This is a genomic window from Thermaerobacter litoralis (assembly GCF_054654595.1).
Map to the genome: position 1 here is coordinate 275,001 of NZ_BAAIES010000011.1, position 57,671 is coordinate 332,671.

General features: G+C 73.1%; 47 protein-coding genes, 5 tRNA genes, 2 rRNA genes and 1 pseudogene (2 of these 55 cut by a window edge). 12 read left to right on the forward strand and 43 right to left on the reverse strand.

Going from position 1 to position 57,671, the window contains the following annotated elements; all coding sequences use genetic code 11:
- The 21 genes from ACYQ02_RS11850 to ACYQ02_RS11950 all read right to left on the reverse strand — a co-directional run.
- A 23S ribosomal RNA gene (locus ACYQ02_RS11850) occupies positions 1-1,120 on the reverse strand; it reaches 1,866 nt to the left of the window's first position.
- Positions 1,121-1,290: 170 nt separating this feature from the next.
- A tRNA-Ala gene (locus ACYQ02_RS11855) sits at positions 1,291-1,363 on the reverse strand.
- 23 nt (positions 1,364-1,386) lie between these two features.
- A tRNA-Ile gene (locus ACYQ02_RS11860) sits at positions 1,387-1,460 on the reverse strand.
- Between the two features lie 161 nt (positions 1,461-1,621).
- A 16S ribosomal RNA gene (locus ACYQ02_RS11865) occupies positions 1,622-3,180 on the reverse strand.
- Together the 16S and 23S rRNA genes with 2 tRNA genes alongside form the textbook arrangement of a ribosomal RNA operon.
- Before the next feature lie 450 nt (positions 3,181-3,630).
- Positions 3,631-5,343: a lysine--tRNA ligase gene (lysS, locus tag ACYQ02_RS11870; protein WP_460040618.1), complete on the reverse strand. Its 1,713-nt coding sequence runs from the start codon at positions 5,341-5,343 to the stop codon at positions 3,631-3,633.
- A gap of 184 nt (positions 5,344-5,527) precedes the next feature.
- Entirely contained in the window at positions 5,528-6,007 is a 480-nt protein-coding gene (gene greA / locus ACYQ02_RS11875) for a transcription elongation factor GreA (RefSeq protein ID WP_460040619.1), read from the reverse strand.
- Positions 6,008-6,402: 395 nt separating this feature from the next.
- Positions 6,403-7,317: a quinate 5-dehydrogenase gene (locus ACYQ02_RS11880; protein ID WP_460040620.1), complete on the reverse strand. Its 915-nt coding sequence runs from the start codon at positions 7,315-7,317 to the stop codon at positions 6,403-6,405.
- 198 nt (positions 7,318-7,515) lie between these two features.
- Positions 7,516-7,938, reverse strand: coding sequence for a bifunctional nuclease family protein (locus tag ACYQ02_RS11885; RefSeq protein ID WP_460040696.1), 423 nt, complete (start codon positions 7,936-7,938; stop codon positions 7,516-7,518).
- Positions 7,939-8,371: 433 nt separating this feature from the next.
- The gene (locus tag ACYQ02_RS11890; RefSeq protein ID WP_460040621.1) at positions 8,372-9,190 is read right to left on the reverse strand and encodes a type III pantothenate kinase; all 819 of its coding nucleotides are present in this window, start codon (positions 9,188-9,190) and stop codon (positions 8,372-8,374) included.
- Between the two features lie 57 nt (positions 9,191-9,247).
- On the reverse strand, positions 9,248-10,354 hold the full coding sequence (locus ACYQ02_RS11895; protein WP_460040622.1) for a P1 family peptidase: 1,107 nt from the start codon (positions 10,352-10,354) through the stop codon (positions 9,248-9,250).
- Positions 10,355-10,621: 267 nt separating this feature from the next.
- Entirely contained in the window at positions 10,622-11,320 is a 699-nt protein-coding gene (folK, locus tag ACYQ02_RS11900; protein ID WP_460040623.1) for a 2-amino-4-hydroxy-6-hydroxymethyldihydropteridine diphosphokinase, read from the reverse strand.
- The gene (gene folP, locus ACYQ02_RS11905; RefSeq protein ID WP_460040624.1) at positions 11,298-12,614 is read right to left on the reverse strand and encodes a dihydropteroate synthase; all 1,317 of its coding nucleotides are present in this window, start codon (positions 12,612-12,614) and stop codon (positions 11,298-11,300) included. The genes folK and folP overlap by 23 nt, the downstream gene beginning before the upstream one ends.
- Entirely contained in the window at positions 12,611-14,278 is a 1,668-nt protein-coding gene (gene hutH / locus ACYQ02_RS11910) for a histidine ammonia-lyase (RefSeq protein WP_460040625.1), read from the reverse strand. The genes folP and hutH overlap by 4 nt, the downstream gene beginning before the upstream one ends.
- Positions 14,275-15,498 (reverse strand): M24 family metallopeptidase, encoded by a 1,224-nt coding sequence (locus ACYQ02_RS11915; protein ID WP_460040626.1) that lies wholly within the window; start codon positions 15,496-15,498, stop codon positions 14,275-14,277. The genes hutH and ACYQ02_RS11915 overlap by 4 nt, the downstream gene beginning before the upstream one ends.
- A gap of 125 nt (positions 15,499-15,623) precedes the next feature.
- Positions 15,624-17,513 carry a CCA tRNA nucleotidyltransferase gene (locus ACYQ02_RS11920; RefSeq protein WP_460040627.1) on the reverse strand — a complete coding sequence of 630 codons (1,890 nt, stop codon included), beginning with the start codon at positions 17,511-17,513 and terminating at the stop codon, positions 15,624-15,626.
- A 266-nt stretch (positions 17,514-17,779) separates the two neighbouring features.
- Positions 17,780-19,630: an ATP-dependent zinc metalloprotease FtsH gene (ftsH, locus tag ACYQ02_RS11925; protein ID WP_460040628.1), complete on the reverse strand. Its 1,851-nt coding sequence runs from the start codon at positions 19,628-19,630 to the stop codon at positions 17,780-17,782.
- 234 nt (positions 19,631-19,864) lie between these two features.
- The gene (tilS, locus tag ACYQ02_RS11930) at positions 19,865-21,424 is read right to left on the reverse strand and encodes a tRNA lysidine(34) synthetase TilS (protein ID WP_460040629.1); all 1,560 of its coding nucleotides are present in this window, start codon (positions 21,422-21,424) and stop codon (positions 19,865-19,867) included.
- 323 nt (positions 21,425-21,747) lie between these two features.
- On the reverse strand, positions 21,748-24,414 hold the full coding sequence (locus tag ACYQ02_RS11935) for a SpoIIE family protein phosphatase (RefSeq protein ID WP_460040630.1): 2,667 nt from the start codon (positions 24,412-24,414) through the stop codon (positions 21,748-21,750).
- Positions 24,415-24,992: 578 nt separating this feature from the next.
- The gene (locus tag ACYQ02_RS11940) at positions 24,993-25,934 is read right to left on the reverse strand and encodes a tRNA (adenine-N1)-methyltransferase (RefSeq protein WP_460040631.1); all 942 of its coding nucleotides are present in this window, start codon (positions 25,932-25,934) and stop codon (positions 24,993-24,995) included.
- 30 nt (positions 25,935-25,964) lie between these two features.
- Positions 25,965-26,723 (reverse strand): ribonuclease H-like domain-containing protein, encoded by a 759-nt coding sequence (locus tag ACYQ02_RS11945; protein WP_460040632.1) that lies wholly within the window; start codon positions 26,721-26,723, stop codon positions 25,965-25,967.
- A 259-nt stretch (positions 26,724-26,982) separates the two neighbouring features.
- Positions 26,983-27,462, reverse strand: coding sequence for a hypothetical protein (locus tag ACYQ02_RS11950; RefSeq protein WP_460040633.1), 480 nt, complete (start codon positions 27,460-27,462; stop codon positions 26,983-26,985).
- Positions 27,463-27,848: 386 nt separating this feature from the next.
- On the opposite strand from ACYQ02_RS11950, the pseudogene ACYQ02_RS11955 reads away from it, so the two are divergent.
- A pseudogene (locus ACYQ02_RS11955) lies at positions 27,849-28,049 on the forward strand (helix-turn-helix domain-containing protein); the annotation flags it as partial.
- Between the two features lie 377 nt (positions 28,050-28,426).
- On the opposite strand, the gene ACYQ02_RS11960 reads toward ACYQ02_RS11955, so the two are convergent.
- From ACYQ02_RS11960 to ACYQ02_RS11970, 3 genes are all read right to left on the reverse strand, one after another.
- A complete protein-coding gene (locus ACYQ02_RS11960) occupies positions 28,427-29,197 on the reverse strand; it encodes an SOS response-associated peptidase (RefSeq protein ID WP_460040634.1) in 771 nt (256 codons plus the stop codon).
- 130 nt (positions 29,198-29,327) lie between these two features.
- Positions 29,328-30,836: an NTP transferase domain-containing protein gene (locus tag ACYQ02_RS11965; protein WP_460040635.1), complete on the reverse strand. Its 1,509-nt coding sequence runs from the start codon at positions 30,834-30,836 to the stop codon at positions 29,328-29,330.
- Positions 30,837-30,839: 3 nt separating this feature from the next.
- Positions 30,840-31,958, reverse strand: a complete 1,119-nt coding sequence (locus ACYQ02_RS11970; RefSeq protein WP_460040636.1) for an inositol-3-phosphate synthase — start codon at positions 31,956-31,958, stop codon at positions 30,840-30,842.
- Positions 31,959-33,068: 1,110 nt separating this feature from the next.
- On the opposite strand from ACYQ02_RS11970, the gene ACYQ02_RS11975 reads away from it, so the two are divergent.
- Positions 33,069-34,415, forward strand: a complete 1,347-nt coding sequence (locus tag ACYQ02_RS11975; RefSeq protein ID WP_460040637.1) for a DMT family transporter — start codon at positions 33,069-33,071, stop codon at positions 34,413-34,415.
- Here the strand turns inward: ACYQ02_RS11975 and ACYQ02_RS11980 are convergent.
- A complete protein-coding gene (locus tag ACYQ02_RS11980; RefSeq protein ID WP_460040638.1) occupies positions 34,372-34,959 on the reverse strand; it encodes a hypothetical protein in 588 nt (195 codons plus the stop codon). The genes ACYQ02_RS11975 and ACYQ02_RS11980 overlap by 44 nt on opposite strands.
- Positions 34,960-35,852: 893 nt before the next feature.
- On the opposite strand from ACYQ02_RS11980, the gene ACYQ02_RS11985 reads away from it, so the two are divergent.
- From ACYQ02_RS11985 to ACYQ02_RS11995, 3 genes are all read left to right on the forward strand, one after another.
- Positions 35,853-35,926, forward strand: a tRNA-Met gene (locus tag ACYQ02_RS11985).
- A 196-nt stretch (positions 35,927-36,122) separates the two neighbouring features.
- Positions 36,123-36,198 (forward strand) — tRNA-Lys (locus ACYQ02_RS11990).
- 241 nt (positions 36,199-36,439) lie between these two features.
- The gene (locus ACYQ02_RS11995) at positions 36,440-36,892 is read left to right on the forward strand and encodes a DUF2975 domain-containing protein (protein ID WP_460040639.1); all 453 of its coding nucleotides are present in this window, start codon (positions 36,440-36,442) and stop codon (positions 36,890-36,892) included.
- 126 nt (positions 36,893-37,018) lie between these two features.
- Here ACYQ02_RS11995 and ACYQ02_RS12000 read toward each other — a convergent pair whose 3' ends face one another.
- Positions 37,019-37,576, reverse strand: a complete 558-nt coding sequence (locus ACYQ02_RS12000; RefSeq protein ID WP_460040640.1) for a cob(I)yrinic acid a,c-diamide adenosyltransferase — start codon at positions 37,574-37,576, stop codon at positions 37,019-37,021.
- An 85-nt stretch (positions 37,577-37,661) separates the two neighbouring features.
- On the opposite strand from ACYQ02_RS12000, the gene ACYQ02_RS12005 reads away from it, so the two are divergent.
- A complete protein-coding gene (locus tag ACYQ02_RS12005; protein ID WP_460040641.1) occupies positions 37,662-38,531 on the forward strand; it encodes a hypothetical protein in 870 nt (289 codons plus the stop codon).
- A gap of 85 nt (positions 38,532-38,616) precedes the next feature.
- Here the strand turns inward: ACYQ02_RS12005 and ACYQ02_RS12010 are convergent, their stop codons facing one another.
- The 5 genes from ACYQ02_RS12010 to ACYQ02_RS12030 form a co-directional block, all read right to left on the reverse strand.
- Positions 38,617-39,309, reverse strand: coding sequence for a succinate dehydrogenase iron-sulfur subunit (locus ACYQ02_RS12010; RefSeq protein ID WP_460040642.1), 693 nt, complete (start codon positions 39,307-39,309; stop codon positions 38,617-38,619).
- A 102-nt stretch (positions 39,310-39,411) separates the two neighbouring features.
- Complete coding sequence (sdhA, locus tag ACYQ02_RS12015; RefSeq protein WP_460040643.1) at positions 39,412-41,163, reverse strand: succinate dehydrogenase flavoprotein subunit; 1,752 nt, start codon at positions 41,161-41,163, stop codon at positions 39,412-39,414.
- Between the two features lie 6 nt (positions 41,164-41,169).
- On the reverse strand, positions 41,170-41,547 hold the full coding sequence (locus ACYQ02_RS12020) for a succinate dehydrogenase/fumarate reductase transmembrane subunit (protein WP_460040644.1): 378 nt from the start codon (positions 41,545-41,547) through the stop codon (positions 41,170-41,172).
- Positions 41,548-41,558: 11 nt separating this feature from the next.
- On the reverse strand, positions 41,559-41,924 hold the full coding sequence (sdhC, locus tag ACYQ02_RS12025; protein WP_460040645.1) for a succinate dehydrogenase, cytochrome b556 subunit: 366 nt from the start codon (positions 41,922-41,924) through the stop codon (positions 41,559-41,561).
- 309 nt (positions 41,925-42,233) lie between these two features.
- Entirely contained in the window at positions 42,234-43,322 is a 1,089-nt protein-coding gene (locus ACYQ02_RS12030) for a M42 family metallopeptidase (protein ID WP_460040646.1), read from the reverse strand.
- 165 nt (positions 43,323-43,487) lie between these two features.
- Here ACYQ02_RS12030 and sufC point away from each other — a divergent pair, with 165 nt between their 5' ends.
- From sufC to sufU, 4 genes are all read left to right on the forward strand, one after another.
- The gene (gene sufC, locus ACYQ02_RS12035) at positions 43,488-44,267 is read left to right on the forward strand and encodes a Fe-S cluster assembly ATPase SufC (RefSeq protein WP_460040647.1); all 780 of its coding nucleotides are present in this window, start codon (positions 43,488-43,490) and stop codon (positions 44,265-44,267) included.
- A gap of 26 nt (positions 44,268-44,293) precedes the next feature.
- The gene (gene sufD, locus ACYQ02_RS12040; protein ID WP_460040648.1) at positions 44,294-45,616 is read left to right on the forward strand and encodes a Fe-S cluster assembly protein SufD; all 1,323 of its coding nucleotides are present in this window, start codon (positions 44,294-44,296) and stop codon (positions 45,614-45,616) included.
- A 75-nt stretch (positions 45,617-45,691) separates the two neighbouring features.
- Positions 45,692-46,963 carry a cysteine desulfurase gene (locus ACYQ02_RS12045; protein WP_460040649.1) on the forward strand — a complete coding sequence of 424 codons (1,272 nt, stop codon included), beginning with the start codon at positions 45,692-45,694 and terminating at the stop codon, positions 46,961-46,963.
- Between the two features lie 14 nt (positions 46,964-46,977).
- Positions 46,978-47,376 (forward strand): Fe-S cluster assembly sulfur transfer protein SufU, encoded by a 399-nt coding sequence (gene sufU, locus ACYQ02_RS12050; protein ID WP_460040650.1) that lies wholly within the window; start codon positions 46,978-46,980, stop codon positions 47,374-47,376.
- 108 nt (positions 47,377-47,484) lie between these two features.
- Here the strand turns inward: sufU and ACYQ02_RS12055 are convergent, their stop codons facing one another.
- Positions 47,485-48,042, reverse strand: coding sequence for a hypothetical protein (locus ACYQ02_RS12055; protein WP_460040651.1), 558 nt, complete (start codon positions 48,040-48,042; stop codon positions 47,485-47,487).
- Between the two features lie 255 nt (positions 48,043-48,297).
- Entirely contained in the window at positions 48,298-48,789 is a 492-nt protein-coding gene (locus ACYQ02_RS12060) for a flavin reductase family protein (protein WP_460040652.1), read from the reverse strand.
- A 106-nt stretch (positions 48,790-48,895) separates the two neighbouring features.
- On the opposite strand from ACYQ02_RS12060, the gene trxB reads away from it, so the two are divergent.
- Positions 48,896-49,873, forward strand: a complete 978-nt coding sequence (gene trxB / locus ACYQ02_RS12065; protein ID WP_460040653.1) for a thioredoxin-disulfide reductase — start codon at positions 48,896-48,898, stop codon at positions 49,871-49,873.
- A 699-nt stretch (positions 49,874-50,572) separates the two neighbouring features.
- Entirely contained in the window at positions 50,573-51,523 is a 951-nt protein-coding gene (locus ACYQ02_RS12070; RefSeq protein ID WP_460040654.1) for a Na/Pi symporter, read from the forward strand.
- Between the two features lie 112 nt (positions 51,524-51,635).
- Here the strand turns inward: ACYQ02_RS12070 and ACYQ02_RS12075 are convergent, their stop codons facing one another.
- The 10 genes from ACYQ02_RS12075 to mfd all read right to left on the reverse strand — a co-directional run.
- Positions 51,636-51,863, reverse strand: coding sequence for an ABC transporter permease (locus ACYQ02_RS12075; protein WP_460040655.1), 228 nt, complete (start codon positions 51,861-51,863; stop codon positions 51,636-51,638).
- Between the two features lie 397 nt (positions 51,864-52,260).
- Positions 52,261-52,344: transfer RNA gene (locus ACYQ02_RS12080), tRNA-Leu, on the reverse strand.
- Positions 52,345-52,388: 44 nt separating this feature from the next.
- Complete coding sequence (locus ACYQ02_RS12085; RefSeq protein ID WP_460040656.1) at positions 52,389-52,646, reverse strand: FtsB family cell division protein; 258 nt, start codon at positions 52,644-52,646, stop codon at positions 52,389-52,391.
- 461 nt (positions 52,647-53,107) lie between these two features.
- Positions 53,108-53,374, reverse strand: a complete 267-nt coding sequence (locus ACYQ02_RS12090; protein ID WP_460040657.1) for a sigma factor-like helix-turn-helix DNA-binding protein — start codon at positions 53,372-53,374, stop codon at positions 53,108-53,110.
- A gap of 333 nt (positions 53,375-53,707) precedes the next feature.
- Positions 53,708-54,385, reverse strand: coding sequence for a spore cortex biosynthesis protein YabQ (yabQ, locus tag ACYQ02_RS12095; protein ID WP_460040658.1), 678 nt, complete (start codon positions 54,383-54,385; stop codon positions 53,708-53,710).
- A gap of 55 nt (positions 54,386-54,440) precedes the next feature.
- A complete protein-coding gene (gene yabP, locus ACYQ02_RS12100) occupies positions 54,441-54,737 on the reverse strand; it encodes a sporulation protein YabP (protein WP_460040659.1) in 297 nt (98 codons plus the stop codon).
- 321 nt (positions 54,738-55,058) lie between these two features.
- Positions 55,059-55,331: an HU family DNA-binding protein gene (locus tag ACYQ02_RS12105; protein ID WP_460040660.1), complete on the reverse strand. Its 273-nt coding sequence runs from the start codon at positions 55,329-55,331 to the stop codon at positions 55,059-55,061.
- Positions 55,328-56,293: a nucleoside triphosphate pyrophosphohydrolase gene (gene mazG, locus ACYQ02_RS12110; RefSeq protein WP_460040661.1), complete on the reverse strand. Its 966-nt coding sequence runs from the start codon at positions 56,291-56,293 to the stop codon at positions 55,328-55,330. The genes ACYQ02_RS12105 and mazG overlap by 4 nt, the downstream gene beginning before the upstream one ends.
- Positions 56,294-56,331: 38 nt before the next feature.
- A complete protein-coding gene (gene spoVT / locus ACYQ02_RS12115; protein WP_006902698.1) occupies positions 56,332-56,892 on the reverse strand; it encodes a stage V sporulation protein T in 561 nt (186 codons plus the stop codon).
- 271 nt (positions 56,893-57,163) lie between these two features.
- Positions 57,164-57,671, reverse strand: the 3' end of a protein-coding gene (mfd, locus tag ACYQ02_RS12120; RefSeq protein WP_460040662.1) for a transcription-repair coupling factor. 3,107 nt of this gene lie beyond the right edge of the window; only the last 508 of its 3,615 coding nucleotides appear in the window; the start codon falls outside the window, past its right edge; the stop codon is at positions 57,164-57,166.

A 57,671-nucleotide genomic window follows, 5' to 3' on the forward strand; every position in this document is an offset into this window, starting at 1 on the left:
CCACATCCTTTTCCACTTAGCACGGACTTGGGGGCCTTAGCTGGTGGTCTGGGTTGTTGCCCTCTCGAGCACGAAGCTTATCCCCCGTGCTCTAACTCCTCCGGTCCACCGCGCGGTATTCGGAGTTTGCCTGAGTTCGGTAACCCGCGAAGGCCCCTAGCCCAAGCAGTGCTCTACCCCCGCGCGTCAGCCCGGAAGGCCCACCCTCAAGTGGTTTCGGGGAGAACCAGCTATCTCCGGGTTCGCTTGGCATTTCACCCCTACCCACAGCTCATCCGATGGTTTTTCAACACCAACCTGGTTCGGGCCTCCACGCGGTCTTACCCGCGCTTCACCCTGGCCATGGGTAGATCACCCGGTTTCGGGTCGACCGCCTGCAACTGACGCCCTGTTCGGACTCGGTTTCCCTGCGGCTCCGGACCTGCGGCCCTTAACCTCGCTGCAGACGGTCACTCGCCGGCTCATTCTTCAATAGGCACGCCGTCAGGTCTTTCGACCCTCCGACTGTCTGTAGGCACACGGTTTCAGGTTCTCTTTCACTCCCCTCCCGGGGTGCTTTTCACCTTTCCCTCACGGTACTCGTGCACTATCGGTCGCTCGGGTATTTAGCCTTGGAGGGTGGTCCCCCCAGCTTCCCACGGGGTTCCACGTGCCCCGTGGTACTCGGGTACGCAGCAACGGAGACCTTCGGCTTTCGCCTACGGGGCTGTTACCCTCTCCGGCCGGCCTTTCCAGACCGCTTCGGCTAGCCCAAGGTTTTTTCACTCCGCCGGAGCCCTGCCAAGCTCCGCTCCTGCGCCCCACAACCCCCGGACGGCAACGGTGGCAGCCTTCTCCACCGCCCGGGTTTGGGCTCCTCCCCTTTCGCTCGCCGCTACTCGGGGAATCTCGGTTGATTTCTTCTCCTCGCGGTACTGAGATGTTTCAGTTCCCGCGGTTCCCTTCCCAGACCTATGGATTCAGCCTGGGATGACGGGGCATTCCCCCCGCCGGGTTTCCCCATTCGGGCATCCCCGGATCAACGCCTGCTTGCGGCTCCCCGAGGCTTTTCGCAGCTTACCACGCCCTTCATCGGCCCTTCGCGCCGAGGCATCCACCGTGTGCCCTTCCTACCTTCTCCCGCTTCGCCCACCCGCCCGCCGCAGCGCCAACCGCTGCCCCGCGAGCAGGTGCGCCTAAGCGCGCACTCCGGCTCTTCCCGCTTCGCCTCGCTCTCTCCCTATGCTGCTGTCAAGGTGCAAAACCCTTGGCCCAAAGAACCGCCCCCGAGGGGGCGGTCCCTGGTTTATGTGGAGACGAGCGGATTCGAACCGCCGACCTCCGGCTTGCAAAGCCGGCGCTCTCCCAGCTAAGCTACGTCCCCACATAAAGGGCTCAAAGGGACGGTGGGGATAGGTAGATTCGAACTACCGACCTCACCCTTATCAGGGGTGCGCTCTGACCACCTGAGCTATATCCCCACGCCCGTGACCGGGCTTTCATTATAGCACCGGTCGCCCCGCCGGCCAACCCCGGCGCCCGCACCGGGCGACCCGGTCCTTGAAAACCGAGCAGCGCGCTTCGTCGAGGCAGGATCGACCTGGAGTGGACCGGTGCCGTGCACCGATCACGCACTCCTTAGAAAGGAGGTGATCCAGCCCCACGTTCCCGTAGGGCTACCTTGTTACGACTTCACCCCAGTCACCGGCCCCACCTTCGACGGCTCCCTCCCTCACGGGTTGGGCCACCGGCTTCGGGTGTTGCCAGCTCCCGTGGTGTGACGGGCGGTGTGTACAAGGCCCGGGAACGTATTCACCGCGGCATTCTGATCCGCGATTACTAGCGATTCCGGCTTCACGCAGGCGAGTTGCAGCCTGCGATCCGAACTGGGACCGGCTTTTCGGGATTGGCTCCCCCTCGCGGGTTCGCAACCCGTTGTACCGGCCATTGTAGCACGTGTGTAGCCCTGGGCATAAGGGCCATGATGATTTGACGTCATCCCCACCTTCCTCCGGTTTGTCACCGGCAGTCCCCTGTGAGTGCCCGGCCAAACCGCTGGCAACACAGGGCGGGGGTTGCGCTCGTTGCGGGACTTAACCCAACATCTCACGACACGAGCTGACGACAACCATGCAGCACCTGTCACCGCGCTCCCCGAAGGGCACCCCAGCCTTTCGGCCAGGTTCGCGGTGATGTCAAGCCCAGGTAAGGTTCTTCGCGTTGCTTCGAATTAAACCACATGCTCCACCGCTTGTGCGGGCCCCCGTCAATTCCTTTGAGTTTCAGCCTTGCGGCCGTACTCCCCAGGCGGGGTGCTTAGTGCGTTAGCTCCGGCACGGAAGGGGTCGATACCTCCCACACCTAGCACCCATCGTTTACGGCGTGGACTACCGGGGTATCTAATCCCGTTCGCTCCCCACGCTGTCGCGCCTCAGCGTCAGGGCCAGGCCAGGCAGCCGCCTTCGCCACTGGTGTTCCTCCCGATCTCTACGCATTTCACCGCTCCACCGGGAATTCCGCTGCCCTCTCCTGCCCTCAAGCCCGGCAGTTTCGAATGCACCTCCCCGGTTGAGCCGGGACCTTTCACATCCGACTTGCCAGGCCGCCTACGCGCCCTTTACGCCCAGTGATTCCGGACAACGCTCGCCCCCTACGTCTTACCGCGGCTGCTGGCACGTAGTTAGCCGGGGCTTCCTCCTCCGGTACCGTCAGCTAAGAGCCTTTCAGCCCCCAGCCTTCGTCCCGGACGACAGGGGTTTACACCCCGAAGGGCTTCCTCCCCCACGCGGCGTCGCTGCGTCAGGCTTTCGCCCATTGCGCAAGATTCCCGACTGCTGCCTCCCGTAGGAGTCTGGGCCGTGTCTCAGTCCCAGTGTGGCCGGCCACCCTCTCAGGCCGGCTACCCGTCGTCGCCTTGGTGGGCCGTTACCCCACCAACTAGCTGATGGGCCGCGGGCCCCTCCGGCAGCGACCGCCTTCCGACGGCCTTTCTTCCACGCCCCATGCGGGACGCGGACCGTATGCGGTATTAGCCCCAGTTTCCCAGGGTTATCCCCCACTGCCGGGCAGGTTGCCCACGTGTTACTCACCCGTCCGCCGCTGGAAGACCAGAGAGCAAGCTCCCCAGCCTCCCCGCTCGACTTGCATGTCTTAGGCACGCCGCCAGCGTTCGTCCTGAGCCAGGATCAAACTCTCCTCCGGAATCTTTCCATCCCGCAAGAGAGTCCTCTCGCGGCTCGCGCTCTCGCGTTGCCCGGTCGCCTCACCCAGAACCATCGCCCCAGGCTCGGCAACCCCTCAGGCTCGCAAGGCCTGCCTCTCCACGCGCTGCTCCGTTTTCAAGGACCAGGTTCGCCGCCGTTGCGGCGCCGCCGGTGTCGCACCGGCAGGTTTGAAATTTATCAGGCTCGTTCGGGGCCGTCAAGCCCCCGCCGCCGCCCTGTTTGGCCGCGGCGTCCGGCCGGGTCGAACCGGCGACGGATTGCGGTGACCCGCTCCGTCACCGGCCGCTCCGCCACCTGGCGCCCCGCCCGTGGGCCGGGCGCCGGTGGCGCCGGCGCGCCCTCTTGCCGCGCCGTCCGACCGGCAACGGTGAGTATAACGCCGCTCCCGACGGTCGTCAACCCACCCGCCGGCCGGCAAGAACCGGCTTCATTCCCGGGGCCGCATCAGCGGGAAGAGGATCACGTCGCGGATCGAAGGGCTGTCCGTCATCAGCATGACCAGCCGGTCGATCCCGATCCCTAGCCCGCCTGTGGCCGGCAGCCCGATCTCCAGGGCGTGGATGTAGTCCTCATCCATCTGGTGCGCTTCCTCGTCGCCGCGGGCCCGGGCGGCCAGCTGCTCTTCGAAGCGCTGCCGCTGGTCGTCGGGGTCGTTCAGCTCGCTGAAGGCGTTGGCGATCTCCATCCCGGCGACCATGGCCTCAAACCGGTAGGTCAGGTGGGGCCGGTCGGGGATGCGGCGCGCCAGCGGCGACAAGGCGACCGGGTAGTCGTACAGGAAGGTGGGCTGGACGAGCTTGGGCTGCACGTAGACGTCGACCAGCTCGTCCAACACCGACGCGGGCGTCGGTTCCTTGGTCAGCTCCAGCGCCTTCTCCCGCGCGATGCGACGCGCGCCCTCTTCGGTCAAGACGTCGTCCAGCCGGACGCCCGCCATGGTCTCCAGCGCTTCCGCGAAGCTGAGCCGCCGCCACGGCGGCGTGAAGTCGATGGCCTGCCCCTGGAAATGGACGACGGGCGTCCCGTGGACGGCCCTGGCGACGTGGCTGACCAGCTGTTCCGTCAGCTCCATCATGCCCTCGTAGTCGCTGAAGGCCTGGTAGAGCTCCAGCATGGTGAATTCAGGATTGTGGCGGGTGGAGATGCCTTCGTTGCGGAAGACCCGGCCGATCTCGTAGACCCGCTCCATGCCGCCGACGATCAGCCGCTTCAAATGGAGCTCCAGGGCGATGCGCAGGTACAGGTCGAGGTCCAGGGCGTTGTGATGGGTGATGAAGGGACGCGCCGCGGCCCCTCCGTAGATCAGGTGCAACACCGGGGTCTCGACCTCGTAAAAGCCGCGCTGGTCGAGAAAGGCTCGGATCTCCCGGATGATCCGCGAGCGGACCTTAAAGGTCTCCAGCACCTGGGGGTTGACGATGAGGTCGACGTACCGCTGGCGGTATCGCAAGTCGACGTTTTGCAGGCCATGCCACTTCTCCGGCAACGGGTACAGGGACTTGCCCAGCAGGACGAAGGCGGTGACCTCGACGCTGATCTCGCCGCGCCGCGTCCGGATCACGGTCCCTTCGACCCCGATCCAATCGCCCCGGTCCAGCTCGAGGAAGGCGGCATAGGCGTCGTCGGAGAGGGGGCCCAGCCGCGCCAGCAGCTGCAACCGGCCGCTGACGTCCTGAAGGTCGGCGAAGGAAGCGCGGCCGTGGCGGCGCAGGGCCATGAGGCGGCCGGCCACCCGGACGGTCTGGCCCTCCAGCCGGTCGAACCCGTCGATCACGTCCCGGGCGTGGTGGGTCGCATCGAACCGCCGGCCAAAGGGGTCCACGCCCCTCCGGCGCCAGAAGTCCAGCTTGGCGCGGCGGGCCTTGAGGACCTCTTGCAAGCGCGCGCCGTCGGCGGATTCCAGGGCTTCGGCCCCGGCCCCGGCTCCGGCGCTGGCCCCGCCGGCTTCAACCCCTTCTCCCGCCGCGCTGGCGGTCCCCGCCTGCCCGGCGGCGCCCACCATCCCCGTCGCGGTCCCCCGGGCGGCCGCAGGCGACGTCCCTTCGCCGTCCGGAGGAGTGCGGGTGCGGGCGGCCGCATCGCCCCCGCTGCCGCCACGGCCAGTGGCGGGTTCCCGCCCCCCCACGCCGTCGTTGACCACGGCTTGTCCCTCCCCGACCGAAAAGGAAAGGGCGCCAGTCCACCCGGACCGGCGCAGCAAAGCTCGCACCTGGCGCAGGCCGCCCACAGTCCGGGGGATGCCAAGGCAACCCGGTGGCGGGCCGGTGGCCCGCCACCCGGCCGATCCGCCCCCCGGGCCGGCGCGGCACCGCACCCGCGCCCGATCAGCCCTCGCGCTCGATGCGGACGATCTCGTAGCGCAACGTGCCCGCCGGCACCTTGACCTCCACCACCTCGCCGACGGACCGGCCAAACAGCGCCTTGCCCACCGGCGACTGGTAGGAGATCCGCAGGGCCGCCGGGTCGGCCTCGTTCGACCCGACGATGGTGTACTGCACCTCTTCGCCCGTGTCCACGTCCTTGAGGTAGACGGTCGAACCGATGTTGACCTTGGTCGGGTCGATCTCCTCGTCATTGACGATGCGGGCGTTGCGCAACATCTTCTCCAGCTCGATGATGCGACCTTCGACGAAAGCCTGCTCGTTCTTCGCTTCCTCATACTCCGAGTTCTCGGAGATATCCCCGAACTCGCGGGCCTGCTTGATGCGCTGCGCCACCTCGCGGCGCTTGACCGACTTCAGGTACTGGAGCTCCTCTTCCAGCTTGCGCAGGCCTTCCGCCGAGAGCAGCAGCTCCTTATCCATCGTCCCCCATTCGCTCCTTCCAAGCCGGCCCTTCAAAGGCGACCGCTCCCCGGCGGGAACCGGGATCCCGCGGATCCGGGCTCGGTGGACCCGGGAAGCCCCGGATGCCACCAAGCCGTGGGGTGGGTCCGGGTCCCGGGTTCAGGGCCGGGCGAGCGGTGTTGTATTATATGTGGCCACCCCGTGACTGTCAAACCGTACCGCCGGAACCATGGGGTGACTCCCCTGCGACGGCCAGGGAACCTTCCAGGCGGCGCCGGGCACCGGGATGGAGGGTACCCCGCGGACGCCCGGGGCTTGCACGCGCCCCGGCGAGCGAGATGATCCCCATCATCACGGGTCATCGCGGCCGCCCCGCCGCAGTGGAACCGGCGGCGACCGGTGCTGCTGGCGGATCAGGCGCCTCCGCCCTGCAAGATCTCGATGCGCGGCCGGAAGTTCAAGGCATCCAGCATGCGCTCGTAATCGCTGGGGCCGAGTTCTTCCGGACGGCGCCCGGAAAGGGCCACCAGCACCGCCTCCATCACGTTGGTGCCAAAGGACCTCCCCTCCAGTTCGGGCGTGGTAGTGATCAGCATCCGGGCCCCGCGCTGGCGCAGCAAAGCCACGTCGTCGGGCGTCACCGTGTTGGTGAGGATCACCTTGCCGGCCAGCGTGGCGGGCATGTGGCGCCGGATGTAGTGCCAGTCGCCGGCGATGACGTCGGCCCAGGCGAAGAACTTGCCGTACTTTGGCACCGTCTGCTCCTGCTTCTCGCCCGTGGGGTAGAGGACACTAAGGGGCAGGCGGGTGGCGATGGGTGCGATGATCCGGGCGAGCCGCTCCAGGGCGTTGAGGCTGCGCAGGGGAATGGGAATGCCCAGGGCGAAGATCAGGTCGCCCAGCATGAGCTGGCAACCCGTCTCAGCCAGGGCTTCGGCCATCCCGAAGCGGTCGACGGCCACGGTGACCAGAACGCGGGAGCGGGGGAAGTCGACAACCCCCTCCCGGGCCAGTTGCCGGACGACCCGCCGCTCCAACGTGTTCTTGAGCCCGCTGCCGTCGACGATGGGGGTCTTCTGCGCCGCCCGGGCCAGGGGCAGGGAAGCGCGCAGGACGTAGCGGCGCCGTCCCGCCACCAGATAGAGGTCTGTACCCCCCATGCCGAAGGCGTCCACCTGCCCGTCCAGCTGGCGGATCAGCGCGACGGCCTTGCGGATGTCGCCGTCGGTGCCGATGCGCTGGATCTCCAGGGTCTCGCCCAGGAGCTCCAGGCGCACCTTGTGATCGCGCCGGGACGAACCCAGGCTGACGCTGACGATGCGCTTCAAGGATGATGCCTCCCGTCCCCGGCCTCTCCCGATGGTTACAGGGTTGGTTGCGGGGTGGCCGCTCCTGCGCCCTCCCCCGGCCGCCCCTCGGCGGGACCGCGCCCGAGCCCGACCGGGCCCCGATCGGCCCGCCACCCGGCCGGCACCCCAGGGCCGCCCGGCGGCGACCGGCGGGGCTGCGCCAGGGCGCGCCACCCCTTACTCTTCCGACGACGAGTCGCCGGAGAGGATGTCGCTCCGCACCGCGGCCATCTCCAGGACCGGCTCCGCCACGTAGATGGGGGCGTCGGCCCGCAGGGCGATGGCGATGGCGTCGCTGGGGCGGGCGTCGATCTCCATGATGCCGTGCTCGGTCTGGATGTCGATCTGGCCGATGAAGGTCTCGTCCCGCAGATCGTGGACCACGACCCGGACGATCTCCCCTTGCATCCGCCGAACCAGATTGACCAGCAGATCGTGGGTGAGGGGCCGGGGGGGCTGCATGCCCTGGAGCTGCAGCGCGATGGCGCTGGCCTCGGCCAGGCCCACGGCGATCACCAGCAGGCGGTCCCCGTCGGCTTCCTTGAGCACCACCACGTTGCCGTCCGAACCCTGGACCATGCCCACGCTGAGGACCTTCATCTCGACCAAGGCCCGTTCCCCCTCTCGACCGGCCCTTGGGCCGGCACCCGCCGGCCGTCCCGGCCCGGCGGGTCCCAGGCGCCGCCCTGCCGGCCGAACCGGCGCGGCGCAGGCCGGGGAGACCGGCCGGCCGCGCCGTTGGCGATCCGGCTACCGGCGCCGTGTGTAACGAGACTCTTTCGATCCCTTCCGGACGATTCCTTTAGCCAGTTTATGCGCACCCTGGTACGGCCCTGTCGCCCTGGAACGGCCCTGCCGCCGGTGCCGGCCCCGGCCACCCGGCCCCGGCGTCCCGGCGACGGTCCTGCGAGCCCGGCCGCGGCCCGGCCCCGGTGGCCGGGTTCATCCCCGGTGGAACCGGCCGCCCGGAGGGAACTGCTCCTCCCGGCTCGCCGGTGGAACCCGCTCATTCCGCCGCACCGGTGGGAACGGCTCACTCCGCCGCCCGCGGCCGGACGGATCCCGGATCCGGGCGCCCCTGCTCCCGTTCCAACTGCCGCTGATAGATCCAGCGCAGGCCCTTCAGCGTCAGGTGCGGGTCCACGTGCTGGATCCGCCGGGATTCCGGCGCAATCAGGGCTGCCAGGCCGCCCGTGGCCACCACCGGCGCGGGCCGGCCCAGCTCGGCCTGGATGCGGTCGACCACCGCGTCGATCTGCCCGGCAAAGCCGTAGAGGACGCCGGCCCGCAATGCCTCCACCGTGCTGCGACCGATGGCCCGCTGGGGCCGCGCCAGCTCGATGCGGGACAGCCGGGCGGCCCGCCCGAACAGGGCGTCCAGGGAGATGGCGACCCCCGGTGCGATGGCACCGCCCAGGTAAACCCCTTCGGGGGACACCACCTCCCATTTGGTGGCCGTCCCCAGGTCGACCACGATCACCGGGGCGCCGTACTCCGCCCGGGCGGCCACGGCGTTGGCGATCCGGTCGGCCCCCAGTTCCCGCGGGTTCTCGTAGGCCACCGGCATGCCGGTGTCCGTGTCAGGCCCAAGCACCAGGGGCTCGAGCCCCAGGTCGCGGCGGACCATGGTGACCACCGGCACCAGGGCCGGTGGGACCACCGAGCAGATGGCCACGGCGCCGATCTGGTCCGGCGACAGGCCCCGGGACCGCATCAGGGCCGCCAGGGTGACCGCAAACTCGTCCGCCGTCCGCTCGCCGTTGGTCGCCAGGCGCCAGCCGGCCAGCTGCTCGCGATCCCGGTAGACGCTCAGCTTGGTGTGGGTGTTGCCGATGTCGATGGCCAGCAGCACCGCGGCCTGTCGCCTCCTGGTCCGGCCCCTGGCGCGACCCCTTGGCGCCGGCTCCCGTCAGGGCTGGCTCGCCCCGGCTGTCCCACCGCCGCCACCGGCGCCAGCGCCCGGGGCGCCCGCCCCCTGCCTGCCTCCGGCCCCGCCGCCCGCAACGGCGGGGATGCCGCCCAGGGACGTGGCCTTCAGCACCGCCCGCAGGGCGGCTTCGGCCGTCACCTGGGCCGCCGTGGCCGCGATGGCCATGCGGTCGGCCAGGGTCGGCGATCCGGGCCGCCGCCCCGTGGCGAGGGCGAAGACCACGTCGCCGTCGACCCAGGTGTGGACGGGGTCCACCACCCGGGCGAGGCCGGTTTGGGCCACCTGGGCGACGCGGGTAAGGTCGTCCCGGGGCAGGGGCGCGTCGGTGGCCACCACCGCCAGCGTCGTGTGGGACGAACCCGGCCCCTCGCCCTCGGCCCCCGGCCAGCCGGGCGACGCCGTCGCCGGCGGCGGGCCCACCAGCCAGCGTCCCGTCTCCGGATCCCGGACGCCTCCGTAACAATTTAGCACGACCAGGGCGGCCACGGTCCAACCAGCGGGGAGGAACCGGGCCGCCGAGCCCACGCCGCCCTTGCGGGCGCCCTGGGGCCCCAGCACCATGCCGACGGTGGCCCCCGTGCCCGCCCCCACGCTGCCCTCCGGCACAGCCCCGCGGCCGGCCGCCTGGCAGGCGGCGTAGCCCATGGCCGCGTCGGGCCGCGCCCGGGGGTCCCCCACGGCCAGGTCGAAGAGGATGGCGGCGGGCACGATGGGCACCCGGGCCACCCCGGTGTCGAACCCGTAGCCGCGTTCCTCCAGCCAGGTCATGACGCCGTGGGCGGCGGCCAGCCCGAAGGCGCTGCCGCCCGCCAGGCACAGGCCGTGGACCTGCTGCACCAGCCGGCCGGGCCCCAACAGGTCCGTCTCCCGGGTGCCGGGCGCGCCGCCCCGCACGTCGACGGCACAGGTGGCTCCCTCCGGGCACAGGACCACGGTGCAGCCCGTCAGGCCGCGGAAGTCGCTGGCGTGGCCGACCAGGATGCCCTCCACCTGGGTCAACGTGCCGGGCGCACCGCCCGGCTCCCCGGAAGCGGATGGACCGGCCTCCGGCAGGGGGCCACCGGCCCCCGCAAGGTTCTCGTCCATGCCCCTGCGCCTCCCCCATCGCCCCGGGCGGGACCGGACCTGCCCGGAACCTGGTCTCGCCCCCATCCCCAGCCGTGAAGACCGCCGGCCGGCTCGCAGCGAGCGCTGCCCGTGCGGCAGGCCGGCCAGGCTGCGGACGGTTCCCCGGCATCGCCCCTCCGCACCCGGCCGGCTCCGGCCGTCCCACCGGCCGCCCCGGCCGGGGTGCCGCGGGGCCGCACCCATGGCCGGGCCGGCTCCTGGCTGGGAGCCCGGGCATCCGCCCACCTATTCGCCACGGCCCGGCGGCGATTCCTGTCCCTGCCACCAGCCGGGGGCCGGTTCTTCCAGCCAGACCCCCCCGGGGTCCACGGCGGCGCGCAAGGCGCCCACCGGGCCCAGGCCGGGCAGTACGGTGTCGGGCGCCAGTTCGGCCCACGGGATCAGGACGAAGGCTCGCTCGGCGGCCCGCGGGTGGGGCACCACCAGGTGGGGCGGGCGGTGGATCACCTGGCCCCCGTACCAGAGCAGGTCGATGTCCAAGGTGCGGGGACCCCAGCGGCGCACGCGCACCCGGCCGGCCTGCTGTTCCAGAGCCAGGAGGCGGTCGAGCAAGCGGTCGGCGGGCAAGGTGGTGTCGATGGCCACCACCGTGTTGAGGAAATCCGGCTGGTCGGTGACGCCCACCGGGCGGGACCCGTAGAGGGAGGCCACGCCTTTAACGGCGATGCCCGGCTCGCGGTCCAGGGCGGCCACCGCCCAGCGCAGCTGGGCCCGGGGGTCGCCCAGGTTGGCCCCCAGCCCGAGGAAGGCCCGGACGGGCCGGGCCGGTTCCACCACCGGGGTTGTGGGGCCGGCGGTCGCAGCCGGCGGGGGCGCGGTGGGATCGCCGGCGGCCTCCCCGGTGCGGTGCCCCTTCCCTTCCGGCCAGGGCGTACCGCCCGGGGCGGGGCCGGGGCGGCCTTCATCGCCGCTGGCCGTCGTCAAGGCGTCGCCCCCCTTCCCGCCGGCTGCGCCACACCTCCACGGCAGCGCCGTCGGCCGGGCCCGGCAGCGGGGCCCGGGGCTTGGCCACCCGCACCCGGACCCATTCCGCGGGGAAGGCGGACAGCAGGTCCTCGGCCACCGTCCAGGCCAGGGTCTCGATCAACTGGCGATGGGGTCCCTCCATCACCCGGGCGACCCGCCGGTGGACCTCGGCGTAGTCCACGGTGGCGGAAAGGTCGTCGGTGGCCGCGGCCACCGCCATGTCGACCCCCAGGTCGACGTCGACCACGAAGGGCTGGGGCTCGATGTGTTCCTCGGGCAACACCCCATGGCGCGCCAGGAAGCGCAGGCCGCGCAGCTGGATCCGGCTGGCGGTGGCCGAGGCGCCGGCCGCCTCTCCCGGCGCGGCGTCCGGGGCGCCGGGGCCCGGCCCGGTTCCGGCCCAGTGGGGGTGGCGAGCCACCGCGTCGGCCATCCGCACCAGCCTTACCATCGGTTGCACGTCGTGGACCCGGACCAGGTCGACCCCCTGGGCCACGGCCAGGACGACGGTGGCAGCGGTCCCCTCCAGCCGCTGGTCCACCGGCAGGTCCAGGACCCGGCCGATGGTGCTCTTGCGCGAGGTCCCGAGCAGGATCGGGGCCCCGAGGGCCCGCAGGCGGGGCAGCTGGCGGACCAGGTCCAGGTTCTGCTCGGGCGTCTTCCCGAAGCCGAAGCCGGGATCGACGATGACCATCTCCCGCGGCAGGCCGGCGGCGGTCGCCCGGGCCATGGCCTGGCGCAGGAAGGCCAGGATCTCGCCCCAAAAGTCCACGTAGTCCGTATCGCCGTGGGGCCGGGCGTGCATGGCCACCACGGGGACCCGGTGGGCCGCCGCCACCGCGGCCATGGCCGGATCCCGGTGGAGGCCCCCCACGTCGTTGATCAGGGCCGCCCCCTCCTCCAGGGCCGCCCGGGCGACTTCGGCCTTGTAGGTGTCCACGGAGATGGGCACGTCCAGCCGGGGGGCCAGGCGGCGGATGACGGGCAGCAGCCGCCGCAGCTCCTCGGCAGCCGGGACCGGGGCCGCGCCGGGCCGGGTGGACTCGGCGCCGACGTCGATGATGTCGGCGCCGGCCTCGGCCATCGCCCAAGCGTGTTCCTCGGCCGCGCCCGGGTCCAGGTAGCGGCCGCCGTCGGAGAAGGAGTCGGGGGTGACGTTGAGGATCCCCATGACGTAGGTCCGGGTGCCCCAGAGGAACCGGCGCTCCCCCCAGGCCAGACCGCCGGGGATCACCTGCCAGGACCGGCTCACTGTGCCTCCACCTCCTCGGGACCGCCCGCCTCCGGCCCGGCGCCCGGCAAGGGGAGGCCGCGCCGGGCCAGCAGGCCGGCCAGGGCGGCCATGTCGGGCGCCAGCTCCCGGTCGCCTGCCAGCGGCGGCACCAGGGCCCGCACCGCCTGGTAGACGGCGGCGGTGGCCGGCGAGAGGCCGCGCGGCCCGACCAGGTCCAGGGCCTGGGCCGCGCACAAAAGCTCGATGGCCAGCACCCAGCGCACGTGCTCCACCACCCGCCAGAGCTTGAGGGCCGCCGTCATCCCCATGGAAACGTGGTCCTCCTGGTTCGCCGACGAGGGGATGGAGTCCACGCTGGCGGGCATGGCCAGGGTCTTGTTCTCGCCCACCAGGGCCGCCGCCGTGTACTGGGCCAGCATCAGGCCGGAGTGCAGGCCGCCCTGGCGGGTGAGGAAGGCGGGCAGGCCGCTCAGCTGGGGATTGACCAGCCGTTCGATCCGGCGCTCGGCGATGCCCGCCAGTTCGGCCAGGGCCATGGTGGCGTAATCCAGCACCAGGGCGACCGGCTCCCCGTGGAAGTTGCCGCCGGAGACGACGTCGCCGGCGGCGTCGCCAGGGGCAGCGGGGCCAGCGGGTTCTTCCGCCGGGCCGACGGTGCCGCTCCCAGGCCCGCCGGAGGCGGTGATCCCTCCCCCGCCGGCCGGGCCGGCCGGTTCGTCCGGGAAGATCAGCGGGTTGTCGGTGACGCTGTTGGCCTCCACGGTCAGGACGCGGGCCGCGTGGGCCAGGGCGTCCCGCACGGCGCCGTGGACCTGGGGCATGCAGCGCAGGCTGTAGGCGTCCTGCACCCGCACCTGTCCCGGTTCGGTGACCAGGCGGCTGCCGGCCAGCAGCCGGCGCAGGTGGGCGGCCGCCGCCTGCTGGCCGGGGTGGGGGCGCAGGGCGTGGATCCGCGGGTCAAAGGCGGCCGGGATGCCCCGCAGGGCCTGCAAGGTCAGGGCGCCCGCGGCGTCGGCCACCGCGGCCAGATAGAGCCCTTCTTCCACCGCCAGGCAGCCCAGGGCCGTCATCGCCTGGGTCCCGTTGATCAGGGCCAGCCCCTCCTTCGCCTCGAGGATGAGGGGCTGGAGCCCGCGGCGGCGCAGCGCTTCGTCTCCCGGGACGACCCGGCCGTCGACTTCGGCGGCCCCGCGCCCGATCAGGACCAGGGCCAGGTGGGCCAGGGGCGCCAGGTCCCCGCTGGCCCCCAGGGATCCCCGGGAGGGGACGACGGGGTGGACGGCGTGGTTGAGCAGGTCGAGCAGGGCCTCCACCACCGCCGGCCGGACGCCGGAGTAGCCGCGGGCCAGGGCGTTGGCCCGCAGCAAGGTCATGGCTCGGACGACGGGCGTCGGCAGCGGCTCCCCGACCCCGGCGGCGTGGCTGCGCAGCAGGTTCTCCTGGAGCCGGCGGGCTTCGGCCGGCGGGATGGCCACGTCGGCCAGCTTGCCGAAGCCGGTGGTGATGCCGTAGAGGATCTCCCCCCGGGCCAGGGCCACCTCCACGCGGCGGCGGCTGGCCTCCATGCGGCGGCGGGCCTCGGGGGCCAGAGCGACGGGCCGCCCCTGGCGGGCCACGTCGGCGATGGCGGCCAGGGTCAAGCTCTGCCCGTCGATCACCAGGGCGCCGGCCGGGGTCGTCACCGGTCGCCCTCCCCCGGGATCCCCCGCGGGCCCGCGGGATCACCCGCCGCCCCCTCCGGGGAGCGGGCCGGCTCGGCGCCGGGAGCCAGCCAGCGCCGGTAACGGGTGAGGCTCACGGCGCCGTCCTCGGTGATCAGCAGGTCGTCCTCGATCCGCACGCCGCCCACGCCGGGCAGGTAGATCCCGGGTTCCACCGTGAAGACCATGCCGGGCTCCAGCAGGGTGGTCTCTCCAGGGGCGATGTTGGGCGCCTCGTGGACGTCCAGCCCCAGGCCGTGGCCGGTGCGGTGGGTGAAGTAGGGGCCGTAGCCGGCCGCCTCGATGACCCGCCGGGCGGCGGCGTCGACGGCACCCGCGGGAACGCCGGGCCGGGCGGCCTCCCGGGCGGCCGCCTGGGCCAGGTAGCACACCCGGTAGATCGCGGCCTTCTGGGCGGAAGCCGCCGGGTCGCCGCCGGGCAGCAGGAAGGTGCGGGTGATGTCCGAGGCGTAGCCGTCCACCTCGGCCCCCACGTCGATCCAGACCAGGTCGCCGGGCTGGAGGACCCGCTCCTCCGTCTCCGCGTGGGGGATGGCCGAACGGGGGCCGGACGCCACGTGGATGCCGAACGGGCTGCGGGTGCCCAGTTCCCGCAGGGCCCGCTCAATTTCCCGGGCAATCTGGCTCTCCCGGTATCCGGGCTGGACGAAGGCCGTTCCGTGGCCCAGGGCGGTCTCCACCAGCTCCGCCGCCTTCCGGATGGCGGCCACTTCCGCCGCGTCCTTGCGGGCGCGCAACGCGCCCAGCAGGGGCTCGGCCGGCCGCCACTCCACGCCGGGCAGGGCGGCGCCGGCGGCCCGCCATTCGAACAGGCGGGCCACCCGCTCCTCCATGGCGGCCACCCGCACCGCCCCGCCCATCCCCGCCGTGGCCAGGGCGACGGCCCTGGCCACGGCGGGGGCGGGCTCCTCCCCGTCGGCATAGGGGCACACCCGGTCGGTGGCCGCCCCGGCGGCCACCGACCGGAAAAGCGGCGCCGCGGCCACCCGTTCCGCCTCCAGCAGCGGGGCGACGGCCGCCGGGTCGCCCTGCCGGGGCACCATCAGCAGGGCCAGCCGGCTGCCCAGCAGGTGGACCCCCGTCAGGTAGGACCAGCTGGTGCCCGGCGTCACAACCAGGAGGTCGACCCCCGCCGCCTCCATCCGCTTCTGCAAGGCCCGCACCCGGGAAAGCTGCGGCACCTCCACCCCACCTCCGGCCCCAGCCGGGCCGGCAGTCCCCCACCCGGTCCCCTCCATCGCCTCGTTCCCTCCCCTTGTCCGGCCCCCGGCGGCGGCCCCAGCACCCGGATCGTCGCCGCCAGCGGCTAGCGCCGGGAACCCGGCCGGCTGAAACGCTGCCGGGACTCCGCCCCCAGCTCCGCCGCCCGCTCCAGCAGCCAGTCGCGGCGGTTGCGGCCGGGTTCGTCCAGCACGTCCTCGAGCAGCTGCTGGAGGATCCAGCCGATGGCCGGCCCCGGCTCCAGGCCCGTGGCCGCCATGACGTCGTGGCCGTCGACGGCCAGGTCGTGGAGGCTGAAGGCCGCGTCCTGCTCCAGGATCTTCTCCATGCGGGTGAGCAGGCGATAGGCCCCCCGCGAGATGGGCGCCCGCTTGGTGCCCGAGGCGGCCCGGTCGGCCACCCGCAGGATGATCAGGTCTTCCAGGTAGTCGAAACCGATGCGCTGGATCAGCCGGCGGATGGCGGCATCGGTCATCCCCGGGTAGTGGTGCAGGGCCAGGTGGTGCCGGACCAGGTGGGCCACGTGGCGCACCGTCTCGTTGTCGAACCGCAGGCGCCGCAGCATCTCCCGGGCCATCTGGGCCCCCACCACCTCGTGGTGGTAGAAGTGCCGCTCCCCCTGGGCATCGACGGAGACGGTGCGCGGCTTGCCCACGTCGTGGAGCAGTCCCGCCAGGCGCAGCCGCAGCACAGGCGGCGTGTACTGGCAGGCCAAAAGGTTGTGCTCCCAGACGGTGTAGGCGTGGTGGACGTTCTGGGCCACGCCGACGCCTTCCAGCAGCTCGGGCCAGATGGGATCCAGGAGCCCGCTGCGGCGCAGCAGCTCCATCCCCCAGGCCGGCCGCGGGCTGACCAGGAGGCCGGCCATCTCCTCCCGGATGCGCTCCCAGGACACGTGCCGGATCAGGGGCGCGCAGCGTGCCAGGGCGGCCTCGGTGCGGGGTTCCACCCGGTAGCCCAGGCGGGCAGCGAAGCGGACGACCCGCAGCAGCCGCAGGGCGTCCTCCCGGAACCGCTCGTCGGGATCGCCGACGGCCCGCACCACGCCCTGTTCCAGGTCGTCCAGGCCGCCCAGGGGATCGTGCAGGCGGCCCGTGTGGTCCAGCGCCATGGCGTTGATGGTCAGGTCCCGCCGCTCCAGGTCGGCACGCAGGTCGCGGGTGAACTCGACCCGGTCGGGATGGCGGTGGTCGCTGTAACCGGCCTCCTGGCGGAAGGTGGTCACCTCGACGCTGAATCCCCGCAGGCGCACGGTGACGGTCCCGTGCTCGATGCCGGTGGGCAGGGTGCGGGGGAAGATGCGCCGCACCTCCTCCGGCCGCGCGGAGGTGGCCACGTCCCAGTCCTTGGGCGGCCGGCCCATGAGCAAGTCGCGGACGCACCCGCCCACCAGGAAGGCCCCGTGGCCGTGCTCGTGGAGCCGGCCCAGCACCTCCCGCACCGGGGCCGGGACCAGGCGGTGGAACCGGCGCTGGATCGCCAGCGGCCGCTCCCGCGGCGGCAGGGCGGCCAGCGCCCGCAGGGCAGCGGAGGCCGCGGCAGCGGCCGGGGCGGCGGCGGGCGGAGCCGGATCGGCCTCCTCCGGGCGCGGCGCCGTCACGCGCGACGCCGTCACGCCCCGCGCCGCCACGCCCGGCGCCCCCGCCCCCTCACCCTCCTGGTCCGGCATGAGGACCGCGCCGTCCGGACCGGCGGCCCCTGCACCCTGGGCCGGGATCGCCGGTTGGGCCTGCGGCGCAGGCCCGGCGGGCGCGGGCGGCTCCGGCGGGGGCGAGGCCACACCCTCACCGCCGAACCGGGCGTCCTCGGCCCAGAGGGCCGTCAGGGCACGGGCGAACTCCTCCCCCGTGCGGCAGCGGCGGGTGATGGCCAAGAGGCGCCGCAAGGTCTGGCGGGTCGCCTCCAGCTGCTCCCGCTCCCGCCGGCGTCGCTCCAGCTTCTCCGCCCGTTGCCGGGTGGACTGCCCGTCGCCCATGCCTCACCCTCCCGGCGCCACCATTCAGGACATTCCCCATTGTGCCGCACCGCCTGCGGGCTGTGAAGGCGCGCCAAGCCCCGCCCCGCCATGCCCGCGGCACGCCCCATCCCCGAAGACACGGCAGCCCGGGGCCGGGAGGCCGCCGGGCTGCCAGCGTCCTGGACTGTTCTCACCGCCGTCGCGGGTTCGTACCCGCGTTCGCAGCTTCACCCTCGTGGGCCCTTGCTCGCTGGCGGCCGGGCCGGAGGACGGGCCCGCCGCCTTCAGGAGGCCTTCTCGCCCGCCGCAGCGGCGGCCGGTTCGTCCCCCTCCTGTTGCAGCAAGGCGTCCAGCTCCTCCGCCTCGATGGTCTCCTTCTCCAGCAGGCGCTGGGCGATGCGCTCCAGCTTGTCCCGGTGCTCGCGCAGCAGCCGCAGGGCCCGCTCGTAGCAGTCGTTGATCACTTCGCTGATGCCCCGGTCGATGGCCGCCGCCACTTCCTCGCTGTAGTTGCGCTCGCGGATGAGATCCCGGCCCAGGAAGGGCGCGTCCATCTTGTGGCCGAAGGTCATCGGCCCCAGCTCGTCGCTCATGCCGAACTCGGTGATCATCCGGCGCACCATCTTGGTCGACTTCTCCAGGTCGTCCTGGGCCCCGGTGCTCACCTCGCCGAAGACCAGTTCCTCCGCCGCCCGGCCGGCCAGGGCCATAGTCACCCGGTCCAGGATCTCCTGGCGGGTGATCAGGTACCGGTCCTCGGTGGGCAGCTGCATCACGTAGCCCAGGGCCCCACCCCGGGGGATGATGGAGATCTTGTGCACCGGGTCGGTGTTGGGCAGCAGCTTGGCGACCAGGGCATGCCCCGCCTCGTGATAGGCCACCCGCTGCTTCTCCTTCTCGCTCATCACCCGGGTCTTGCGCTCGGGGCCCCCGGCGACGATGCGGTCGATGGCGTCCTCCAGATCCTGCATGTCGATCTGCTTCTTGCGCCGGCGCGCGGCCAGCAGGGCCGCCTCGTTGACCAGGTTCTCCAGGTCGGCGCCGGTGAAGCCCGGCGTGCGCCGCGCCAGCAGCCCCAGGTCCACATCCGGCGCCAGGGGCTTGGACCGGGTGTGGACCTTCAGGATCGCCTCCCGGGCGACCAGGTCGGGCCGGTCGATCACGATCTGGCGGTCGAACCGGCCGGGCCGCAGCAGGGCCGGGTCGAGCACGTCGGGCCGGTTCGTCGCCGCCATGACGATGATCCCCTCGTTGGTGCCGAAGCCGTCCATCTCGACCAGCAGCTGGTTCAACGTCTGCTCGCGCTCGTCGTGGCCGCCGCCGTAGCCGGCGCCGCGCTGGCGGCCGACGGCGTCGATCTCGTCAATGAACACGATGGCCGGCGCGTTGCGCTTGGCCTGCTCGAACAGGTCGCGCACCCGGGACGCGCCGACGCCCACGAACATCTCGACGAAGTCGGAGCCGCTGATGTAATAGAAGCGTACGCCCGCCTCCCCGGCCACCGCCCGGGCCATGTGGGTCTTCCCCGTGCCCGGCGGGCCGTAGAGGAGCACGCCCTTGGGGATCCGCGCGCCCAGCTCGATGTAGCGCCGCGGGTTCTTCAGGTAGTCGACGATCTCCTTCAGTTCTTCCTTGACCTCTTCGTACCCGGCCACGTCGTCGAAGGTGATGCGCCGCTTCTCATCGGGCTGGTGGAGACGGGCCCGGCTCTTGGCGAACTGCATCACCCGGCTTCCCGTCCCCTGGGTCTGCTGCATGATGAAGAAGAAGGCGGCCACCACCAGGATGACGGGCAGCAGGGCGGTCAGCAGGTTCGTCCACCAGGGCGTCTCCTCGATGGGCCGGGTGTCCACCTCAACGCCCTTCTGCTGCCACTCCCGGATGGTCGGCCAGTCCAGGTCGGGGACGTTGGCGCGGAAGTGGGTGCCGTCCTTGAGCTGGCCCGTCACCGCCCGGTGACTCTCGTCATAGACGATCCGTTCCACCTGGCCCTGCTCGATCTTCTCCAGGAGCTCCCCCGTGGACAGCGATTGCACTTCGGTGGCGACCGGGGTCAGACGCTGGACGATGGCGATGGCGAAGAAGAGCAGGATGAGGTAGAACAACAGGTTCTTGAAGATGCGGTTTGGCTTCATCATGGCCCTCCTTGCGGCCGCTCAGGGCGCGGCCCGCAGGCCTGCCCCCGGCCGAGGCGGGATCAGGCCGGACCTCCACGGCATCCCGTCACGTCGATACGCCTCCTGATCTGCCGCAAAGGCGCCCTCATTATAACACGGCGCCCCTGGCGCGGCTATGTCGCCGGCCCCGGCCCGCCAGGCCCCTGGCCACCGCGTCGCGATGCCATCACGGGCGGCCGGCCGGCGCTGCCGTCACGGGCCGCCGGCCGGTGCGGCCGTTACCTCCAGGCACACCACCCGCTCCTCCCCCGGACGAACCCGGCAACGCTCCCCCGCCCGCACGCCGACGAGCCAGAGGATCCCGTCCTGGCCGGCCACGACCCAGGGGGCCAGCCGCCCGCCCGTACCGGTGGCCGGGTCGACCAGGTCCAGGTCGCCGCGCCGCACCGCCTCCCGGTACAGCCGGTCCACGGACCGTCGCCCCCTCGCCCCCAGGGGCTGCATCGCCTCGCCCGGTTCCGGCCGGCGCAGCACCAGGCCGCCCCGGACCGCCTCCTCGGGGCAGAGGACCCGCGCCAGGAAGCGGGCCCCGCCGGCCGCTGCCGGGCGGCCAGGGTCGCGGCAGCCGCTGACCGCCGCCACGGCCCGGCGCCCGTCCTCCCCATCGAGCCGGCGGGCCCGCAGCCAGAGGCCGGGGCCCAGGGGCACGGTCCCCGGGATCGGCAGCGGCCGGGCCGGGAGGACGTCCCCCTCCCCGGGTCCGGGCACCGCCGGGGACCTGGCGGGGTGCGGCTCCAGCCACAGCCACGGGCCCCGGCGACAGGCCCGCCAGCCGCCCGGCAGGTCGACCCCGCCGCCGGTGGCCAGGGAACGCACCGCCTCGCAGTGGCTCCAGGGCAGGGGCCGCCCCGCCAGCCGGTGGTAAGCGGCCTGGAGGACGCGCCGCTGGTCGGCGGCGGCCAGGCGGGCCAGTTCCTCCGCGCGGCAGGCCCACCGCTGCCCCACCCGGTAACCCAAACGGGCCTCGAGCCGCCGGGTCCGCCGGCGCAACAGGGCGTCCTCGGCCGCCAGCACCGCCGCCACCCGCCCTACGGCCTCCACCACCCGGGGGTTGAACTCGGCCTGCAGCAGCGGCAGCAGCTGGTGGCGGATCCGGTTGCGCAGGAAGGCCGGATCCCGGTTGGTCGGGTCCTCCCGCCAGGAGAGCCGGCGGGCGGCCGCATAGGCCGCCAGGCGCGCCGGTTCCACCGCCAAGAGGGGGCGGATGAACCGGCCCCGCCGCGGCCGCATGCCCGCCAGCCCGCGGAGACCGGCGCCGGTCAAGAGGCGCATCAACACCGTCTCGGCCTGGTCGCCGGCGTGGTGGGCCAGGGCGATCCGGTGGGCGCCGAACTGGCGGGCCATGGAGGCCAGGGCCTGGTAGCGGGCGATGCGGGCCGCCTCCTCCGGCGACCGGGATCCGGGCCGGACTTGGACCCGCCGCGACAGGAAGGGCAGGCCCCGGGCCGCCGCCTGTTCCTCCACCCAGCGGGCGTCGGCCGCCGAGTCGGGGCGCAAGCCGTGGTCCACATGGGCGACCCCCAGGGCCGCCAGCCCCAGGCGCGGCCGCAAGCGGTCCAGGAGGTCCAGGAGGACCATGGAGTCGCGCCCGCCCGAGACGGCCACCAGGACCCGCTGGCCGGCCGCCACCAGCCGGTGCCGGGCGATGGCCTCGAGGACCTCGGCCTCCAGGTCCCGGACCGCCGCCGGGACCGGGGAGGCGGCGGAATGGGCATCCTGGGGTGGTGACGGCGTGTCCTTGGAGCGGCGCACGGGTTCCCTCCCTCCCGGCCGGCCCTCCCGGCCGGACCGGCGGCCTTCGGCCTTCCCGGGGCAGACCCGGGCCCGGGGAGGGCCCGGGCCTTTGAACATGGTAGGTCGTTTACTATTGATCATAATCGGAGCGCCCGGATCGGAGAGCGCCCGCGCAGAAGAGCGCCGGTACGGCCGCCCGCGTAGAAGAGCGCCGGCGTAGAAGAGCGTCGGCGCGGCCGCCCGCCGCCGCGGCTTGCCGCGGCGTCCTGCCGACCGCGCCCGGGGAGGCGGCGTCCCACCACCCGGGACGCCGCGGGGGAGAGAGGGTATTGGGGTTGATGCTACCGCAGGCCGCCGGCGCCGGCCAGCGGCGCCAGCTGGGCTCGCGGTAAGAGTTTGCCGGTCACCACGGTCATGTCGTCAGGGGCCCGGTCGCCCGCCCGGCGCAGGGCCTCCTTGACGATCTGGGCCGCCACCCGCCGCGGGTCGTCGTCCTCCAACCCCGCCAGGTAGCCACGGATCCAGGCGGTGGCGCCGTCGACGTCACCGAAGGCGGTCAGCACCCCGTCGGATACCAGGACGACCAGATCGCCCGGCTCCAGCACCCCGCCGTCCGCCTGGACGTCGCCGCCTTCCGCGTATCCCGCCGGCGGCACCGGGTGGGCGATCATCCGGACCTCCCGGGCCCGCCGGACGAAGCTGGGGGCCGCCCCGATCTTGACGAACTCCACCCGGCCCCGCTCCAGGTCGACCGCCGCCAGGTCGACGGTGGTATAGGTCTCCCGGTCCCGCAGGGCCAGGGCGGTGTTCAGCAGGCGCACGGCGGATGCGGCAGGCAGGCCCGCCTCCAAGAGGCGCTCCAGCACCTGCAAGGCCAGGCGCGATTCGTTGGCCGCCCGGCGGCCGGACCCCATGCCGTCGCTGATCACCAGCACCATGCGCCCGCCCTGGTCGAAGGAGCGGCAGAGGTAGCCGTCGCCGGAGATCCAGCGCCCGTCCTTGGGCGTCCGAGCCACCCCCACCCGCATGCCGTACCGCCAGCCGGGCCGCCGGGGCCCGGCCGGCCGGGGGACGCCCTGGGCGGCCAGGGCGGCCAGCTCCCGCAGCTGCTGCGCCACCAGCCGGTGGTGCCGGTCCAGGCGCCGGCGCCAGCGCATCTCCAGCCGCAGGCCGTCCAGGCCCTCGGCCAGGGACTGGCTGATGGCGGGCAGGCGCGGGCAGCGGGCCCGCAGGGGTGCGGGGACGGCGTCGGGCCGGAAGCCCGTTCCCCGCTCATGGGCAGCCAGCATGTCGAAGAAGGCCTGGTAGGTCTGGTTGAACTGGTCCTGCCAGCAGATCCGGGCCATGGGGCAGCGCAGGCAGTGGCGCCGCGCCACGTCGTTGATCAGCTCGCCCACCTGTTCCCGGGGATCCCAGGCTCCGGGGTCGGGTTCCACCAGCCGGGCCAGGTCGGCCAGGAGGGTCGCCCAGGCGCCACCCGGAGCGCCCTGGGCAGGCCCGTCGCCGGTCCCGGCGGAGGAACCCGGCCCCGGCGCGGGCGCCCGGACGCCGGCCGCGGCGGGCCCCGCCCCCTCCGGACGCGCGAGGACTGGGGCGCGGGGGTCCTCGGGGGCCTGACCGGCCCGGGCCGGGTCATCGCCGCCGGCCTCCGCCCCTCCTCCCCAGGGGCCCCGCGGCAGAAGCCCGGCGCCTTGGGGAACCGCCACCGCCGCGGCCCCGAAGCCGCCCGTCCCCGGGGCCACCGCCGGCCAGGCCGCCTCAAGCCGCTGGGCCAGGCGCCCGGGCCACCCCGTGGCCGCGATGGCGGCGTAGAGCACCAGGGCCGTCGCCGCTCCACCGGCCAGCTGGCCGACGGCGGCGCCCGTCGGCAACGATCCGCCCACCACGGCGGTGGCGAACACGAACCCCGCCACCCCGGCGGCCCGGCCGTACCGCTGCAAGAGCCCGCTGGAAGCGCCGGCCAGGGACAGCCACGCCAGCCCCCACAAGGACCCCTGGCCGCCGACCAGTCCCAGCAGGCCGGCCGCCGTCCCGGCCAGGGCACCGGCCTGGGCCCCGCCCAGGTGGGCAGCCAGCAGCACGGCCACCCCGCGCACCACCAGGGCGGTGTCGACACCAAGGAAACGGACGCCGTCCAGTCCGCCGGTAGCCAGGACCACGGCCAGGGCCAGGGTCCGGCGCCCGTGCACGCTCCGCACCACCGGCGGCACGGCCCTCGCCCGCCCCAGGCTCCCGGGCAAGGGGGGCAGCAAGGTCAGGGCGACCGCCACCGCTTCCCGGGCCCAGGGCAGCGTGAGCCCGACCGTGGCGGCCGCCAGCCCCAGGCCCACCAGCTGGTCGAAAGCCCACCCCAGGGTGGTGCGGGGCCAGCCCCACAACGCCCCTGCCAGCAGCACCGCCCCGGCCGCCGCGCCGTCCACCAGCCGCCAGGCGGCGGGACCCCGCATCCCGGCCGGCGGGGCCGGCTCGTCAACCCGGGCCGCCGGATCCGCCGAGCCGTTCGACTGCCCATCCCGGGGCCTTTCCAAGGTGCGCTGGACCAACCGGACCAGCAGACCCGCCGTCACCAGCACCGCCGCCCCGTACCACGCGCCGGCGCTGAGGGCGCCCGCGGCCCCCGCCGCCACCACCAGCCACCCCAGCGGGGGGATCATCGTCAAGGTTGCCAAGGCCAGCGGCAAGATCAGCGGCGAGGGGATCCCCGCCGGCTGGACCCGCCCCGCCAGCCAGAGGAACGCGGCTGCCGCGGTCCAGGCGGGCAATCCAGAAAGCACCGGCCCGCCTGCCTGGCCCCCTTCCAGGCCCCCGCCGGCCCGGCGCCGCCCGGAAAGCGCCCCGGCAGGGAGCCGGCGCAGCCCCCGCGAGCCGGGACCGGTGTCCAGGCGCGCCCCGCCAAGGCCGGTCGCCCCTGCCGTCCCGCCCGCAGGCACCTCCGCCGCCCGCTCCGCCGGCCGGGGCCGGGCCGGGGAGGATTCGGGAACCGGCCCGATCCGCCGGTTCTTCCCCATGACCTGTCACCTCGCTCCGGCCGGCGGCGCCGCCCCTCCCATCCGGGGCCACCGGCCGGCCGTCCCATCGCCCGTGTCCGGACTCGTCCCCTGCCCGGGGGACAAGCCGTGGCCCGATTGTAGCGGGCACCGGCGCCAGAGGTTTGTCGCATCGGGGGGGCCTGTCCCCCAAAAATTGCGACAGGCCCGGTCCCGCTGCCGACAGGACGGGGACCGATGCGACAGGGCCACGGGACCGGGGGAAGCCCCTACCGGCGGCACGCCGCGCCGCCGGGCACCGGCCGCCGCATCGGCGCCCCCTCGGGCCAACACCGAGCGCCGGGACAGCCGGCGGGGCGCCGGCCCGGACCGCGACGGTGCGGGCAAAGGGCGCGTGGGGGATGGCAGGGAGGGGCGCGGGCGAGCTCGCGGGACGGCGAGATGCGATGTCCGGTGACGACGGCTGGGGTGGCGGCGGCCGGACGATGGCGCCGGCTGGGTGAGGCGCACCTGTGAGAATTTGGAGAGGGATGGCGAGGGGACGACACCCTTCGCGGAAAGGGGACCGGTCGTGGCGGATGGGCCCGATCGCCGGCGGGTCACCGGCCCGGCCCGGGCTCAGCATCGAAGGGGGCCGGCTCCGTGTCAGCGGAACCGGTACCGGCGTCCGGGGCCAGCGCCGGCTCCTCCCCCTGGGGGTCCGCCTCGGCCGCCGGTTCCTCGCCGCCCCCTGGGCCGTCGGGAACCACCCGGCGGGCCGAGACCAGGAAGCCGGTGTGGGCCACCATCCGGTGTTCGGGCCGGACGCTGGCCGCCGTCACGTGCCACGGCCGCAGCAGGAGCTCGATGGTCTCCACCAGGTCCCAGGCCGGGTGGGCCTGCAGGGCGGTGACCAGCTGCTGGACCTGGTTCGTGGTGGGCAGCCAGCACAGGAGGACCCCGCCGGGTCGCAGCGCCTGGGCCGCCGCCTCGAGGCAGCGAAAGGGCTCCGGCAGGTCGAGGACGATGGCGTCCAGATCCCGCTCGTCGATGCCTTCGTACACATCGCGCAGCTCGACCCGCCACGCCGGCGGTACCTGCCCGAGGAAGCGCTCCACGTTCTCCCGGGCAAGCCGGGCGAACTCCGGGCGCCGCTCGTAGGAGACGACCTCGCCGCCGGGGCCCACCGCCTGCAGCAGGGCCAGGGTGGTGGCGCCCGATCCCACGCCGGCTTCCAGCACCCGGTCCCCCGGTCGCAGGTTGGCGCGGATCACGATCTGGCCCAGGTCCTTGGGGTAGATCACCTGGGTCCGCCGGGGCATGGCCAGGATGTACTCCTCCAGGGTGGGGCGCAACACCCGCAGCCGCCCGCCGGTGCTGGTGACCACCGTGCTCCCTTCGGGCAGCCCGGCGACGGCCTCGTGGCGCACGATGCCGCCGGCGGGCGCCTGGAAGACCCGGCCCGGCCGCAAGCGCTGCAAGCGGCGGCGCTGCTTGTTGTCGACGAAGACCACCAGGTCCCCCATGGCCAGGGGACCCCGCGTTCGGTGCTGGCCGGTCACGCTGCTCCTTTCACCCCGTTTCAGTGTGTCTCATCCCCCGGCGCCGTTCCCGGTTCCCGTCCCCCCACCGGCGTCCGCCGCCGGCCCCCGGCCGTCCATCACCGCGATCATCGGCTCCAGGCGCCGGTAGAGCTCCGCCGTGGCCCGGGCATCGGCCAGGCAGTAGCGGGCGATGTCGTCGATGCGACCCTGGCGGTAGGCTTCTCCCACCTCCGCCCCGTCCATCTCCTGCTTGGGCGAGGCGATGCCAAACTGGTGGCACCAGAAGAGGAACGAGTTGCGCTGCCGGGCGCCGTGGAAGGATAAGACCTCCGCCAGGTCGCAGTGGTCCTGGAAGCTGTACCGGTAGGGGACCAGGTTGCGGCTGGGGGCGACGCCGAGGATGGCTGAACGGACCATGAGGAAGGGGCCGTCGAAGGATCGCCCGTTGAAGGTGATCAGGGTGCCCGCATGCTGGCTTACGTAACGCCAGAATTCGGCCAGGATGTCCCGCTCGCTCCCCCGGAAGATCAAGGCATCGGCACCGCCCTCCGGAAAGGGCGTCCAGCGCCGGTCGCCGCCGGTAGGATCCTCCACCAGCACGCCGCCGCGGTCCTCATAGGGGCGCCAAAGGGCGATGGCGACGATGCGGCCCGTGCCCGGATGGAGGCCCAGCTGGTCCTTGACCCGCGACCGCTCCTCCTCGTCCCGGGCCCGCCGCATCAGGTAGTCCTGCACCTCGGGGTGCAACTCGTCCCATTCCAGGCCAACGGTTTCGATGTCCACCGCCAGGGGCGTCCGCTGAGCCATCCCGCCTCTCGCCTCCCGCGCCTGCAACGACTCCACCGGCTCCACCGCTGGGTTGACCGCCGGGCAGGCACCTGGGGACGATTCGCGGGCCGTCGGGGCGTTCCTTCCGCCCGCCCGGCCCGCACCATCCCCTTCACCGCCTCTGTTCATGCCCGTGGCGACCCAGGCCGCCTCCGCGCCTTTACGCCGAGACCGCCGGGACGCCAGCGCCTTCGGCGGCCGGCGGCGCGTGGTGCCAGGGGGTAAGGCGGCGTCCGCCTCAGCGGCGGCGTCCCCCCATGCGGCCGGCCAGCGACTCCAGCCGCTTGGGGTCCGCGATCCCTTCCTCCTGAACCTTCCGGGCGAAGGCCTGGGCGCCCTCCAGGCCGTCGGGGGGAAAGGCGAAGATGTGGACGACCGACCCGGTGTCGACGATGACCAGGTGTTCCGTCACCTCGTCATCGCGGCCCGGCGATGCCGCCCCGGCCCGGTTGCCGGCGGAGGCCGTCCCCGCCGGCCGGTTCCGGCCCCCCCGCGGCCGGGTGACGACCGCCCGCACCGCCACCCATGCCCGGTCCCGGTTGGGCTGCGAGTACGTCTCCACCCGGAACCACTGGTTCGACAGCGGGATGATGCGGATCTCCACGCCCAACCGGCGGGCCTCGGCCGCGATCACTTCGGCCAGGCGGCGTCCCGGCACGTCCACCCAGCCGAATTCCGCCAGGTCCCTCAGCGCCGCAGAGATTCCCTCGCCAACCACCCTGACTCTCCCGCCTTTGCCCTCCCGGGCGCTTCCTGGTTTACGCCAGTGGCGATTTCTATTCGCCTTTAGTGAATTCTACCATGGGGATCAGATGCCGGAAACACGCTCGTAGCGAAAAGCCGCCCCGCATCCCTCCGCCGGTGGCGCCATGCCCGGCATCGCCAGGCGGCCCGCGACGGCACGCGATTCCAGCCCGGCCCCGCCTGCCCGGCGGCGCAAACAATCTCATTTTCCCAATGATTCTACATCCTGGGGGTCATGTCCCTTTTAGGGTTCGACCCACCCCGTCCGCAGCCTGCCTGCGCCCGCATGCCGCAAGATCGCCTATAGCGAACGGGTGCAGCTTTATCGCCGCTGGCGGCGGTGCTAATGTTCATGACGCCATGCAATCCGATCCCGTTGCCGTCGGCCAACGCATCCGGCTTGCCCGGCAAGCGGCGGGCCTGTCCGTCAAGGAACTGGCACGCCGGGCCCACATCTCCCCGTCCCACCTGAGCGACATCGAGCGGGGGGTCAAACACCCGTCGCTGGCGGTGGCGGTCACCCTGGCCGAGGCCTTGGGCCGGAGCCTGGACTGGCTCGTCACGGGCCGGGATCCCGTGCCGGGTCCACTGGATGTGCGCAGCCTGCTGCGGGACCCGACCCGCCCCCTGCGGTACCAGGGCCTGCCCCTGGGCGATGCCGCCCGGGAGCACCTGGTGGATTTGCTGGATGCCGCCCTGGGCCTGGCCCGCCTGGCCGGCAGCCTGGTCGTGCAGGCCTTGGGCGAGGCGCCCGCCTCCTTCCGGCCGCCATCCCACCGTCCGGAATCGCCGGGCGCCCCCGCGCCGGCACGGGACCTTGGCGGCGGAGGCCACCGGGGTACGCCCTTTGGCTCCCCGGAGCAAGGGGTCGCCGAGGAATGGCTGCGGCAGGTGGTGGCCGAAACCCTCCACCGCACCTGGCCGCAGGGCCCCCGCGGTTACTCCGGCCCGGCCATGCCGCCGGGTCCCCCCGACCGGTCTCCCTCGGCAGCACCGGCCTCGCCGCCGCCCCCCTCCCGGGGCTCCCGGGCCGCCTCCCGCGGCACCGCCAGGGGCGGACCGGCGGGCACCAGGCACGACGGGTCGTCGTAACGGGGCGAATTGACCCGCGGCGAGACGGGATGGGCCTCCATCAGCTCCGCCGGGTACGGCTCCCACGCCGGTTCCAGGTCCTCCGGGGGGACCTCCGGGTCCAGCCAGGCCTCCTCCCACTCGGGGCGCAAGATCACCGGCATCCGGTCGTGGACCTGGGCCACCAGGTCGTTGGGCCGGGTCGTCAGAATGCAACAGGTCCACCGGGGCCCGCCCGGCCCGTCCCACCGCTCGTACAGGCCCGCAAAGGCAAAGGGCTCCCCTGCTCGGAGCCGGAACAGCACTGGCAGCCGGGCCTTCTCCCGGCGCCACCACTCATAGAACCCGTCGGCCGGGATCAGGCAGCGCCGCCGGCGGATGGCCTGGCGGAACATGGGGCGCTGCAAGGCCGTCTCGGCGCGGGCGTTGATGGGACCCGGCCGGGGGTCCTTGGCCCATGCGGGGACGAAGCCCCACTGAAGCCGGGCCGGTCGCCGCTCGCCGCCGGCCGCCACCACGGCCAGGACCTCCTGCCCGGGCGCCACGTTGTAGCGGGGCCCATGGCGGCCCTGCAGGTCGATGAGGAAGCGCCGCTCCAGCTCCACCGAAGGGGTCGTCAGGGTGAACCGGCCGCACATGGGATCTGCCCCTCTCCGGGTGCGGGTCCTGGAGGCCGTCGCCGGGCCGTCCCGGTTGCGCCACAATTATACCAGGTATGTCCAGAAGGGGGGTCCTCCCGTTCCGCAACCGGGGCGGGCGACAAGGGCGTCAGCTCCCTTCCGCGGCCGTCCCTTCCACCGCCAGGGCCCGCCAGCCATGCACCAGGCGGCCCAGGGCCAGGGCATGGGTGACGACGGCCAGCAAGACCAGCGCCAGCAGGGGCGAACCCGCCAGCCCGGCCAGGCAGACCAGCAGGTAGCGGCCGTCCCGGTTGCCCGGCAGCCAGCGCAGCCACGGCGGATCGTCCCGCAGGGGGTCGAACCGGCGGCCCCCACCCCCGCGCCCTTCGGCCTCCTCCCCAACTCCCGCGCCGTCCGCCTTGGGCATCCGGGCCGCAGGCCGGTCCGCCGTCACCCGCAGCAACTGCAGCCGGTCCTTCATCAGGGCGGACAGCGGCAGGCCGGCCATGGCGGCCAGGGCCAGGGCGGCGGTGCTCACCGGGCCGGCCCCGGCAGCCCAGGCCCCGACCGCTAGGCCCGCCACCACCGCGGCGTCGGCGTAGCGGTCCAGCACCGTGTCGAGGAAGGCACCCCGGGGCTGGGCCTCCAGGCGCAGGCGGGCCAGCTCGCCGTCGCAACCGTCTAGGACCGAGCCCAGCTGGCACAGGATCCCGCCGGCCCAGGGCCATCCCGCCGCAAAGGCCGCCGCACCCGCCAGCGTGGTAACGAAGGCCAGCAGGGTCGCCCCGTTGGGTCCGACCCCCGCCGCCGCCAGGACCGCCGAGAGGGGGCGGGAGAGGCGGCGGTTGAGCCAGCGGGCCACGGGCCCGTCGCCCCCCGACGCGGTCGCGTGGTCCAGGAGCCGCCGGCGAGCTTGGGCCAGGGCGGCCGCGTCGTCCACGTCGACCCACCAGCCCGCTTCGGCGGGCACGGCCGCCAGCCGGCCGGCGGCCGCCAGGCGGCGGGCGGCGGCCGTTAAGGTGAGGGGCTCGGACAACCCGCCGGTGCCCCCGGCGCCTCCGGTGCCCCCGGCCCCAGCGGCCAGGGCGGCCAGTTCGTCCAGCAGGCCGTGGCCGGCCACGAACACCCCGGTGTCCACGGCATCGAAGGCGTCCAGGTCCTTGCCGATGGCCACGATCCGCCGCCCGTCGCCGGCCGTCCGCACCTTGGTCGCCTCGGCCAAGTCGTGCACCTGGTCAAGCCGCCGGTCGACCAGCAGGAGGACGCCGCCCTCGGCCAGCTCCGCCGCCCGCCGGCGGGCGGCCGCCACGGCCTGGCGCACCAGGGCCGGGTCCACCACGTGATCGGCCATCAGCAGGAGGAACGGGCTCTGCACCCGCCCGCGCACCGCCAGCAAGGAGGCACCGTTGCCCCGCTCCCAGTCCACGGCCCGCACCGTCTCGACCCAGGGGCGGCCGGCGGCCTGCACCGCCCGTTCCACCGCCTCCGCCTCATGGCCCGTCACCACCAGCACACGGCGGCAACCCGCCTGGCGGGCGACCCGGATCGCCCGCTCCACCAGGCTGATCCCGAACAGCCGGTACAGTGGCTTGGGACAGGAGGCGGCCGTGCGCCGGAAACGGGTTCCGGCGCCGGCCGCCAGCACCACCGCGTCCACGGCTCAGTCGCCCGCCTGGGTGCGAGCCGCCAGGGACTCGCCGCGGATGAAGGCTTCGACCAGGCGGCGCGCCTCGTCGTCGGTGTACTGCACCGGCGGGGACTTCATGAAGTAGGCGGAGACGGGCTCGATGGGCCCCGCCAGCCCCCGGTCGAGGGCCAGCTTGGTGCACCGGATGGCGTCGATCATGACGCCGGCGCTGTTGGGCGAGTCCTGGACCGAGAGGCGCAGCTCCAGCTCGATGGGCTGGTCGCCGAAGCCCGTGCCTTCCATGCGGATCATGCAGACCTTGTTGTCGTTCAGCCACGGGACGTAGTCGCTCGGCCCGATGTGGATGTCCTCGCCCGGCAAGGGCTCGCCCAGCTGGGATTGGACCGACTGGGTCTTGGACCGCTTCTTGCTCTTGAGCCGGCTGTGGTTCAGCATGTTGAGGAAGTCGGTGTTGCCGCCGAAGTTCAGCTGGTAGGTGCGGCGCAGCCGGACACCCCGGTCCTCGAACAGCCGGGTCAGCACCCGGTGGACGATGGTGGCGCCGACCTGGCTCTTGATGTCGTCGCCGACGACGGGCAGGCCCTTGCGGCGGAACCGCTCCGCCCAGCGCGGCGAGGAGGCGATGAACACCGGGATGGCGTTGATGAAGGCGACCCCGGCCTCCAGGGCCGCTTCAGCGTAGTAGCGGGTGGCCTGCTCCGACCCCACCGGCAGGTAGTTGATCAGGATCTCGGCCCCGGTCTCGCGCAGCACCCGGACCACGTCGACGGGCGGCTCGTCGGCCAGGACGAAGGTGCGGTCCTCGGGGTAGTCCGCCATGTGCTCGCTGAAACCGTCGAGCACAGGGCCCATCTGGACGGTCACCGGGATCTCGGGCAGGTCCGGGCAGAACACCGGCGTGCAGTTGGGCTTCGCCAGCAGCGCCTCCCGCAGAGGCTTGCCCACCTTCCTCCGGTCCACGTCGAAGGCAGCGACGATCTCGATATCCGCCGGGTAGTAGCCGCCCAGATCGGGGTGCATCAAGCCCGTGCCTGCCTGCAACCGCTGGGGATCGCGGTAGTAGTAGATCCCCTGCACCAGGGAGCTGGCGCAGTTGCCCACTCCCGCGATGGCCACGCGGATCTTGCGCATCGCAGCTGCCCTCCCCTCGTTGCCCTGACGCGCCCGCCCGGGCCGGTCGGGGCCGGGCCGGCCGGGTACGCCGGTGGATCGTGATGTACGGGTTGTGTGGATTGGGATGGGTTGCGGTCATCGCGCCCTTGGGGCCCGGCTGGGCCCTCCGGGCACCCCGGGAACCCGGGTGCCGAGGCGGGTTCCCGGGGGTCGTGGGATCCAGGGATCCAGGTTCACCAGGTCGACCCCAAGGCCAATCCCCCAGGGCCAATCCAGGGCCCCGGGGAAGGGCCCCGCAGGCCACGCGCCCTCCCGCCGCCCGCCCGGTGCCCGCCCGGTGCCCCCGGGTGCCGCCACGCTTTCGCTGGCTTTGGCCGGCGGATCCACGGGCTGCCGGGCCGGCCGCCGTACCGACAGGGCCGGCCGCCGCGCCTGCAGGCCTGGCCTGCGGGCCGGCGGGCCTGCGGCCCGGCACGGCCGTGATGGCCCAGCGTTCGCTCCCGTTCCCAGCACCGCTCCCGGACCCGACCCCCCGGGTGGTCGGGCGGGTGGTCGGGAACGTCCGGCCGAAGACGTCCGGACGAAGGCGTCCGGGGTCGTGCCGGTTGAAGGCACGCCGCTCAAGGGCACACGGCATCGCCGTCAGGGCGCCCGGCAGCCCCTTCTGGCACCAGGAACGGGCCAGGAGCCGGGGACCGTCGGCACCGAAGCCGCCACCGCCGCCCACAGGGGTGCGGGCACGCGGCAGGAGCGCCCGGACCCCATCGCCAAGCAATGGGCATCGGCTGCGGGCAGCGGGCTGCGGCCGCCGCCCACGGCGCGCCCCGCGCCCGCACCACCGCGTGCCGGCACCCGGCGAGCGGTACCCGGCGAGCGGGATGGATCATCCATTGGAGCGTTGTGAAGTGCCGGCGCAGCCGGCAGGGAATCCCACGCGACGACGGCAGTGAACCAGACGACGGTGAACAAGAGACGGCAACCAAGAGGGCGCGATGACCTGGTGAATGGATCCTGACAGGTTTATTAGCACTCTCGGTAGGCGGCTGTCAACGGTCCTGGAAGCGCTGGCGAATGGTGGACGACCCGGCCTTCCGGTGGGCGGAACCGGCAGAAAGGTGGATGCACCCCATGGACTGGAAGACCATCGCCCTGGCGCTCTGCACCTTGTTCTTCTGGTCGTCGGCCTTCGCGGTGATCCGCGCCGGCCTGGCCTGGTGGGGGCCCGGTGAGCTGGCCCTGGCCCGGTTCCTGGTGGCCTCCTTCACCCTGGGCGCCCTGCTCGTCCTGCGGCGGGGCCGCCGGGCGCGGCAAGGGGAACAGGCAGGTTCCGCGGGGCGGGCCGCTTTGGCTCGAGGGGTCGACCTGGCCCTCGCCGGGATCGCCCAGGACATGGCGGCCGGTGGTGCACGAAGGCGGGCGCCCGGCGCCGCCGGCGGGCCGCGGGTGGCCCGGGCGGCGGAGCCGGGAGAGGCGGCGGAGGGCGACGCTGGCGGAACGTCTCTTGACCCCCGGCCCGCAGCCGCCCATCCCCACCGGCTGCCGCCGGCGGCCGGCGTTGCGCGCGCCGGGACCAGCCCGGGCCGTGGCACGGCCACGGGGTGGTGGCTCGAGGCGGGGCGGTTCCTCCTGCTGGGGGCCACGGGGATCTTCGTTTACCATACGGGCCTGAACTGGGGCGAGACCCGGGTCTCGGCGGGCACGGCGAGCCTGCTGGTGGCGACGGCCCCGGCCCTGACGGCCATCCTCTCCCGCTTGACGGGGGACGAGCGGCTTTCCGCCCGTGGGTGGCAGGGGATCGTCCTCAGCTTCGTGGGGGTGGCGATCATCAGCTGGGCCGCCGCAGCCCACGCGGCCCCGGCGGCCACCGCCGGGCGCGGCCCGGACCCATCGCCGGCGGCGGCCCCGGCCGCCGCCTCCCTGGGACAGCCTGGCGCGCCGCAGGACGGCGGCCCCGGTCGCGGGCAGGGCTCGCCCGGGCCGGTGCCGCTGCCGGCCTGGGCGGGGCCCGCCGCGGTTGGGCTGGCGGCTCTGGGGACCTCCGCCTTCTTCGTCCTGCAGCGGCCCATGGGCAGCCGCTACGATTCCCTCACCTTGACGGCCGGCTACACCTGGGCCGGCACCCTGCTGCTGGCCGTCGCCTTCGGGGCCGGGTTCGTCCGGAACCTGCAAGCCGTCGGCTTCCGGGAGGCCGCGTGGCTGCCGGTGCTCTACCTGGGCGTGTTCCCCTCCGCGCTGGCGTACTGGTGCTGGTCCGCCGCCCTGGCCCGCGCGCCGGCGGCGCGCGTCGCCAGCCTGCTCAACCTCAACCCCCTGCTGGCCATTGTCCTGGCCTGGCTCCTTTTGGGCGAACGGCCGGCGCCGGCGGAGATGCTGGGCGGTGCCGTGGCGCTGGCGGGCGTGCTGCTGGTGCAGGCGGCGCCGCGCAGCCGTGCTAGGCTCCGATCCGGGTTGCGCCACCGCACACCCGGCCGGTAAGGACTTCCGGGCCCGGAGGAGGCTTTGGCGCCGAGGCCGGTTCGTCCGTCCTAGGGGCGGAAGGGGCGCCGGATTCCCCCGCGCCGGGGCGGGACGGTGCGGGGGACGGCGGAACCCCGGAGGCGCGGCCGCTCCCCAGGGATGTGGGGGTTGGCGGATCGGGCCGCGGGTGGAGGTGGCCGAAGCGGGTGGCCAGGAGGTGCAGGATCCGGGAGTCGTCCCAGGTTCGGGGCTCCAGGCCCTCCTCGCCGGGGCGGCCGGGCAGGTGGAACGGGCCGTCGTCGCAGATGGGACAATAGAGGAGCCACTCGGTCTCGAACAGGCCAGGGCCGAGGGGGTACTGCACGCCCAGGAGCGGCCGGGCCTCCGGGAAGTGCCGGTCGGCCCATTGGCGGACGGCTTCGCGGAAGCGCGCCTCGTCCCAGGCTGGGCGCAGGCGTGCCCGGGGCTCCAGGATGGCAGCGATGGCGTCCTGGCGGCCCAGGATGAAAGCGGCGCACTGGCGCGTCGTCTCACCAAAGCGGCCCAGAAGTACCCACCGCACGGAATGCCCCCCTTCAGGGTCCTCTCCTTCGGCAAGGCGGCGGCACGCCGGCGCGGCGCGCCGTCTTGCGAAACCGATCGGCAAGGTTGGTGGCGTGACGGGCGGGCCGTTCCGGCCCCTGGGCCCGCGCCCGTCTGCGCTTTACGGGCCGGGCGACGGGCGTCAGGCCCGCCGGGCTGTGACGGGTGGACCGAAGGCGGTGGCGGCGCGCCGGGTCCCCAACGGCACGGGGATCACCGGGACGAACCGGCACCGCCGGCAGATCCGGACCTCAACCGGGAGGCGGACCCCCGTTCCACCGGCACCCTGGAAATGCCGGGCCGGGGCCGCGCGGGCGCGGCGACGAGCCACGCCCCGACGGGCCACGTTGCCCGGCCCCGGCCGACGTGTGGGGAGCGGGCCGCCGCGGTGGGCCGGCGCCCCCCAAGCCGCTGACATCGGGAAAACCGTCGTACGGAGTCGACGCCCGGCCGCGCCTGGAAGGCAACGGCAAGGGAGAAACGGCCAGGCGATGCCATGGATCCATAGCCGGATTGGGCACAACGCCAGAAGGCGGGTTTTTCCGATAATATTTCGCTTTCATGCAAGCATCCCTGCGCCGGTCGCAGCGCGGCCCTTTCGCCGGGTTCGTGTCGAAGAGCGGCGTTGTTCGCTCAGAGCGTTGCGCTGAGTCCGTCACTGGCGGTGCCCGCCTGGGATCCCGGCCGGTGCATCGATATGCGTCGAATCTTGTGGGTATGACCGGCGCCCACCCGGCCGGCGGCGCGGACGCACGGCCCGGCGTGTTCTTGCACAGGGGGGCGGGCGTCAATATAATAGGCGTTGCGAGCCGGGTCCGGCGGCCGCCATGAAGGCGACCCGCCGCCGCGATCAGCGCTCGCGACGTGGATCAAGGCGGCGTAGCTCAGTTGGTCAGAGCATGCGGTTCATACCCGCAGGGTCGGTGGTTCGAATCCACCCGCCGCTACCGAGCCGGCGCGGCCAGAACCCCGCCGCGATACCGGCTGGCGACGCCACCAGGTGCAGACGGGCCCAGCCGGCTGCCGGTTGGGCGGAAAGACGGTGACTGCCGGCGGATGCCTGGTGTGGCGTAGGATCCCGGGCGGCAAGCGGTTCACAGCCAGCCCCGGAGCGCTTATAATAAGAGCCGCAACCGGTTCCATAGGCCCTTAGCTCAATTGGTAGAGCACCTGACTCTTAATCAGGGTGTTGTGGGTTCGAGTCCCACAGGGCCTACCAGCGGGCGCAGGGACGACACCGCGCCCCCAGGATCGCGGGCCATGCCCGGATGGGCATGGCCCGCTGCGTATCCCGCTGCCGCTTCAGGGACCCGATGGGCCAACGGTCCGGGAACGGGCTTCCCCAATGTCGATGGGGCCATGGGCCGCAGTGCTGTCGGGACCCGTCTCGCCAGCGACCATCCGGGCCGGGAGCGGGCCGGCCAACGCCGGCAACCTGGATGGAGGATAGGAGGCGCCGCATGAAGATCGAGACGCTACTCCTCAGGGCGGCCGTGGTGGCGGTGGGCGCGGGTGCCATCCCCCTGGTCGTCTTCCTGGCCCCCGCCCTGGGCCGCGGGGCAGCGCGGCTTCTGCCCCAACTCCCCGGGATCGGCCCCGCCGTCGTCACCGTCCTGGAGGCCTCGGCCGTCCCCTTTTACCTGGCCTTGGTGCACGCCTTCCGGTTCCTGACCCACGTCGCCCGGGGCCAGGCCTGCACGCCGGCAGCCGCCCGGTCCCTGCGAGCCATCCAGGCCTGTGCCCTGGCCGTCGCCGCGCTCCACCTCCTGCTGCTGCCCCTGTTCTACCTGTACGCCGAATGGGACGACGCCCCAGGCGTCATCTTCGTGGGCTTGTTCGTCCCCTTCACGAGCCTGGTCGCCGCCCTGGGCGCCTCCCTGCTGCGGCACCTCCTCCAGCCGGCCAACCCCTGACCGGGGGTCTCGCTGGGCGGCAGGCGGCCCGCGCCCCCGCCTCCGCGGGCGAGCCGGCGGCCGGGGGAGATGGCGCTCCGGCGGGCCGGCCGGACCAGCCGCTGCGCCCCGCCCCTTAGGCCCCCCTTAGGGCGCCTTCTGCCAGGGGACGTCGGGAACCCCGGCCTGGTGGTTGACCCAGCGCGCCAGGACGAACAGCAGGTCGGAGAGGCGGTTCAGGTACTGCAAGGCCACGGGATTGATCTCTTCCTGCGCGGCCAGGGCCGCCACCCGCCGTTCCGCCCGCCGCGCCACGGTCCGCGCCAGGTGCAAGGCAGCGGCCGCCGGCGTGCCCCCTGGCAGGATGAACTGGCGGAGGGGGGGCAGCTCGCCGTCGTAACGATCGATCAGCGCCTCCAGCGCCTGGACCCGCTCCGCCGCCATGCGCGGCAGGCCCGCACCCGCCTCCCGCGCCGGTCCCGGGGGCGCCGCCAGGTCTGCCCCCAGCAGAAAGCACTCCTGCTGCAATTGGCGGAGGACGGAGGCCGGCTCGGCGCCATCCAGCAGGGCCACCGCCCAGCCCAGAACGGCGTTGAGCTCGTCCACCGCGCCATAGGCCTCCACCCGGGGATGGGCCTTGGGCACGCGCCCGCCCCCCAGGAGGCCGGTTTCCCCGCCATCCCCCGTCCGGGTGTAGATCTTCACCGGATCACCTCCTGCCGGATTCGCCCCCTGCCGCCGGTCTACGGGCGCCGGTACCCCGCATAGGGGTGCAGGGGGTGCACAAGCCATGAACCCACAGCGTCCTCAAGGGGATCAGGATCCCGGGACGAACCGGCCCGTGCGGGCCCCCTCCTGGACGACCCGGCCCTGGGCGGCCCGCGCCCGGGGTCCGGCCCGCACGGCGGCGCGTCCTTTGCCCTGGAACCTGACCTGGCACCTGCCCTGGCACCGGGGCGCCCCCGGGAACGCTACGGCGCCGTCGGGTTCGGGGCACGGTGCGGCCACGGCCCGGCCCGAAACGGAAGGTCCCCCAGGGGGAACGGCAACGGCCTCGGCCGGGGCCGCGGCCGCTCCCCTACCGGCGGCCGGCCCCGGTTCCGGCGTCCACCCCGGCGGAGCGAGCCCCGCCCCCAGGGCGGCTTCCGCAGGCGCCGGTTGGGCCCTGGGCGCCGGCCCCTGGGCGGTGGTGCTGCTCCTGGCCCTGCTGGCCGGCCTGCCCTGGATGCTGGCCACCGCGCGCCTGGGCTGGCAGCCCGGCACCCCCCTGGCCGTCCCGGCCCAGGCGGGCCTGAGCATCGCGCTGGAGGGGGACACGGCGCCGGCCGCATACGAAGAGGGCGGCCCGCCCATCGCGGTGGGCTCGGCCGCCGATGCCCGCGTCTTCCTGCGCCAGTTTGCCCCTGAGCTGGCCGCGGCGGGCAGCGAGATCCTCACCCGCGAAGGCGCCCGCCAAGGCTGGCAGGCTCGCCGGGTCACCCTGGCCCAGCTGGTCCTGCTGCGGGACGGTCAGGTGGTGGCTCGCTACGACGTGGCCACGGGCGACGGGACCCGTCCCGCCTGGATCCGCTTCGCCCGGCTGACCAACCGCTGGCATCCCGTCCGGGTCGTGGTGGGCGAGCCCGGCCAGGTCAGCCTGCCCTCAGGGGAAGCGCCGTAAAGGGACCGGCGGGACCGCCGCGCCCCGCCCCAGCCGCGGCGCCCCCGGCCAAGGCGGTCCCGGCCGGGGTGGTCCCGCCGGCCCATCAGCGCTGCCCCAGCAAGATGGCCCGCTTGACCTCCTGGATCGCCCGGGTCACCTCGATACCCCGCGGGCAAGCCTCGGTGCAGTTGAAGATGGTCCGGCACCGCCAGACCCCGTCCCGCGAGTTGAGGATGCGCAGCCGCTCGTCCGCCGCCTGATCCCGGCTGTCGAAGATGAACCGGTGGGCGTTGACGATGGCCGCCGGGCCCACGTAATCGGGATTGGCCCAGAAGGACGGGCACGACGTGGTGCAGCAGCCGCAGAGGATGCACTTGGTCGTATCGTCGAAGCGCTCCCGGTCGTGGGGCGACTGCAGCCGCTCCCGCTCGGGCTCCGGGTCGTCGTTGATCAGGTAGGGTTTGATGGACCGGTACGCGGCGAAGAAGCCGGTGAAGTCCACGATGAGGTCCTTCTTCACCCGGAAGCCCCGCATCGGTTCCACGGTGATGGGCTGGGCCAGCTCCTTGACCAGCGTCTTGCACGCCAGCCGCGCCTTGCCGTTGATGATCATGGCGTCGGAGCCGCAGACCCCGTGGGCGCAGGACCGGCGGTAGGCCAGGGTGCCGTCCACCTCCCACTTGACCCGGTTGAGCAGGTCCAGCACCCGGTCGGTGGGGTCCGCCTGCAGCCGGTATTCCTCCCAGTGGGGCTCCTGGTCCTGTTCCGGGTTGAACCGGCGGATGCGCAGCGTCACCTGCAAAGGTCCTCACTCCCCGTGACCCATCGGGCCGGCCGGAACCCGCCCTTCCGGTGCAGGCGCAGGGCCCGCCCCCGGGGCGACCGGCCGCAGCCCGGCTCAGTACTTGCGCTCCTGGGGCTGGAAGCGGGTGATCACCACCGGCTTGTAGTCGATCCGGATGGACCCGTCCCCTTCCCGGTAGAGCAGCGTGTGCTTCAGCCAGTTGGCGTCGTCGCGCTTCGGGTAGTCCTCCCGGGCGTGGCCGCCGCGGCTCTCCTTGCGGTTGCGCGCCGCCACCACCGTCGCCTTGGCGCACTCCAGCAGGTTGCCGAGCTCGAGGGCCTCCAGCAGGTCGGTGTTGTACATGCGGCCGCGATCGTCGATGGCCGCCTCTTCGTACTGGGCCTCCAGCTCCTTCAAGATGCCCTCCATCTCGGTGAGGCCTTCCTCGGTGCGGAAGACCCCGGCCTTGTCCATCATCTCTTCCTGCAGGCGCGCCCGGATGGCTCCCACCTTCTCACCCTTCTCCCGGGTGAGGAACCGCTCCACCTGCTGCCGCGTCCAGTCGGCCGCATCGGCGGGCAGGGCCGGCCAGTCGGCTTCCCGGGCGTAGCGGGCCATGTGGCGGCCGGCGCGGCGGCCGAAGACCACCAGGTCCAGCAGGGAGTTGGTCCCCAGGCGGTTGGCGCCGTGGACGGAGACGCACGCGCACTCACCGGCGGCGTAGAAGCCCTCCACCGGCGTGTTCTGGGCGTCCCAGATGACCCGGCCGTCGACGTCGGTGGGGATGCCGCCCATCTCGTAATGGGCGGTGGGCTGGATCGGAATCGGCGCCTCCACGGGGTCGATGCCCAGGTAGGTGCGGACGAAGTCGGTGATGTCGGGCAGGCGCGTCTCGATGATCTCGCGGCTGAGGTGGGTCAGGTCGAGGTGGACGTAGTCCTTGCCGTCGATGCCGCGGCCTTCCCGGATCTCGAGATAGATGGCCCGGGAGACCACGTCACGGGGAGCCAGGTCCTTGATGGTGGGCGCGTAGCGCTCCATGAACCGCTCGCCGTGCCGGTTCCTCAGGATGCCTCCCTCGCCGCGGGCGCCTTCGGTGATCAGGATGCCCAGCCGGTAGATGCCCGTGGGATGGAACTGGAAGAACTCCATGTCCTCCAGGGGGATGCCGTGCCGGAAGGCGATGGCCAGGCCGTCCCCGGTCAGGGCCAGGGCGTTGCTGGTCACCTTGAACATGCGGCCGGCTCCGCCGGTGGCGAAGAGGGTCGCCTTGGAGTGGAAGATGTGGATGTCGCCGGTGGCCAGCTCGATGGCCACCACGCCGGCCACCCGCCGCCCGTCCATGATCAGGTCGACCACGTGGAACTCGTCGAAGAAGCGGACGCCATGCTTGATGGACTGCTGGTAGAGGGTCTGGAGGATCATGTGGCCGGTGCGGTCGGCGGCGAAGCAGGACCGGTGGACGGGGGCCTTGCCGAACTCCTTGGTGTGGCCGCCGAAGCGCCGCTGGTTGATCCGGCCGTCGGGCGTGCGGCTGAAGGGCAGGCCCATGTGCTCCAGTTCGTACACGGCTTCGGGCGCTTCCTTGCACATCACCTCGATGGCATCCTGGTCGCCCAGGTAGTCGCTGCCCTTCACCGTGTCGAACATGTGCCACTCCCAGTGGTCCTCTTCGATGTTGCCCAGGGCCGCGCCGATGCCGCCCTGGGCGGCCCCGGTGTGGGAGCGGGAGGGGTAGAGCTTACTGACCACGGCCACCTTGAGATCAGGATACTTGGCCAGTTCCACCGCCGCGCGCAGGCCGGCGCCGCCGGCCCCGACGATCACGGCGTCAAACTGATGCCGGTGGATCTCGATCGTAGACACCCCCGATCAGGCCGGGAACGGGAAGGTCACCAGGACGACGGTGCCCAGCACCAGCAGGCCCAGGGTGACCACGTAGAGCAGCGCCAGCCAGAAGGTGCGCCAACCCGGCCGGTGGGCATAGTCGTCGACGATGACCCGGATCCCGTTGGCCCCATGGAAGAGCGCCAGGGCCAGCATCACCCAGTCGTAGGTGCGCCAGCCGATGTTGGCCCAGCGCCGGGCGACGAAGTTGTAATCGATGATCTCCACGCTGTTGAGGATGTGCATGATGTAGAGGTGCCCCAGGACGAGGAAGACCAGCAGAAGGCCGGAGATCCGCATGAAGAACCAGGACCACAACTCGAACCCGCTGGCCGGGCGCGAGCTGCCCTCACCGTACGACACCCCGCCACCCCCTAGCCGAAGAGGCGGCCCAGCATGATCACCGCCGCCGGAATGAACAGGACCAGGAACACGATGGCTTCCGCCACGATCAGCGACTTATGCCACCGCAGGGCATTGGGCCAGAAGTCGATGAGGATGACCCGCAGGCCGTTGACCGCGTGGTAGACCACCCCACCAACCAGCACCACCTCCAGCACCATGAACACCGGGTGCCGGTAGATGGCCATCACGTGGTCGTAGACCTGGGGGCCGAAACCGGCGAGGAAGGTGTCGACGATGTGCATCATCAAGAACAGCATGATGCCGACGCCGCTCAGCCGGTGCAGCATCCACGCCCACTGACCCTGGCTCCCGCGGTAGCCGCGGTACAGGCCCATTCCGACCCTCCTCTCTGGGCCGCCGGCAGGACCGCCCGGACGGCCGCCGCCAGCCGCCGCTCCCCCCACCGGACGAACCGGCCGAGAAAAGAAAAGGCGCCGGCACGCCGTCCTGCAGGGGTTTTCCTCTCCTCCCAACTCAAAGTAAGGACAGCGGCGGGGCGAAGTCAACTTGGCCCCGCCGCCCCTCAGCGTTCCCTCAGCTCTGGCCCGCCGCGGGGCCCGCCCGGCCCGCGCCGGTTCGTCCCCGCCCCGGGCGTCCTCGCCTCCCGGCCGGTCCCGGCGGGCGGCCGTCGCCGCGGTCCCTGCTCAGCCCTGCCGCAGCGCCTCCACGGTGGCTCCGTCCAGCCGCTGGACCAGGGCCACCAGCAGCCGCACCGTGTGCTCCACGTCGGCCAGGTGGACGATGGCGCCGTGGCTGTGGACGTACCGCGCCGGCGGCCCCACCACCACCGAGGGGACGCCGCGGCCGTGGACGTGGAAGAACCCGGCGTCGGTGGCGCCCCCGGGCATCATGTCGAATTGGTACGGGATGCCCTCGGCGGCCGCCGTCTCGGCCACCAGGTCGCGCAGCCGCCGGTGGGGCACCATGCTGCTGTCGTAGAGCAGCACCGTCGGACCGCGTCCCAGGCGGCTCTGGGCCTCATCGGGTTCCACCCCGGGCATGTCGCCGGCGATTCCCACGTCGACGGCGATGGCCACGTCGGGATCGACGGCGAAGGCGGAGGTCCGGGCGCCGCCGCCGGTCCGGGCCACCTCCTCGTGGACCGTCGCCACCCCGTAGACCGTGTTGGGGTGGGACGTGCCAGCCAGTTCTTCCATCACCCGGACGATGATGGCGCAGCCGGCCCGGTCATCCAGCGCCTTGGCCAGCACCAGCTGGGGGTCGTGCAGGCGGGTGAAGGGACCGTAGGGCACGATGGGGTCGCCCGGCCGCACGCCCCACTCCTCCGCCTGCTGGCGGCTGCCGGCGCCGATGTCGACGAACATCGCCTTGAGTTCCACCGGCTTCTTGCGCTCGTCGGGCGGCAGGAGGTGGGGCGGCTTGGAGCCGATCACGCCCAGGATGGGCCCCTTGCGGGTATGGACGACCACCCGCTGGGCCAGCAGCACCTGCCCCCACCACCCGCCCAGGGGTTGGAACTTGATGAAGCCCTCGTCGGTGATGCGCCGGACCATGAAGCCCACCTCATCCATGTGGGCCGCCAGCAGGACGCGGGGTCCGGCCGCCGTTCCCTGGCGCCGGGCGATCAGGCTGCCCAGGTGGTCCTGCTCCAGGTCCGCCACCGGCGCCAGGTATCGCCGCAGCACCTGGCGCACCGCGTCCTCCTCCCCGGGCACGCCCGGCGCTTGGGTCAGCTCCTCGAGAAGCCGCGCGGTATGCTGCTCGTCCGCCATGGCGATCCATCCTTTCAGGGCCAGGGGGCTGCCAGACCGGCCCGGGTTTGCCAGCCCCGGCATTTAAAAGTATTATAAATTGAGAACTGGCCATCAAAAGCACCGGCCGCGCCGCCGCCCCAGGGCGGCGGCGACTCGTGCCGGTTGACGGAGGGGATCGCGGCGATGGCGTCCACGCTGGACATCCGCGAGTTGCGCTGCAACGTGGAAGACAAGGAGATCCTCAAGGGCGTGAACCTGACGGTGCGGCAGGGTGAGGTCCACGCCATCATGGGCCCCAACGGGTCGGGCAAGAGCACCCTGGCCTACACCTTGATGGGCCACCCGCGGTACGAGGTGACGGGCGGCGAGGTGCTGCTGGACGGCGAGAACATCCTGGAGCTGCCGCCCGACGAGCGGGCCAAGCGCGGCCTCTTCCTGGCCTTCCAGTACCCCCAGGAGGTCCCCGGCGTGACGGTGGCCAACTTCCTGCGCACCGCCGTCAACTCCCTGCGCGGGGAGGAACCGGCCGGCCCCGCGGGGTCGGGGAAGAACCTGGCCGCCCTGGCCGCCCTGCAGAAGGAGATCGAGGGGGCCCTGGAGCAGCTGCGCTGGGATCCCTCCTTCACCCGCCGCTACCTGAACGAGGGCTTCTCCGGCGGCGAGAAGAAGAAGGGCGAGATGCTCCAGATGGCCGTCCTCAAGCCCAAGTTCGTCATCATGGATGAGACGGACTCGGGCCTGGACATCGACGCCTTGAAGGACGTGGCCCGGGTGTTCAACAGCCTGCGCGGTCCCTCCCTGGGCGCCATCGTCATCACCCACTACCAGCGCATCCTCAAGTACATCGAGCCCGACTTCGTCCACATCATGGTCGACGGGCGCATCGTCCGCTCCGGCGGCCGTGAGCTGGCCGAAGAGGTGGAGGCCAAGGGCTACGACTGGATCAAGGCGCAGGTCGGCTGAGGCAGCCGAGGCAGGAGGGAAGGACGATGGCCAAGTCCCTGGACAACCTGGACACCCTGGCGCAGGCGACCGGGTTCACCGCCGAGCTGGTGGATCGGATCGCCCGCGCCCACGATGAGCCCGACTGGCTGGTGGAGCGGCGGCGGGAAGCCTTCCGCATCTTCACCGAGCTGCCCCTCCCGGCCTGGCGCCACACCCGGGTCGACGACCTGAAGCTGGAGAACCTGCGGCCCGTCGCCCCGGCCTCGGCCCTGCCGTCCTGGGCGGAGGCGGCCCTGCCGCCGGCGGCGGAAGCGGCGGCCATCGCGGTGCAGGTGGACGGCCGGGTCGAGGTGCGCCACCTGGATCCGGCCCTGGCCGAGCAGGGGCTGGTGGTGACCGACCTCCATACGGCGGCCCGGACCCAGCCCGACCTGGTCGCCCAGTACTACCTCAAGGGCGGCCTCGATCCCCGGGCGGACCGCTTTGCGGCCCTGCACGCCGCCTTCTGGACCGGCGGGTTCTTCGTGTACGTGCCCCGCGGGCTGGTGGTCGAGAAGCCCATCTACCTGGTGACCCTGATCACCGCCGGCGCCGCCGGGGCGTCGGTCTCGGGCCACGGGCTGGTCGTGGTGGACGAGCAGGCCCAGGCCACGCTGTTCGACGAGAGCGACGCCCACGATCTGAACCAGGCGGCCCTGTACACCGGCCAGCTGGAGATCCACGTCCAGCCCGCCGCCCGGCTGGATTACGTCAGCGTCCAGAACTGGCGGGCCCCGGTGCGGGAGTTCTCCCAGAAGGCCGGCGTGGTGCGGCGGGACGCCACCCTGGTGGCCACCACCGGCTTCTTCGGCGGCGCCCAGACCCGCAACCTGTTCAACCTGGAGATGGTGGAACCGGGCGCCAGCATGGAGAACATCCTGGCCTACGCCGCCTCGGGCAGCCAGCACTTTGACCTGTTCACCCGCAGCCGCCATGCGTCCCAGAGCACCTTCGGCAACATGACGGCCCGGGGGATCCTCACCGGTTCCTCGCGGCTGGTGTACCAGGGCCTGATCCGCATCGAGCGGGGCGCCCACAAGAGCGAGGACTACCTGAGCAGCAACACCCTGATCCTCTCCCCCGAGGCCAAGGTGCTGGACGACATCCCGAGCCTGGAGATCGAGGCCGACGACGTCAAGGCCAGCCACGGCGCCACCGTGGGGCAGATCGACCAGGAGCAGCTCTTCTACCTCCGCAGCCGCGGGCTCGACGAGCGGCAGGCCCGGCGGCTCCTGGTCAGCGGCTTCTTCGAGCCGCTGCTGGGCAAGATCCCCAACGACGCCGCCCGGGAGCGCATCGCCGAACTGGTCCTAGAGAAGGTCGTCTGAGATCCCGAGGAGCGGGGACGCAGGGCGCGGGTCCGGGGGCCCGCGCCCGCGCCCTCTTCAAGGAGGCATGGGGCCATGGCGACCCCCGTTCGACCCACCGCCGGTAGCCCGGTTCCTCCGGCCATCGACCCGGTGGCCATCCGGCGGGACTTCCCCATCCTGCAGCGGGAGATCCACGGACGGCGCCTGGTCTACCTGGACAGCGCCGCCACCTCCCAGAAGCCGGCGGCCGTCATCGACGCCCTGGCCGGGTTCTACCGGCACAGCAACGCCAACGTCCACCGGGGCATCCACACCCTGGCCGAGGAGGCGACGGAGGCCTACGAGGGCGCCCGGGCCCGCACGGCGGCCTTTCTCGGCGCCCAGGAAGACGAGATCGTCTTTACCCGGGGCGCCACCGAGGCGCTGAACCTGGTGGCCTGGGGGTGGGCCTTCCACCACCTGCGGCCGGGCGATGCCATCCTGGTCACCTTGATGGAGCACCACAGCAACCTGGTGCCGTGGCAGCAGGTGGCGGCCCGCGGCGGGTTCCACCTCAAGGCGGTGCCCTTGACGGAGGACGGCCGGCTCGACCGGGAGGCCTTCACCCGCCTCCTGGAGGCCCACCGGCCCCGGGTGGTCGCCCTGACCCACATGTCCAACGTGCTGGGGACGATCAACCCCGTGGCGGAGCTGGCGCGGCAGGCCCGGGACGCCGGCGCCGTGGTGGTGGTCGACGGCGCCCAGAGCGTGCCCCACCTGCCGGTGGACGTGGGCTCCCTGGGCGCCGATTTCCTCGCCTTCTCCGCCCACAAGATGCTGGGGCCCACCGGCCTGGGGGTCCTGTACGGCCGCCGGGAGCGGCTGGCCGAGATGGAGCCGTTGCTGGGCGGGGGCGGCATGATCCGCCAGGTGGAGGTGGAACGGTCCACCTGGGCCGATCCGCCCCAGCGCTTCGAGGCCGGGACGCCGCCCATCGCCGAAGCTGCGGCCTTCACCGCGGCCCTGGACTACCTGGAGCGGCTGGGCATGGCGGCGGTGGCGGCCCATGAACGGGAGCTGGTCCGGTATGCCTGGGAGCGGCTGCGGGAGGTGCCGGGGCTGACCGTGTACGGGCCCGGGCCCGAGCACCGGGGCGGGGTGATCGCCTTCACCCTGGAGGGCGTGCACCCCCACGACCTGGCCCAGGTGCTGGACGGCGACGGGGTAGCGATCCGCGCCGGCCACCACTGCACCCAGCCCCTCCACCGCCACCTGGGGCTCGTGGCCACGGCCCGGGCCAGCTTCTACATCTATAACGACCGGGACGACGTCGACCGGTTGTTGCAGGGCCTCGAGCGGGCCCGGCGGCTCCTGGCCGGCTCGTGAAGGAGGCGCCACCCGTGGGCAGCGACTTCTACCGGGAGAACATCCTGGACCACTACCGCAACCCGCGCAACCGCGGCCACCTGGACGACGCCCAGATCCGCCACGAGGACCTCAACCCCCTCTGCGGCGACCAGATCCGCTTCGAGGTGCGGCTGGACGAACGGGGACGGGTGGAGGCGGCCGCCTTCGACGGCCGCGGGTGCGCCATCAGCCAGGCGTCGGCCTCCATGCTGACGGAGGCGGTCCAGGGCAAGAGCCTGGACGAGATCAAGGCCATGGACAAGGACGACGTCCTCGCCCTGCTGGGCATCCCCCTCAGCCCGGTGCGGTTGAAGTGCGCCCTGCTGGCGCTCAAGGTGCTCCAGGCGGGCATCTACCGCTACGAAGCGCAGCAGGCCGGCGGGGAAGCCTGATCCCCGCCGGCTTGCTGCCGGAGGGGCGCGCCGGCAGGGCGGGTGGGGCAACGGGCAAGCGGCGGGAACCCCAGGCAGCCGGCCGCGGCACCGGTCACCCGCACGGGGTCACCCGCTCGGGGCCGCGCCGCCTTGACCCGGGCGACCCGGTGGATCCGGCCTTGCCGGGGCGGGGGCATCCGGGGCCGGGGAGGTGGCGGTGCCGTCGCCCTGGGCGATGCGCCGCACCGTGTCGACGAAGATGGTCTCGCCCATGGTCAGGGCGTACACGTGGGCGAGCTGGCCCAGCAGCTCGTCGGCCGTGAAGCCGCAGAGCTCCACCAGCCGGCGGACGTCCTCCCAGGTGTAAGGGGCATCCGCGGGCGGAATGCGGCCGTCGGCCATCGCCGCCTGAACCTGCTCGTAGAGCGCGTCGGACCGCGCCGGATCCCGCCGCACCGCCTCGGGCACCCACCAGCCCGCCTCCAGGTACTGGCGGGGCTGGGACAGCCCCAACGCCTTCAGCAGCTCCACCAGCCGCGCGAAGGTCCAGCCGCGCCGGGCCTCTTCCGGCAAGCGCTGAAGCAGCTCCTCCGCCCGCCGGGCCTTGGTCCAGGCCAGGAAGGAGTCCCGCCCGGCCCACGGTCCAGGGGCCGGCGTGGCGGGCGGCTGGCCGCGTTCGTCCATGGCGTTGGCGCCTCCTTCCCAGGCGGGTTGACGCCTCCGTGCCAGGCGGTTCGGTGAGCCACCGGCGCCCCATCGGCCCGTCACCGGCGCCGGAGCCGCAGGTCAACGGCACCGGAACGGCGGGGCGTCGGCGCCGGGACGACACGTCAACGGCGCCGGGATCGCGCCCGACCGTCCCCGGCCCCGGTGGCGCTGAACCCGCCCGCCGCAGGCCGGCAAACGCCCCCAGGCCACCGGAGCGCAACGGCCCGCCGCTCAGCGGGCCGTCGGTGCCGGCTGGCTGGCCAGGCGGGCGTAGCGGCCTGCGAAGAAGAGCAGGGGATCGCCCCCCTGGACCTCAGCATGTTCGACCTCGGCCAGGAAGATCGTGTGGTCGCCGCCCGGCAATCGCTGGACGATGCGGCAATCCAGGTAGGCGAGGGCGCCTTCCAGGCGCGGCGCCCGGGGCGGCTCCTTGAGGAAGCGGTAGGCGGGTTCCTGGTCCGTCTGGCGCGCGAAGTACCGGGCCACGGCCTCCTGCTCGGTCGAGAGGATGTTGATCCCGTAGCGGCCCGCCTGCTCCAGCACGCCGTGCATGGCCCGCTCCCGCCCCACGCACACCAGGACCAGCGGCGGCTCCAGCGACACGGAGGTCACGGCATTGGCCGTCATGGCGTGAACGGCGTCCTGCACCTGGGCGGTGACGAGGGTGACACCGGTGGCAAACTGCCCCATGGCCTGGCGCAGGAGCTGGGGAACGATCGGCATCGAGCGCCCTCCTTCCGCGGGGCAACCCGCTCTTCATCTTATCCCATGGGGCAGGCGGGCGGCAAAAACTCCTGGTAGAATGGCGCCGGAAGGTGGGTGACGCCAGATGTCCTCCCAGCGAGTGGTCATCGTCGGTTCCGGTCCCGCCGGCCTGACGGCGGCGATCTACGCCGCCCGGGCCAACCTGGACACCACCGTGGTGGCGGGATGGGAGGCCGGCGGCCAGCTGATGCTCACCACCGAGGTGGAGAACTTCCCCGGCTTTCCCGAGGGGATCCTGGGCCCCGACCTCATGGCCCGCATGCGCCAGCAGGCCGAGCGCGCGGGAGCCCGGTTCGTCGACGGCGACGTGACGGGCGTCGACTTCAGCCGCCGGCCCTTCCGGCTGCAGGTGGGGTCGAAGGAGCTGGAGGCCGACGCGGTGATCCTGGCGACGGGCGCCTCGGCCAAGTGGCTGGGCCTGCCCGGCGAGAAGCGGCTGATGGGCCGCGGCGTCTCCAGCTGCGCCACCTGCGACGGGGCCTTCTTCCGCGACCAGGACGTGGTGGTGGTCGGCGGCGGCGACACCGCCATGGAGGAGGCCCTGTACCTGGCCCGCATCTGCCGCTCGGTGACGGTGATCCACCGGCGCGACCGGCTGCGGGCCAGCAAGATCATGCAGGAGCGGGCCATGGCCAACGACAAGATCCGGTTCGTCTGGGACACGGTGGTCGAGGACATCCTGGGCGAGGAGAAGGTCGAGGGCGTGCGCGTCCGCAACGTGAAGACCGGCGAGATCGGCGAGATCCCCTGCGCCGCGGTCTTCGTGGCCATCGGCCACAAGCCCAACACCGACTTCCTGCGCGGCCACCTGGACCTGGACGAACGCGGCTACGTCATCGCCGACGGCCCGCGCACCCGCATCCCCGGCGTCTTCGTGGCGGGCGACGTGCGCGACCACCGCTACCGCCAGGCGGTGACGGCGGCGGCGGAGGGATGCAAGGCCGCCATGGAGGCGGCCTGGTTCCTGGAGGGCACCGCCGACGTGGTCCCGGCGGCGCCGGACTCGGCCGCCGCGACGGCGAAGACGGCGCCCGAGGCGTGAAGGTGGGCAGGAGCCGGCCTCCTGCCGTGAGGGAACGAGCATCGGAACGAGCAACGGGCCTAGCCATTGCCAGGCGGCCGGCCCGGCCCGGCGCGCATGCTACCCTTCGGGGGTGGTCCCATGCGCTTGACGATGCGCACCCGGGCCAAGACCCGTATCCCCAACTGGGTGATCTCGGCCGTCGGTGCGGCCGCGGCCATGCTGGTCGCCCGGCTGATCCGCCGGTAACGGCCGCCGTTCGAGGCCCCGGAAAGACCTGCCACCCGCCGGGGGCCGGTTGCGAAGAGCAACCGGCCCCTTCGCTTGGGCTGGACCAAGTCCCGGCGTCCTCTCCTCCCGGCACCCGGCGAATCCCCCGCACCGGTCACATAGACCTTGACCAGACCCCCGGCGCGGACGCCGGTGCCGGCGACGGGGCACCGGCTCTCCGGTACGGGCAACGCACCGGCGCTCCGATACGGACGACGCGGCGATCCGCGACGGGCGGCACGGCTGCCGGCGAGGGGGGCCATGCTGGGTACAAGCGCCCGGGGCGCCCGCCAACCGGTGCAGGCTGCGGTTACCGGCGACGGGGGCGCCAGCGTCCGGTCCCGGCGCCCGGGGTGCCGGCCACCCGGTACGGCGATGCGGGCGCGGGCCACTGCGGCCGGCCATCCCGTCCGGCGCCCGGCCCGGCGGGATCCAGATGGGGTGGGATCCGTGGGGCTCCCGGCCTTCGGTTCGATCGTCATCCATTTGACGGGACTGGCGGCGGGGCTCGCCTTGATGACGTGGGGCCTCCGGCAGGCGGCCGGCGATCGCCTGGAAGACGCGGTACGCCGCCTGCGCGGGGCCGGGCCCTGGGAGGGCCTTCTGGCGGGGCTGCTGGTCACCGCCCTGCTGCAGTCCTCCAGCACCTTCAGCCTGCTGTTGCTGGCCGCCGCCGCGGCCGGCTGGGTGCGCCGCCGCGCGGGGCGCGCCGCCCTGGTGGGCGCCAACCTGGGCACCACCCTGACCGCCCATCTCACCGCCGTCCCCCATCTGGGACTGGCCGCGCTGCTGGCCGGCGGCGGCATCTCCGCCGCCGCGGTGGGCTGGCGCCACCGGACCTGGCGGGCCGCTGGACTGGCGGCCCTGGGCCTGGCCGCCGCCCTCACGGCCCTGGACGGCCTCGGTGCCGCCCTCGCCACCCTGGCCGGAGGACCCGGCGCGGGAACCGCGGAACCGGGCTGGGTCACCTGGGTACGGCGGCCCTGGGCGGGCTTCACCACGGGCCTGGTCCTGTCGGCCGGCGCCTTGTCCAGCAGCGCCGTGCTGGCGGTCCTGCAGCGGGCCGTGGCGGCCGGCCTGCTGGATCTGCGCCAGGCTCTGCCCGTGGTCTACGGGGCCAACGTGGGCACGACCAGCGACGTGCTGCTGGCGGGGCTGCTGCTGCGGGGAACGGCCCTCGACCTGGCCGTGTTCCACCTGGGGATGAACCTGCTCAACGCTCTGGCCGCCGCGCCCCTGGGGCCCGTGCTGGCCGGCATGGCCCAGGCCCTGGCCGACGACCCGGCGCGCCAGGTGGCCTGGGCCCACACCCTGTTCAACGGGCTGGGCGCCGTCCTGGTCTGGCCCTGGGTCACCGCAGACGAAAGGCGGGCCGCCTCCAGCGGCCCGCCTCCCCGGTGAGACGTTCTCGAACCGTTCGTACTGCGCCCTCTTCCCGACCGGCTCCGGACGAACCGGCCCCGGTCGAACCGGCACCGGCCGGGCCAGCCCGGCCGGCCAGCCGGCCCGGAGGTCACTGTCCCCCCAGGGCCGCCATGATCTTGGTGACCAGGTCGGGCTCCCCGAAAATGGTGACCAGGGCCAGACCGACAACGAAGACCACCGTCGCCACCACGCGGTTGGGCACGCGCAGGCTGGACAGGTTGCCCTGGATGATGCCCGCCACGCCGATCAGGGTGAGCCCGCCCCCGACCAGGGCCAGCACCAGCTTCAGCAGCAGGGTCCCAAGCTCGCCTCCCATGTTCTCCACCTCCCACCGTCCCGATGGTAACAGGCCGCACGCCCGGCGACCAGCCAGGCGGTGGCACCGGTCCCATGGACCATGGCCGCCGTGCCGGCCTCGGCCATCGACGCCGGCATCCTTCAGCACGATTTCGCCACCGCATGGAGCGGCATGCGGGGCGGCGGAACCGAGCCAGGGGCCATACCCTGTAGGAGCCACCGGCGACGGGGGCCGCAGCCCTCCCGGTCCCCGGCCAAGGGGTGGGCCCGGCGACCTGGGGCCAGCGGACCCTGGGGACGAAGGGGGCGAAGGGAACGGCGCGGGCGGAGGGGACGACCCGGCGGATCGGCCCGTCACCGGACCGGCCGGCCGCCGTTCGACACCCTGTTGTTCCCTTGCATGGGTGGGCCTCTTGTGCCGGGGGTGGGCCTCGAACCCACACGGGCTTGCGCCCAGCGGATTTTAAGTCCGCCTCGTCTGCCGGTTCCGACACCCCGGCTCCGTGCGTCCTCGCCGCGCCCCGTCCCTATTCGCGTCCCTATTCTAGTCCGACCCGCCCGGCTCGTCCACCAGCTGGATGACCGTCTCGCCCGGCTGGACCAGGCCCAGGCGGCGGCGCGCCGTCTCGTCGACGTAGGCCGGGTCCTCAACCCGCCGCCGGGCCGACTCCAGCTCCACAGCGCGGCTGCGCAATTGCTGGAGCTGGCGATCCAGGGCCCGCAGATCCTTCTGGGCCTGCCACAAGGCCCATTGCTGGAGGATCAGGCCTGCCAGCAGGTAGGCGGCCACCGCCGTCGCCACCAGCCGGCCCCAGCGCAACCGCCAGCGGCGCCGCGCGGGCCGTGGCGCGAGACCCGCGGCCGCACCGCCAGACCGCCCGTCCCCCGGCCCCCCGGAACCATGCCGGCCGGTCGTGGCAGGCTGCCACGGCTCCCGTGGAAGGGCCCGCACCCACTCGGCCTGGGGGCGCAGGGGTGTGACCGCGCCCCGGAGCGCAGGGCCGGAACCCTTTTCCCAAAGGGCGCTGCCGCGCCGCGGACCCCGAGCGTAGGACTGCCGATCGGGAGCAGGGCTGGAACCCTTTTCCCACAGGGCGCTGCCGTGCCCGCCGCCGGGCGGGGCCGATCGGGCAGGGCGCACGCCCTTGGGCTCCGCCGGGGGGACCGGGACCGGGGCCATCCGCCCGCGCCAGGCCGTCCGGACACCCCTGGCTTGTTCGCCGCGTCCCGCCATCGCCACCAACCCCCTCCGAAGCCGGCCCATCAGCCGAGGTCACCGCCGCCCGGTCCGGGCTCTTCCTCCGGCGCCTCCTCGTCGCCCTCGCCGAACAGCCGCAGCGGATCGCCGTCGATGACGATGACCACCTCATAGCCCTTGCTGCGCGCCCGGTTGTAGAGGGTGGCCACCGTGCCGGGGGCCAGACCCAGCCGGCGCGCGATGGCCTCGGTGCTGTATCCCGTCTCCTTGAGGACGACCACCTGGCGCTCGCGAAAGCTCAAGCGCTCGGCGCCGCGGATCTCGATGCGCATGGGCGGGCGGCGACCTCCGGCTCCGTCGTCACGGGGTTATCCACAAATTACACACAAACTGTGGACAAACTTTATACAACCGGTACCGGCTAGGGTTCGCCGGCGAAGGGGGGATTCCTTCCGGCAGGCCGATACGCCCCGGGACGAACCGGCCGTGGATCCATCCCCGTCCGTCCCGGCCGCCTGGCGGACCGGCTGCCGGACCGCCGACCGGGCCGGCAGCCTTCCGGACCGGCGACCGGACCGCCGACCGGGCCGCCCGGGCCCGCCCGCGACCGCCCCGGACCCGGCCATGCCCGCCCCGGGCCGGAGGGAATCCGGTCGGTCCCGCCCTCAAGCCGGAGGTGGGGCGGTAGGGGGTGATGCTCCGCCCTCCCCCGGCCGGAGCCAGCTGGCCAGGGCTGTGCGCAGCCGGTTCCACCGGACCCGCGCGCTGCTGCGCCAGGCCGCCATGCGCTGGCGGAGGGGGGCCAGCAGGCGGCGTTCCACCGCCTGCCGGGCGGGGGCTACCAGATGCCGCTGCACGGGGACCCATACCGGCGCCAGCAGCCACCCCAGGGGGATGGTCACGGGCTTGAGGATCCCCATGGCCAGCCGGAAGGGCCCGCGGAGCAGCCACCCGGCGGCGCGGCGGGCCCACCGCGCCGCCCGCCGGTTCCACCGGACGAAGCGCACGGTCCCTTGCCCGACCGCCCGGTAGGTGGCGGCAAAGGCGGGATACAGGAAGGGGGAACCCAGGCCGGCGTATATCGCGATACCCAGCGCCAGCCCGAGGAAGGTGAAGGTGCGCACCTGGCCCCAGTTGCCCCAACCCCACGCCAGGATGACCAGGGGCAGGGCCGCCGCCCAAAAGGCCGCGTCCAGCAGGGCGTCGAGCCAGGGCCGGCGGGCGGGCCGGCCGCCCCCCAGCACGAGGCGCAGGGCCCGGCAGGCGTCGAAGAGGAGGCCCAGGGTGAGGCCCAGGGCGACGTCGACGGCGAGCATGTACATCTGCACGGTCAACGAGAACATCGGCCGGCCGCCCCCGCTTCCTGCTCCGGTCGCGGCTGGTTCCCGGCGAGCATCGTCACTTGAGGAGCCGCTCCAGCAGGTTGCGGCGGTCGCGGCGACGCTGGGTGGAGTCCTCGTAGGCCAGGAGGGAGACCCGGCCCGTCATGCGCAGGCGGCCCTCCTCCAGGTTGAGCTCGTGGATGTGGAGCCCCTCCCCGCGGATGGTCAGGCGCCCCATCACGGTCTCCAGCACGACCGTGTGGTCGTCGAAGTTCTCCACCCTCTGGACGCCGTCCAGCTCCAGCCGCTCCCGGCCGGCCAGCGTCAGGGTATGCCGCCCCCGGTTGCCCGGCGCAGCCTGACCCTCGGCCACGGCCCGGACCTCCTTCCCTACGGCCCTGGCGATGGTGCTCCCGGGCCTCTCGCTCATGGATATGCCTGCGGGGGAGGGCTATGTACCGGGCTCCCGTCCCGGCCCCTCGCGCCGGCCGCCGGCGCCCGCGCCGGACGCCACCCCCCGAAAGGGAGGGGCCCCATGGCCCGCGCCCCAACAGGGGTCCCGTGCCCCGCCCCCCCCAAAAAAACGGGGCCGGCACCGGTCGCACCCGGTGCCGGCCCCGCCATCCGCGGGCTCCGTCGCCTCATCATGGCCGCCCGCAGGCCGCCGCCAGCATCCCTCGCCGGCGGCTTGGGCTCACTTCACCATGTCGCGCAGCTGCTTGCCCGGCTTGAAGGCGGGCACCTTCGCCGCGGGGATGGTCAGGGTCTGCCCCGTCCGCGGATTCCGGCCCGTGCGGGCCTGGCGCGTCCGCACCTCAAAGGTGCCGAAGCCGACCAGGGAGACCTTGTCGCCCCGGGCCAGCGCCTCGCTGATGGACTCGACGAGGGCGTTCACCGCCCGCTCGCTGTCCTTCTTGTTCAGGCCGGTCTTCTCGGCAATGGCGTTCACCAGCTCAGGCTTGTTCACCCACGCTTCCCTCCCCTCGCCTCGGGTCGAATTCCGCTCTTGTGTTCTTCGGACGAGCCCTGAATCCTCCCGCGCTCGCGGTCTTTCGCCGCCTCCCACAGGCGGTCCAGCTCGGCCGGTACCAGGTCGGCCAGGCGCACGCCCTGACGCGCCGCCTGTTCCTCCATGGAGCGCACCCGCCGGCGAAACTTGCGGACCGCCCCCAGCAGGGCCGTCTCGGCGTAGACCCCCCAGTGCCGGCCGGCGTTGACCAGGATGAACAGGACGTCGCCCAGCTCCTCCTCGATGCGGGCGGGATCCCCCTGGGCCACCGCCTCATCCAGCTCGGCCAGCTCCTCGTCCAGCTTGGCCCGCGGCCCCTGGGGGTCGGGCCAATCCAGGCCGGACCGGGCCGCCCGTTCCTGGACGCGGTACGCCTCGACCAGGGCACTGGGGCTCCAGGGCTCCCCGTCCTCCGGCCCTGCGCCGGGCTCGCCGCCGTCCTCCGGCCCGGTACCGGTCTCGCCGCCGCTCGCCGGGCCTGGGCCGGTCTCGCCGCCGCCCGCCGCCTCGGCCGCCTTGATCGCCGTCCACAGCCGCTGGACATCGGCGGCCGAGCGGGCCTCGGCTTCGCCGAACACGTGGGGATGGCGCCGCACCAGCTTGTCCGCCAGGCGGTGGCAGACGTCCGCCACGTCAAAGCGGCCCGCCTCGGCAGCGATCTGGGCATGCAGGAGGACCTGCAGGAGGAGGTCGCCCAGCTCGTCGGCCAGGTGGTCGGGGTCCCCGGTGTCGATGGCCTCGACCACCTCATAGGCCTCTTCGAGGGCGAAGCGGCGCAGGGAGCGGTGGGTCTGGGCCCGGTCCCAGGGGCAGCCGCCCGGCGCCCGCAGGCGGCGGACCAGGTCGACCACCCGGGCGAACCCGTAGGGGTCCTGCCCGTTCGCAGGGCTGGTAGAAGGCCGCTCAAACCCTTCCGTCACGATAAACCCCCCGGGCGGGGGTTGGACACGGGCACCGCCTAGTCCTCCATCTGCTTGCGCAGGACCGCCGCCGCCGTCTCCGCCAGCTTCAGCTCCAGGTCACCCATCTGGGTGCCCGGCTCCTTGGAGGCGAGGATGACCGCCCCGATGACGTCGCCCGTGGCCAGGATCGGCGCGATGACGTAGGCGGAGAACCGCTCGTCGGTCTCGTCGTCGGCCAGGAGGGTGCCGGCGCCGGGATTCTGGGCCGGGCGGTTGCGCAGGACGGGCTGCCGCTGGGCCATGGCCTCCTCCACGGCGCCGCCGATCCGCTTCTCCATGAATTCCTTGCGGGGCGCGCCGGCGACGGCGATGATGGCGTCCCGGTCGGCCACCAGCGCGATGTGGTGGACCGCCTCGTGGAGGGAATCGGCCAGCTCCTTGGCGAAGTCGCCCAGCTCGCCGATGGGCGAATACTTCTTCAAGATCACTTCCCCGTCGCGATCCACGAAGATCTCCAGCGGGTCGCCCTCGCGGATGCGCAGGGTGCGCCGGATCTCCTTGGGGATCACGACCCGGCCCAGGTCATCGATGCGGCGCACGATGCCCGTCGCCTTCATCCGTCACCCCTCCTCGCCTGGGTTCCTCGCACGTGGTCCGTGGTCGGTGGCCGGGCGCCGGCTGGGGGCCCGGCCGGGGCCGGCGGAGCCCGGCCGGGTCGTCCCGCTCGCAGGCGCGGGGGCCCGGACCGTCGCCGCGTCCGTCACCGGTTCGGCCGGACGCCACCATCCCGCCGGACGGGAGATGCTTCCGGAATAGCTTTTCGCACGCAGGGGTCCCTTCTCAGAGGGACGGCCACCGCGAAGACAGTGTGCCGCCAAAAATTTTCCGCTATTCCGCATCCCGCTGGACCGCCGTCTCCACGGCGTCCCCGGCGCCGGCGTGGTCATCGGCTTCGGCCGGGGTGAGGCGCACCAGTTCCCGGAGGAACCGGCGCAGGGCGGTGAGCACCTCCCGCTCGCCCAGCCCGTCGGTGCGGAAGAAGGCCGCCGCCCGCCCCCGCACCGGCTGTAGCCGCCGGCCCAGTTGGGGGCGCAGGTTCTCGCAGGCGCGGGCCAGGGCCTCCGCCTGGGGCGCGACCGCCTCCAGGTCGATGCGGGTCCCCTGTTGCTCGATGCGGAAGACGCCGCTGCGGGCGGCCAGCTGGCGCACCTCCGCCAGGGCCAGCAGGTTGCGCACCGGCTCCGGCGGCGGGCCGTAGCGGTCCTGCAAGGCCTCCCGCACCTCGGCCAGCTCGGCGGGCGTTTCGGCCAGGTTGACCTTCTTGTAGAACTCGATCTTCTGGCGGGCGTCCCGGATGTAGGCATCGGGGATGTGGGCGTCGACCACCAGGTCGATG

Bases quoted from the DNA above. Each gene is read 5' to 3' on its own strand.
- ACYQ02_RS12045 (WP_460040649.1), top strand. From the start codon at position 45,692: ATGGCGACCCCCGTTCGACCCACCGCCGGTAGCCCGGTTCCTCCGGCC.
- ACYQ02_RS11995 (WP_460040639.1), top strand. From the start codon at position 36,440: ATGAAGATCGAGACGCTACTCCTCAGGGCGGCCGTGGTGGCGGTGGGC.
- trxB (WP_460040653.1), top strand. From the start codon at position 48,896: ATGTCCTCCCAGCGAGTGGTCATCGTCGGTTCCGGTCCCGCCGGCCTG.
- sufC (WP_460040647.1), top strand. From the start codon at position 43,488: ATGGCGTCCACGCTGGACATCCGCGAGTTGCGCTGCAACGTGGAAGAC.
- ACYQ02_RS12005 (WP_460040641.1), top strand. From the start codon at position 37,662: ATGAACCCACAGCGTCCTCAAGGGGATCAGGATCCCGGGACGAACCGG.
- ACYQ02_RS12090 (WP_460040657.1), bottom strand. From the start codon at position 53,374: ATGCGCATCGAGATCCGCGGCGCCGAGCGCTTGAGCTTTCGCGAGCGC.
- ACYQ02_RS12030 (WP_460040646.1), bottom strand. From the start codon at position 43,322: ATGGCGGACGAGCAGCATACCGCGCGGCTTCTCGAGGAGCTGACCCAA.
- ACYQ02_RS12060 (WP_460040652.1), bottom strand. From the start codon at position 48,789: ATGCCGATCGTTCCCCAGCTCCTGCGCCAGGCCATGGGGCAGTTTGCC.
- sdhC (WP_460040645.1), bottom strand. From the start codon at position 41,924: ATGGGCCTGTACCGCGGCTACCGCGGGAGCCAGGGTCAGTGGGCGTGG.
- ACYQ02_RS11945 (WP_460040632.1), bottom strand. From the start codon at position 26,723: ATGGCTCAGCGGACGCCCCTGGCGGTGGACATCGAAACCGTTGGCCTG.
- ACYQ02_RS11935 (WP_460040630.1), bottom strand. From the start codon at position 24,414: ATGGGGAAGAACCGGCGGATCGGGCCGGTTCCCGAATCCTCCCCGGCC.
- ACYQ02_RS11970 (WP_460040636.1), bottom strand. From the start codon at position 31,958: ATGCGCAAGATCCGCGTGGCCATCGCGGGAGTGGGCAACTGCGCCAGC.
- ACYQ02_RS11895 (WP_460040622.1), bottom strand. From the start codon at position 10,354: ATGGACGAGAACCTTGCGGGGGCCGGTGGCCCCCTGCCGGAGGCCGGT.
- ACYQ02_RS11960 (WP_460040634.1), bottom strand. From the start codon at position 29,197: ATGTGCGGCCGGTTCACCCTGACGACCCCTTCGGTGGAGCTGGAGCGG.
- ACYQ02_RS12075 (WP_460040655.1), bottom strand. From the start codon at position 51,863: ATGGGAGGCGAGCTTGGGACCCTGCTGCTGAAGCTGGTGCTGGCCCTG.
- ftsH (WP_460040628.1), bottom strand. From the start codon at position 19,630: ATGAAGCCAAACCGCATCTTCAAGAACCTGTTGTTCTACCTCATCCTG.
- spoVT (WP_006902698.1), bottom strand. From the start codon at position 56,892: ATGAAGGCGACGGGCATCGTGCGCCGCATCGATGACCTGGGCCGGGTC.
- ACYQ02_RS11920 (WP_460040627.1), bottom strand. From the start codon at position 17,513: ATGGGCGACGGGCAGTCCACCCGGCAACGGGCGGAGAAGCTGGAGCGA.
- sufD (WP_460040648.1), top strand. From the start codon at position 44,294: ATGGCCAAGTCCCTGGACAACCTGGACACCCTGGCGCAGGCGACCGGG.
- ACYQ02_RS11975 (WP_460040637.1), top strand. From the start codon at position 33,069: ATGGACTGGAAGACCATCGCCCTGGCGCTCTGCACCTTGTTCTTCTGG.
- ACYQ02_RS12055 (WP_460040651.1), bottom strand. From the start codon at position 48,042: ATGGACGAACGCGGCCAGCCGCCCGCCACGCCGGCCCCTGGACCGTGG.
- yabQ (WP_460040658.1), bottom strand. From the start codon at position 54,385: ATGTTCTCGTTGACCGTGCAGATGTACATGCTCGCCGTCGACGTCGCC.
- ACYQ02_RS11885 (WP_460040696.1), bottom strand. From the start codon at position 7,938: ATGAAGGTCCTCAGCGTGGGCATGGTCCAGGGTTCGGACGGCAACGTG.
- greA (WP_460040619.1), bottom strand. From the start codon at position 6,007: ATGGATAAGGAGCTGCTGCTCTCGGCGGAAGGCCTGCGCAAGCTGGAA.